General features: G+C 38.7%; 72 protein-coding genes, 2 tRNA genes, 1 other RNA gene and 4 pseudogenes (2 of these 79 running past the window's edge). 18 read left to right on the top strand and 61 right to left on the bottom strand.

Annotated elements, in window-relative coordinates:
• The 3 genes and pseudogenes from adhE to LG375_RS07735 all read right to left on the bottom strand — a co-directional run.
• A pseudogene (adhE, locus tag LG375_RS07745) lies at positions 1–1691 on the bottom strand (bifunctional acetaldehyde-CoA/alcohol dehydrogenase); its annotated part reaches 922 nt to the left of the window's first position; the annotation flags it as partial.
• Positions 1692–1806: 115 nt separating this feature from the next.
• On the bottom strand, positions 1807–3702 hold the full coding sequence (locus LG375_RS07740; protein WP_225745578.1) for a M13 family metallopeptidase: 1896 nt from the start codon (positions 3700–3702) through the stop codon (positions 1807–1809).
• Positions 3703–3783: 81 nt separating this feature from the next.
• A pseudogene (locus tag LG375_RS07735) lies at positions 3784–5103 on the bottom strand (alpha-amylase family glycosyl hydrolase); the annotation flags it as partial.
• Here LG375_RS07735 and LG375_RS07730 point away from each other — a divergent pair.
• A pseudogene (locus tag LG375_RS07730) lies at positions 5099–5284 on the top strand (UTRA domain-containing protein); the annotation flags it as partial. The pseudogenes LG375_RS07735 and LG375_RS07730 sit on opposite strands and share 5 nt — an antisense overlap.
• A gap of 51 nt (positions 5285–5335) precedes the next feature.
• Here LG375_RS07730 and LG375_RS07725 read toward each other — a convergent pair.
• From LG375_RS07725 to LG375_RS07515, 43 genes are all read right to left on the bottom strand, one after another.
• Positions 5336–5896, bottom strand: a complete 561-nt coding sequence (locus tag LG375_RS07725) for a TIGR01440 family protein (protein WP_225745577.1) — start codon at positions 5894–5896, stop codon at positions 5336–5338.
• Positions 5897–5911: 15 nt separating this feature from the next.
• On the bottom strand, positions 5912–6250 hold the full coding sequence (locus LG375_RS07720) for a hypothetical protein (RefSeq protein ID WP_073689700.1): 339 nt from the start codon (positions 6248–6250) through the stop codon (positions 5912–5914).
• A 32-nt stretch (positions 6251–6282) separates the two neighbouring features.
• Positions 6283–6639, bottom strand: coding sequence for a hypothetical protein (locus LG375_RS07715; protein ID WP_073689701.1), 357 nt, complete (start codon positions 6637–6639; stop codon positions 6283–6285).
• Positions 6640–6939: 300 nt separating this feature from the next.
• Positions 6940–7821 carry a class II fructose-bisphosphate aldolase gene (locus LG375_RS07710; protein WP_002885816.1) on the bottom strand — a complete coding sequence of 294 codons (882 nt, stop codon included), beginning with the start codon at positions 7819–7821 and terminating at the stop codon, positions 6940–6942.
• Positions 7822–7966: 145 nt separating this feature from the next.
• Positions 7967–8052, bottom strand: a tRNA-Leu gene (locus tag LG375_RS07705).
• A 193-nt stretch (positions 8053–8245) separates the two neighbouring features.
• A complete protein-coding gene (locus LG375_RS07700; RefSeq protein ID WP_225745576.1) occupies positions 8246–9541 on the bottom strand; it encodes a gamma-glutamylcysteine synthetase in 1296 nt (431 codons plus the stop codon).
• A gap of 248 nt (positions 9542–9789) precedes the next feature.
• The gene (rplQ, locus tag LG375_RS07695) at positions 9790–10176 is read right to left on the bottom strand and encodes a 50S ribosomal protein L17 (protein WP_002885709.1); all 387 of its coding nucleotides are present in this window, start codon (positions 10174–10176) and stop codon (positions 9790–9792) included.
• Positions 10177–10193: 17 nt separating this feature from the next.
• Positions 10194–11132, bottom strand: a complete 939-nt coding sequence (locus LG375_RS07690) for a DNA-directed RNA polymerase subunit alpha (RefSeq protein ID WP_002885793.1) — start codon at positions 11130–11132, stop codon at positions 10194–10196.
• A 48-nt stretch (positions 11133–11180) separates the two neighbouring features.
• Positions 11181–11564: a 30S ribosomal protein S11 gene (gene rpsK, locus LG375_RS07685; RefSeq protein ID WP_002885718.1), complete on the bottom strand. Its 384-nt coding sequence runs from the start codon at positions 11562–11564 to the stop codon at positions 11181–11183.
• Positions 11565–11590: 26 nt separating this feature from the next.
• Positions 11591–11956 (bottom strand): 30S ribosomal protein S13, encoded by a 366-nt coding sequence (gene rpsM / locus LG375_RS07680; protein WP_002885820.1) that lies wholly within the window; start codon positions 11954–11956, stop codon positions 11591–11593.
• Between the two features lie 17 nt (positions 11957–11973).
• Complete coding sequence (rpmJ, locus tag LG375_RS07675) at positions 11974–12090, bottom strand: 50S ribosomal protein L36 (RefSeq protein WP_000868345.1); 117 nt, start codon at positions 12088–12090, stop codon at positions 11974–11976.
• Between the two features lie 25 nt (positions 12091–12115).
• The gene (gene infA, locus LG375_RS07670) at positions 12116–12334 is read right to left on the bottom strand and encodes a translation initiation factor IF-1 (RefSeq protein ID WP_001040189.1); all 219 of its coding nucleotides are present in this window, start codon (positions 12332–12334) and stop codon (positions 12116–12118) included.
• A 117-nt stretch (positions 12335–12451) separates the two neighbouring features.
• Positions 12452–13090, bottom strand: coding sequence for an adenylate kinase (locus LG375_RS07665; RefSeq protein ID WP_048790850.1), 639 nt, complete (start codon positions 13088–13090; stop codon positions 12452–12454).
• Positions 13091–13221: 131 nt separating this feature from the next.
• Positions 13222–14517: a preprotein translocase subunit SecY gene (gene secY / locus LG375_RS07660; protein WP_014635140.1), complete on the bottom strand. Its 1296-nt coding sequence runs from the start codon at positions 14515–14517 to the stop codon at positions 13222–13224.
• Between the two features lie 16 nt (positions 14518–14533).
• Entirely contained in the window at positions 14534–14974 is a 441-nt protein-coding gene (gene rplO, locus LG375_RS07655; RefSeq protein ID WP_002885849.1) for a 50S ribosomal protein L15, read from the bottom strand.
• Positions 14975–15101: 127 nt separating this feature from the next.
• Entirely contained in the window at positions 15102–15284 is a 183-nt protein-coding gene (rpmD, locus tag LG375_RS07650) for a 50S ribosomal protein L30 (RefSeq protein ID WP_002885773.1), read from the bottom strand.
• A 14-nt stretch (positions 15285–15298) separates the two neighbouring features.
• Positions 15299–15793 carry a 30S ribosomal protein S5 gene (gene rpsE / locus LG375_RS07645; RefSeq protein WP_002885626.1) on the bottom strand — a complete coding sequence of 165 codons (495 nt, stop codon included), beginning with the start codon at positions 15791–15793 and terminating at the stop codon, positions 15299–15301.
• Positions 15794–15811: 18 nt separating this feature from the next.
• Positions 15812–16168, bottom strand: a complete 357-nt coding sequence (gene rplR, locus LG375_RS07640; protein WP_002885810.1) for a 50S ribosomal protein L18 — start codon at positions 16166–16168, stop codon at positions 15812–15814.
• Positions 16169–16257: 89 nt separating this feature from the next.
• On the bottom strand, positions 16258–16794 hold the full coding sequence (gene rplF / locus LG375_RS07635) for a 50S ribosomal protein L6 (protein ID WP_002887056.1): 537 nt from the start codon (positions 16792–16794) through the stop codon (positions 16258–16260).
• Positions 16795–16920: 126 nt separating this feature from the next.
• Positions 16921–17319: a 30S ribosomal protein S8 gene (rpsH, locus tag LG375_RS07630; protein WP_002885642.1), complete on the bottom strand. Its 399-nt coding sequence runs from the start codon at positions 17317–17319 to the stop codon at positions 16921–16923.
• A 122-nt stretch (positions 17320–17441) separates the two neighbouring features.
• Positions 17442–17627 carry a type Z 30S ribosomal protein S14 gene (locus LG375_RS07625; protein ID WP_001085699.1) on the bottom strand — a complete coding sequence of 62 codons (186 nt, stop codon included), beginning with the start codon at positions 17625–17627 and terminating at the stop codon, positions 17442–17444.
• A 17-nt stretch (positions 17628–17644) separates the two neighbouring features.
• Entirely contained in the window at positions 17645–18187 is a 543-nt protein-coding gene (gene rplE / locus LG375_RS07620; protein WP_002887058.1) for a 50S ribosomal protein L5, read from the bottom strand.
• 26 nt (positions 18188–18213) lie between these two features.
• Complete coding sequence (gene rplX, locus LG375_RS07615; protein WP_002885874.1) at positions 18214–18519, bottom strand: 50S ribosomal protein L24; 306 nt, start codon at positions 18517–18519, stop codon at positions 18214–18216.
• 80 nt (positions 18520–18599) lie between these two features.
• On the bottom strand, positions 18600–18968 hold the full coding sequence (rplN, locus tag LG375_RS07610; RefSeq protein WP_002885711.1) for a 50S ribosomal protein L14: 369 nt from the start codon (positions 18966–18968) through the stop codon (positions 18600–18602).
• A 24-nt stretch (positions 18969–18992) separates the two neighbouring features.
• Positions 18993–19253, bottom strand: a complete 261-nt coding sequence (gene rpsQ / locus LG375_RS07605) for a 30S ribosomal protein S17 (protein ID WP_002885836.1) — start codon at positions 19251–19253, stop codon at positions 18993–18995.
• A gap of 27 nt (positions 19254–19280) precedes the next feature.
• The gene (rpmC, locus tag LG375_RS07600) at positions 19281–19487 is read right to left on the bottom strand and encodes a 50S ribosomal protein L29 (protein WP_002885754.1); all 207 of its coding nucleotides are present in this window, start codon (positions 19485–19487) and stop codon (positions 19281–19283) included.
• Between the two features lie 9 nt (positions 19488–19496).
• On the bottom strand, positions 19497–19910 hold the full coding sequence (gene rplP, locus LG375_RS07595) for a 50S ribosomal protein L16 (RefSeq protein ID WP_000960950.1): 414 nt from the start codon (positions 19908–19910) through the stop codon (positions 19497–19499).
• A 3-nt stretch (positions 19911–19913) separates the two neighbouring features.
• Positions 19914–20567, bottom strand: a complete 654-nt coding sequence (gene rpsC / locus LG375_RS07590) for a 30S ribosomal protein S3 (RefSeq protein WP_002885727.1) — start codon at positions 20565–20567, stop codon at positions 19914–19916.
• 12 nt (positions 20568–20579) lie between these two features.
• On the bottom strand, positions 20580–20924 hold the full coding sequence (rplV, locus tag LG375_RS07585; RefSeq protein ID WP_002887063.1) for a 50S ribosomal protein L22: 345 nt from the start codon (positions 20922–20924) through the stop codon (positions 20580–20582).
• 15 nt (positions 20925–20939) lie between these two features.
• On the bottom strand, positions 20940–21218 hold the full coding sequence (rpsS, locus tag LG375_RS07580; RefSeq protein WP_000533765.1) for a 30S ribosomal protein S19: 279 nt from the start codon (positions 21216–21218) through the stop codon (positions 20940–20942).
• A gap of 93 nt (positions 21219–21311) precedes the next feature.
• Positions 21312–22145: a 50S ribosomal protein L2 gene (rplB, locus tag LG375_RS07575; protein WP_002887065.1), complete on the bottom strand. Its 834-nt coding sequence runs from the start codon at positions 22143–22145 to the stop codon at positions 21312–21314.
• A 17-nt stretch (positions 22146–22162) separates the two neighbouring features.
• Positions 22163–22459 carry a 50S ribosomal protein L23 gene (locus LG375_RS07570; protein WP_002887066.1) on the bottom strand — a complete coding sequence of 99 codons (297 nt, stop codon included), beginning with the start codon at positions 22457–22459 and terminating at the stop codon, positions 22163–22165.
• Positions 22459–23082, bottom strand: coding sequence for a 50S ribosomal protein L4 (rplD, locus tag LG375_RS07565; protein ID WP_002885795.1), 624 nt, complete (start codon positions 23080–23082; stop codon positions 22459–22461). The genes LG375_RS07570 and rplD overlap by 1 nt, the downstream gene beginning before the upstream one ends.
• Positions 23083–23106: 24 nt before the next feature.
• Positions 23107–23733, bottom strand: coding sequence for a 50S ribosomal protein L3 (gene rplC / locus LG375_RS07560; protein ID WP_002885755.1), 627 nt, complete (start codon positions 23731–23733; stop codon positions 23107–23109).
• A gap of 114 nt (positions 23734–23847) precedes the next feature.
• Entirely contained in the window at positions 23848–24156 is a 309-nt protein-coding gene (rpsJ, locus tag LG375_RS07555; protein WP_002885653.1) for a 30S ribosomal protein S10, read from the bottom strand.
• Positions 24157–24399: 243 nt separating this feature from the next.
• Positions 24400–25401, bottom strand: a complete 1002-nt coding sequence (gene ruvB, locus LG375_RS07550) for a Holliday junction branch migration DNA helicase RuvB (protein ID WP_002892095.1) — start codon at positions 25399–25401, stop codon at positions 24400–24402.
• A gap of 80 nt (positions 25402–25481) precedes the next feature.
• Positions 25482–27305 (bottom strand): acyltransferase family protein, encoded by a 1824-nt coding sequence (locus LG375_RS07545; RefSeq protein ID WP_073689527.1) that lies wholly within the window; start codon positions 27303–27305, stop codon positions 25482–25484.
• Positions 27302–27712, bottom strand: a complete 411-nt coding sequence (locus tag LG375_RS07540; protein WP_014635145.1) for a membrane protein — start codon at positions 27710–27712, stop codon at positions 27302–27304. Before LG375_RS07540 ends, LG375_RS07545 begins: the two co-directional genes overlap by 4 nt.
• Positions 27709–28143: a low molecular weight protein-tyrosine-phosphatase gene (locus LG375_RS07535; RefSeq protein WP_049545228.1), complete on the bottom strand. Its 435-nt coding sequence runs from the start codon at positions 28141–28143 to the stop codon at positions 27709–27711. The genes LG375_RS07540 and LG375_RS07535 overlap by 4 nt, the downstream gene beginning before the upstream one ends.
• A gap of 275 nt (positions 28144–28418) precedes the next feature.
• Positions 28419–29711: an adenylosuccinate synthase gene (locus LG375_RS07530; RefSeq protein ID WP_002887072.1), complete on the bottom strand. Its 1293-nt coding sequence runs from the start codon at positions 29709–29711 to the stop codon at positions 28419–28421.
• A 235-nt stretch (positions 29712–29946) separates the two neighbouring features.
• Entirely contained in the window at positions 29947–30453 is a 507-nt protein-coding gene (locus tag LG375_RS07525; RefSeq protein ID WP_225745575.1) for a DNA topology modulation protein, read from the bottom strand.
• Between the two features lie 327 nt (positions 30454–30780).
• Complete coding sequence (locus LG375_RS10585) at positions 30781–30912, bottom strand: helix-turn-helix domain-containing protein (RefSeq protein WP_413252019.1); 132 nt, start codon at positions 30910–30912, stop codon at positions 30781–30783.
• 220 nt (positions 30913–31132) lie between these two features.
• On the bottom strand, positions 31133–31873 hold the full coding sequence (locus LG375_RS07515) for a CPBP family intramembrane glutamic endopeptidase (protein ID WP_107372412.1): 741 nt from the start codon (positions 31871–31873) through the stop codon (positions 31133–31135).
• Between the two features lie 83 nt (positions 31874–31956).
• Between LG375_RS07515 and LG375_RS07510 the strand changes: the two are divergent.
• Positions 31957–32100: pseudogene (locus tag LG375_RS07510) on the top strand (IS30 family transposase); the annotation flags it as partial.
• Positions 32101–32242: 142 nt separating this feature from the next.
• Here the strand turns inward: LG375_RS07510 and LG375_RS07505 are convergent.
• On the bottom strand, positions 32243–32752 hold the full coding sequence (locus LG375_RS07505) for a helix-turn-helix domain-containing protein (protein ID WP_096833091.1): 510 nt from the start codon (positions 32750–32752) through the stop codon (positions 32243–32245).
• Between the two features lie 425 nt (positions 32753–33177).
• Here LG375_RS07505 and LG375_RS07500 point away from each other — a divergent pair, with 425 nt between their 5' ends.
• Genes LG375_RS07500 through LG375_RS07490 form a run of 3 tightly spaced genes read left to right on the top strand, consistent with a single transcriptional unit; the run spans position 33178 to position 35495 of the window.
• Positions 33178–34155, top strand: coding sequence for a replication initiation protein (locus tag LG375_RS07500; protein WP_073689286.1), 978 nt, complete (start codon positions 33178–33180; stop codon positions 34153–34155).
• A gap of 10 nt (positions 34156–34165) precedes the next feature.
• Positions 34166–34354 carry a DUF3173 domain-containing protein gene (locus LG375_RS07495; RefSeq protein WP_057491696.1) on the top strand — a complete coding sequence of 63 codons (189 nt, stop codon included), beginning with the start codon at positions 34166–34168 and terminating at the stop codon, positions 34352–34354.
• A 1-nt stretch (position 34355) separates the two neighbouring features.
• Positions 34356–35495, top strand: coding sequence for a site-specific integrase (locus LG375_RS07490; RefSeq protein ID WP_225745574.1), 1140 nt, complete (start codon positions 34356–34358; stop codon positions 35493–35495).
• A gap of 85 nt (positions 35496–35580) precedes the next feature.
• Here the strand turns inward: LG375_RS07490 and LG375_RS07485 are convergent.
• The 3 genes from LG375_RS07485 to LG375_RS07475 form a co-directional block, all read right to left on the bottom strand.
• Positions 35581–35653: transfer RNA gene (locus tag LG375_RS07485), tRNA-Lys, on the bottom strand.
• A non-coding RNA gene (gene ssrS / locus LG375_RS07480) (6S RNA) lies at positions 35654–35849 on the bottom strand.
• 86 nt (positions 35850–35935) lie between these two features.
• Positions 35936–37204, bottom strand: a complete 1269-nt coding sequence (locus LG375_RS07475; RefSeq protein ID WP_225745573.1) for a replication-associated recombination protein A — start codon at positions 37202–37204, stop codon at positions 35936–35938.
• A 169-nt stretch (positions 37205–37373) separates the two neighbouring features.
• On the opposite strand from LG375_RS07475, the gene rpmB reads away from it, so the two are divergent.
• The 9 genes from rpmB to nrdG all read left to right on the top strand — a co-directional run bounded on the left by rpmB (position 37374) and on the right by nrdG (position 44281).
• Positions 37374–37562, top strand: coding sequence for a 50S ribosomal protein L28 (gene rpmB / locus LG375_RS07470; protein ID WP_002885786.1), 189 nt, complete (start codon positions 37374–37376; stop codon positions 37560–37562).
• 127 nt (positions 37563–37689) lie between these two features.
• The gene (locus LG375_RS07465) at positions 37690–37956 is read left to right on the top strand and encodes an IreB family regulatory phosphoprotein (protein WP_002885737.1); all 267 of its coding nucleotides are present in this window, start codon (positions 37690–37692) and stop codon (positions 37954–37956) included.
• Positions 37956–38375, top strand: coding sequence for a Holliday junction resolvase RuvX (gene ruvX, locus LG375_RS07460; RefSeq protein ID WP_002887078.1), 420 nt, complete (start codon positions 37956–37958; stop codon positions 38373–38375). Before LG375_RS07465 ends, ruvX begins: the two co-directional genes overlap by 1 nt.
• A 107-nt stretch (positions 38376–38482) precedes the next feature.
• Positions 38483–38788, top strand: a complete 306-nt coding sequence (locus LG375_RS07455) for a DUF1292 domain-containing protein (RefSeq protein ID WP_002887079.1) — start codon at positions 38483–38485, stop codon at positions 38786–38788.
• Positions 38789–38998: 210 nt separating this feature from the next.
• On the top strand, positions 38999–40645 hold the full coding sequence (locus LG375_RS07450; protein ID WP_002892107.1) for a hypothetical protein: 1647 nt from the start codon (positions 38999–39001) through the stop codon (positions 40643–40645).
• 98 nt (positions 40646–40743) lie between these two features.
• Positions 40744–42948, top strand: a complete 2205-nt coding sequence (nrdD, locus tag LG375_RS07445) for an anaerobic ribonucleoside-triphosphate reductase (RefSeq protein WP_156247063.1) — start codon at positions 40744–40746, stop codon at positions 42946–42948.
• An 89-nt stretch (positions 42949–43037) separates the two neighbouring features.
• Positions 43038–43169, top strand: coding sequence for a hypothetical protein (locus tag LG375_RS10530; RefSeq protein ID WP_002885877.1), 132 nt, complete (start codon positions 43038–43040; stop codon positions 43167–43169).
• 1 nt (position 43170) lies between these two features.
• Positions 43171–43671 carry a GNAT family N-acetyltransferase gene (locus LG375_RS07440; protein WP_225745572.1) on the top strand — a complete coding sequence of 167 codons (501 nt, stop codon included), beginning with the start codon at positions 43171–43173 and terminating at the stop codon, positions 43669–43671.
• 4 nt (positions 43672–43675) lie between these two features.
• Complete coding sequence (gene nrdG / locus LG375_RS07435; protein WP_225745571.1) at positions 43676–44281, top strand: anaerobic ribonucleoside-triphosphate reductase activating protein; 606 nt, start codon at positions 43676–43678, stop codon at positions 44279–44281.
• Positions 44282–44312: 31 nt separating this feature from the next.
• Here the strand turns inward: nrdG and yaaA are convergent, their stop codons facing one another.
• The 9 genes from yaaA to LG375_RS07390 form a co-directional block, all read right to left on the bottom strand.
• Entirely contained in the window at positions 44313–45044 is a 732-nt protein-coding gene (gene yaaA / locus LG375_RS07430; RefSeq protein ID WP_225745570.1) for a peroxide stress protein YaaA, read from the bottom strand.
• An 86-nt stretch (positions 45045–45130) separates the two neighbouring features.
• The gene (locus LG375_RS07425) at positions 45131–46072 is read right to left on the bottom strand and encodes a YitT family protein (protein WP_002892117.1); all 942 of its coding nucleotides are present in this window, start codon (positions 46070–46072) and stop codon (positions 45131–45133) included.
• Positions 46065–47816, bottom strand: coding sequence for an aspartate--tRNA ligase (aspS, locus tag LG375_RS07420; protein WP_225745569.1), 1752 nt, complete (start codon positions 47814–47816; stop codon positions 46065–46067). The genes LG375_RS07425 and aspS overlap by 8 nt, the downstream gene beginning before the upstream one ends.
• Positions 47817–47925: 109 nt before the next feature.
• Positions 47926–48348 (bottom strand): hypothetical protein, encoded by a 423-nt coding sequence (locus tag LG375_RS07415; protein ID WP_002892121.1) that lies wholly within the window; start codon positions 48346–48348, stop codon positions 47926–47928.
• A 7-nt stretch (positions 48349–48355) separates the two neighbouring features.
• On the bottom strand, positions 48356–49636 hold the full coding sequence (gene hisS / locus LG375_RS07410; protein WP_155198417.1) for a histidine--tRNA ligase: 1281 nt from the start codon (positions 49634–49636) through the stop codon (positions 48356–48358).
• A gap of 152 nt (positions 49637–49788) precedes the next feature.
• Positions 49789–50436, bottom strand: coding sequence for a PTS transporter subunit EIIC (locus LG375_RS07405; RefSeq protein WP_225745568.1), 648 nt, complete (start codon positions 50434–50436; stop codon positions 49789–49791).
• Positions 50437–50480: 44 nt separating this feature from the next.
• Positions 50481–50807: a PTS beta-glucoside transporter subunit IIABC gene (locus LG375_RS07400; protein ID WP_225745567.1), complete on the bottom strand. Its 327-nt coding sequence runs from the start codon at positions 50805–50807 to the stop codon at positions 50481–50483.
• 6 nt (positions 50808–50813) lie between these two features.
• On the bottom strand, positions 50814–50945 hold the full coding sequence (locus LG375_RS07395) for a PTS transporter subunit EIIB (RefSeq protein WP_155198421.1): 132 nt from the start codon (positions 50943–50945) through the stop codon (positions 50814–50816).
• A gap of 65 nt (positions 50946–51010) precedes the next feature.
• The gene (locus tag LG375_RS07390) at positions 51011–52123 is read right to left on the bottom strand and encodes a vitamin B12 independent methionine synthase (RefSeq protein WP_013991307.1); all 1113 of its coding nucleotides are present in this window, start codon (positions 52121–52123) and stop codon (positions 51011–51013) included.
• Positions 52124–52353: 230 nt separating this feature from the next.
• On the opposite strand from LG375_RS07390, the gene rpmF reads away from it, so the two are divergent.
• From rpmF to LG375_RS07370, 4 genes are all read left to right on the top strand, one after another.
• Entirely contained in the window at positions 52354–52536 is a 183-nt protein-coding gene (gene rpmF, locus LG375_RS07385) for a 50S ribosomal protein L32 (protein ID WP_002892130.1), read from the top strand.
• A gap of 15 nt (positions 52537–52551) precedes the next feature.
• Positions 52552–52701: a 50S ribosomal protein L33 gene (gene rpmG / locus LG375_RS07380; protein ID WP_002262412.1), complete on the top strand. Its 150-nt coding sequence runs from the start codon at positions 52552–52554 to the stop codon at positions 52699–52701.
• Between the two features lie 298 nt (positions 52702–52999).
• Positions 53000–53401, top strand: a complete 402-nt coding sequence (locus tag LG375_RS07375) for a hypothetical protein (RefSeq protein WP_049528242.1) — start codon at positions 53000–53002, stop codon at positions 53399–53401.
• Positions 53402–53436: 35 nt separating this feature from the next.
• Positions 53437–54234 carry a hypothetical protein gene (locus LG375_RS07370; protein ID WP_049528245.1) on the top strand — a complete coding sequence of 266 codons (798 nt, stop codon included), beginning with the start codon at positions 53437–53439 and terminating at the stop codon, positions 54232–54234.
• A gap of 246 nt (positions 54235–54480) precedes the next feature.
• Here the strand turns inward: LG375_RS07370 and LG375_RS07365 are convergent, their stop codons facing one another.
• Complete coding sequence (locus LG375_RS07365; protein ID WP_049528239.1) at positions 54481–54723, bottom strand: hypothetical protein; 243 nt, start codon at positions 54721–54723, stop codon at positions 54481–54483.
• A gap of 10 nt (positions 54724–54733) precedes the next feature.
• Positions 54734–55129: the final stretch of an SEC10/PgrA surface exclusion domain-containing protein gene (locus tag LG375_RS07360; protein ID WP_049528235.1), read on the bottom strand. The gene runs 2658 nt beyond the window's last position; 396 of the gene's 3054 nt are visible here — the last part of the coding sequence; the start codon falls outside the window, past its right edge; the stop codon is at positions 54734–54736.

Below are 55129 nucleotides of genomic sequence, written 5' to 3'. Positions count from 1 at the left end.
CACATAGCCTTAGCAGCGTCCATTGCAGAACCACCACCAAGAGCGATGATTACATCTGGCTGGAAATCTACAAAGCGTTCCAAACCTTTATAAACGGTATTAGTAGATGGGTTTGGCTCAACATCTGAGAAAACATCTACTGCCGGTCTGTGGCGGTTAAGTTCCAATTGGCGTTTAACCAAGTCTGCATAACCAAACTGAACCATACCAGGGTCGCAAACCAACATCACGCGCTCAGCTTCAATGTGACGCAAGTAAGTTATTGAATCTTTTTCGAAGAAGATTTTTGGTGGGACGCGAAACCATTGCATGTTATTGCGACGCTTTGACAATGTTTTAACATTCAAGAGATCAAATGAGCTAACATTGTGTGACACTGAGTTATGACCGTGTGAACCACAACCAAGAGTCAATGATGGGATCATGTTATTGTAGATATTACCGATACCACCTTCAGCTGATGGACTATTAACCAAGACACGGCAGGCTTTCATGCGGATACCATATTGGAGTTGGAGCTCTTCATTTTCAGTGTGGATAACAGCAGTGTGTCCAAGACCACCCAAATTGAGCATGCCTTCTGCTTTTTTGAATCCATCTTCAACACCATCGGATTTGATAAGAGCAAGTACTGGAGACAATTTTTCCAAGGCAAGTGGGTGTTCCATTGTTGCATCTGGAATTTCTGCCAAAAGCATTTTTGTACCTGCAGGAACTTTAAGGCCAGCTTTTTCAGCAATTTCAATAGCTGAGTGACCTACAATGGCACCATTTACAGCTGTACGCGCTTCATTAAGAACGACTTTTTCCAATTTAGCAATATCAGCTTTTTTAGAAATGATGACACATTGATGTGCTTCAAATTCAGCCTTAACTTCATCATAAATAGCTGCATCAACGATAGCTGCTTGTTCAGACGCACAAATCATACCATTATCAAAAGTTTTTGAAACGATGATATCGTTGACCGCACGTTTAACCTTAGCATCAGCAGCGATATAAGATGGGACGTTTCCGGCTCCTACACCAAGCGCTGGTTTACCAGTTGAATAAGCAGCCTTAACCATTCCAGGTCCACCAGTCGCAAGTACTGTGGCAATCTTAGGATGGTTCATCAAAAGACCAGTTGCTTCGATAGATGGCTCTTCAATCCACTGAATGCAGTCCTTAGGTGCACCTGCTTCAATAGCTGCATCACGAACAATACGAGCAGCCTCAGCAGATGATTTCTGAGCTGATGGGTGGAAGGCAAAGATGATAGAGTTACGTGTCTTAAGAGCAATGAGGGCTTTGAAAATGGTTGTTGAAGTTGGGTTAGTTGTTGGTGTAACCCCACAGATAACACCAACCGGCTCAGCGATAGAAACCAAACCTTGTTCTTTATCTTCAGCAATAACGCCTACAGTTTTGTCATATTTAATACTATTCCAAATGTATTCAGAAGCATACATGTTCTTGATGGCTTTATCTTCGTAAATACCGCGCCCTGTTTCATCAACGGCCAATTTAGCCAAATACATGTGTTTATCTAGAGCAGCAATCGCAGCTTGGTGAACAATATGGTCCACTTGCTCCTGCGTAAAGTTAGCCATAGCATCAAGGGCTTCAACCCCTTTTGTTGCCAATTCATCTATTACTGTTTGAACATCTTTAGTTTGTTTAGTCATATGAAACTCCTTTGAATACTTGTTAAAAACTTCACAAGCTTTAACACAAGTATATTATAGCGTTTTCTAGTCACTATGTAAACCCTTACAATGACAAAAATAAAGAAATCCGTCCATTTTTGGACAGATTTCATCATTATTACCAAATAATCACGCGATCTTCTGGGGCACGCCACATGCCGTCGCCCTCTTTAACGTCAAATTCCTTGTGGAATTCGTCGAAGTTGCTCACGATAACATTGGTGCGCCATTTGGCTGGAGCATGCACATCCACGCTAGCTAACATTTGCATGTATTCTTCACGCGCCTTCATACGCCAAATCGTCGCAAAGTTAACAAAGAATTCATGAACTGAAAAATCCTTATCTCGTTTAGCTGCTTCTAAAGCACAGGCTACACCACCGAGGTCAGCAACATTCTCAGAAACAGTTAATTTACCATTGACCTTGGCACCATAAGAGTCCAAGCCCTCAAACTGATCCACAATCTTGTCAGTACGTTCCTTAAAGGCTGCATAATCCTCTTCAGTCCACCAATTCTTAAGACTACCGTTCTCATCAAAGGAAGCACCGTTTGTATCAAAGGCATGGGAAATCTCATGAGCAATGACAGCACCAATACCACCGTAGTTGGCTGATGACGATTGGTGAAGGTCATAGAAAGGTGCTTGAAGGATAGCTGCTGGGAAAACAATTTGGTTCTGCTGTGGATCATAGTAAGCATTAACCATGTGGGCAGGCATATGCCACTCACTACGATCAACAGGTTGATTCCACTTGCTCCAACTATGTGCAACTGAAATTTCGACTAACTTCTGTGCATTCTCAACAAGTGATAAGTTTTCATCAATAATCTTCCTATCATATGTCTCAGGTAGTTTTTCTGGATAACCAATGTGAGGCGTAATAACATTAAGTTTCGTAATAGCCTTTTCACGTGTTTCTGGTGCCAACCAATCCGCAGTTTGAAGGCGTGATTTATAAACATCAATCATAGTTGCCACCTTCGCTTCAACATCTGCTTTTGCTTCTGGAGAGAATTTTTCACCTGCATACCAAAGTCCAAGAGCCTGATTGTAAGGTCCTTGTGCCAAATAGTAGGCTCCTTTTTTCTTGTCCCAGGCTTGTGGTGTTCCTGAAAGCGCACGACCATATTTTCCAAATAGAACACGAAGTTCGTCTGTCAAATAGGCATTCCAAATTGTCGTAGCATCGATAAGTAGGCTCGCCTTAAGTAGCTCCCAATTATCTTCTGAATAATATTCCGCCGCAAATTCTGTCCAGAAGCGCTCTTCAGGAACGATAACTTTATCAGGAACTTGTCCCAAGATTTCTGTGAAGATGTTATCAAGTGGGAGTTCCGGTGCTAGCTTGGTAAAGTCTTCCCAATCATATGGGTGGTAGAGTTCCACATACTCGGAAGATTCTTCACTCGAAAGGACATACTTGGCCAACTTAGCATCAAGGGCGATAACCTTGTCCAAGATATCTTTGATTTCTTCAGCTGTAAAGCCATATTTCTCAAGGAGTTCTTCTTCCATTTCACGCCAAATTCCTAAAAGCTCCTTGCCCTTCTCATTATCCTCAGTGTAATAGGTTGTATCAGGTAAAATAATACTTGGCGCTGCTGCCCAGAGGACATTTAATTGAGCATTCATAAAGTCTGGAGATACACCGAATGGAAACTCATTAGGCTTACCAGACATCTCATAGTCAGCAATTTTCGAAGCAAATTCTGAGAATGAGGAAAGCTTCTTGTATTCTTCAATCCAAGGTTTAACAGGCTCGATACCCAATGCCTCACGTTTGTCAAAGTCCGCAGCCATACGGTGAAACTTTATAAAGTTTTGTAGAATGGTATTGTCAGGAACATTCTCTCCTGCCAACCATTGATCAGTTGTTTCAAGCATGAGGTCTTCAATTTCATCTGCTAAATCTGAGAAACCTCCTGTGCGTGGTTTATCATCGGGAATCACTGCTGTTTTTTCCCACTCACCATTAATCGCATGGTAAAAATCATCTTGTAAGCGTGTCATTACACTTCCTCCATCAACATTAAAAGTGCTTTCATTATAACAAAATTCCCCAGCAAAAGCATTTACTGAGGAAAGTTTAGCTTATTTTACTAAGATTGCTAGGGTTTGATAAGGCTTAAGACTTACCTTTTCAGCAAGCTCTGCATCATCATAGTTTGACAAGAGCACGCGCCCTGCTTGGTATTCTTCTGGAATCTCCACTTCAGCTTCACTTCCATAGAAATTATTGAGCACCAAGAGTTTTTGACCGGCTAAGTGGCGTTCAAAGGCGTAGACTTGTTGACTATCCTCAAATGCTGGCTGATAGCTTCCTTCTGAAATGATAGGCATTTCTTTGCGCAAGCGAATCAATTCTTTATAGAAGGTGAAGATTGGGCCATCGATTTCATTTTCAACGTTGATGTCTTTATAAGATTTACCGACTTTCAACCATGGAGTGCCTGTTGAAAAACCTGCATTCTCAGAAGCATCCCATTGCATTGGCGTACGCGAATTATCACGTGATTTAGCTTGAATGATCTTGAAAGCTTGCTCAGGAGACTTACCTTGATCCAAAAGCATCTGGTAGGCATTGATGGATTCCACATCCACGTAATCTGCCATGGAATCATAGTCTGGATCAATCATGCCGATTTCTTCGCCCATGTAGATATACGGAGTTCCACGTGACAAATGGATGCTAGCTGCTAGCATGGTCGCTCCTTCATTACGGAAGTTCTTGATATCCACAAAGCGATTCAAGGCACGAGGTTGATCATGGTTATTCCAGAAAAGGGCACTCCAACCACCTCGTTCACTCATTTCCTTACCCCAGGTATGATAGAGACGTTTGAGCTCTTCAAAATCAAAGGGAGTAATAGTCCATTTTTGACCATCTTCATAATCTACTTTAAGATGATGAAAGTTAAAGGCCATAGACAACTCGTGACGCTCCGGTGCTGAATAAAGAACACAGTTGTCAATTGTTGTCGATGACATCTCTCCAACTGTCATAAAGCTATCATCAGAACCAAAGGTCGCTTCATTCATCATACGAAGATAGTCATGGACAATTGGTTTATCCGTATAAGCTGGTTTCCCTTCATTTTCAGGGCAATCCACTAAGACTTCATCTTTCCCAATCAAATTGATCACATCGAAACGGAAACCTTTGACTCCCTTGTCACGCCAGAAGTTGACCACCTTGAACAACTCCTTACGGACATTGGGATTGCGCCAATTAAGGTCCGCCTGTGTTTCATCAAAGAGGTGAAGATAGTATTTCCCTGTATCTCCAAAAGGAGCCCAGGCAGAACCACCAAATTTAGACAACCAATCGGTTGGTTGGTCCTGAATAAAGAAGAAATCTTGATAATACTGGTCTCCAGCCAAAGCTTTTTGGAACCATTCATGCTCCAAAGAAATCACTATTGATAATGCTACCGATCAAGATAAGATTCTTATCGACCTAGGTAAAGACCAGCACGTTGTTTGTATCCGTTCTAAAGTTTATTTAACTAATGGAAAACAGTTCCAATTTACGGAAAGTCGCCACAAACTTGAAAAATTCAAATTTGTCGATTATGCCAAGCGTCGTCATTGAAAGAAAGGGCTCTGCTAACAGAAAAAGTATCGAACACTTGTCCGATACTTTTTAGTTTTTACGGATAGGATCTGCTAGATACTCCGCACGAGCACCACCAATCAACTTAGGTCGACTCGCCAAAGCAGTCACATGGGCACCACCTAATTCTGGAGCAATCGGGCGAAGAGGAACTTGGACCCTCTTCACATGCATACCAATAGAGGTATCCCCAATATCGATACCAGCCTGAGCGACAATTTCCTCCACCTCAACAGGATCCTTCATATAGTCGAAAGCAGCCAGCTGACCACTTCCCCCAGCATGCAAGGTCGGAAGAACATTAACAATTTCCAAATCTTTAGCCATGGCGAGCTCACGCTCAACAACCAAAGCACGATTCAGATGTTCGCATCCTTGAACAGCCAAGTAAATTCCTTTAGGTTCCAAAACTTCAAGAATCGTTTTCACAATTCGTTGGCCAATTTCACGGCTAGAGGCTTTTCCGATTATCCCACCAGCGACCTCACTGGAAGACAATCCCAAGACAAGGATAGCTCCTCGCCCAATAGCGGAACGTTCAACAATATCTTCTACAAGCACACGTGTCTTCTCTTCTAAATCTAGCAACATCACAACAGCCCTCCTTTAGACAACAGCTGTATTCAGGATTCGCACAATAAGATAGTACAGAATCACAAAAAAGATAAGGAAAAATACCCCTAATAATAATAACTGCCCACGGCGTTTCTTACTTAGGTCCCAGGAGAAACCAAATCCCATCAAAAAAGGACCAACACTATAACTTAGCATAAACCATAAATCTACACGTGCTATATGCCAAAAAGAAGAAATAAAGGCCACCAAACCTATTAAGGATAATATCCAAGAAAACTCCCAACGATCTGATTTAGCAAAAGCCAAGCCTATTAAGAAGCAGCCCAAGGCAGGCATGATAATAAATGATAGGGTCATAAAATAAAACATGCCATTATTATAGCATGTTTTACAGTTTCATGTTAGTGGCGGTTAATGACACCATAAGCAATAGTGAATGCAATAGCAGCAATACCTACAACGATTGCCATGACAGCCCAGAAAATAGTCATCGCACGGCGTCCCTTGCGATTGTTAAAAGGAAGTCCCCAACCAATCATGATGACACCTAGCAATCCAAGCCAGATTTTATAAGTGATAACAATCGCCGCATCAAAATAGGCAAAAACAACCAAACCTAAACCTAACAAAGAAATCAAATAAGACCACTTACCCTTCAAAAATGAAGGCAAGGCCCAACCAAATAATACTAAACCTAGTAGAGCAAGAGCTCCACCACCAAAAAATACAGGTACAATATAATTATCAAACATATTCATATTATAGCATATCTTAAAAAGTTAGGAAATAGAATCTATCAACCTAAGTGATATCCAATCTTTAAAATTTGTTTCCTCTCAATCACAGATTGATTCGCAGATACTAACTATTTATTTGGGTACAAAAAACAAAACGCAGAAAGGACCTTGTTTTAATAGCCTAATAGCGCTTTGTTTGCGCTACATCTATAATCAAAACGAACTGAAATTTAGAAATCGGGGGAAAAATGGGGGCAAAACATAAGAAAAAGGCTTGTCCATATTGGACAAACCCTTTCATTTCAAGCTTATATAGTCTAATTAAGCTTTGTTTGCTGAACCGAATACGTCGATACGTTCTTCAACAGCTTCTGTAATAGCTTCGAAACCTGGTTTCAAGAATTTACGTGGGTCGAAGAGTTTCTTCTTGTCGTATTCTGCTTCATTTGCTTCGTATTCAGCAACAAATTTACGTGTTGCGTTAGCAAATGCGATTTGACATTCAGTGTTAACGTTAACTTTAGCAACACCAAGTTTGATAGCTTCTTGGATTTGATCATCAGGAATACCTGATCCACCGTGCAATACGATTGGGAAGTTAGGAACAGCTTCTGTCAATTTTTGCAAGTGGTCAAGGTGAAGTCCGCTCCAGTTTTCTGGGTAAGGACCGTGGATGTTACCGATACCTGCTGCAAGGAAGTCGATACCAGTTGCAACCATAGCTTTAGCATCTTCGATTGGTGCCAATTCACCATCACCGATGATACCATCTTCTTCACCACCGATTGTACCAACTTCAGCTTCAACTGATACACCGTTAGCGTGTGCAAATTCAACAACTTTAGCTGCTTTTTCAAGGTTTTCTTCAACTGGAAGGTGTGAACCGTCAAACATAACTGAAGTATAACCTACACGGATACATTCCAAAGCGTCATTGTAGTGACCGTGGTCAAGGTGAATAGCAACTGGTACAGTGATACCCATTGATTCAACCAATTCTTCGATAAGGACTTTACACAATTTGTAACCACCCATGTACTTAGCTGCACCCATAGAAGTTTGGATAAGTACTGGAGCTTGTTTAGCTTCTGCTGCACGCAAGATAGCTTGAGTCCACTCAAGGTTGTTTGTGTTAAATCCACCAACTGCGTAACCATTATCACGAGCTGCTTGGACAAATTTTTCTGCTGAAACGATTGCCATTATAAAGGCCTCCTATATTTTTTTGGGTTTGAACCCGTTTACAAGTTTATTCTATCACAATTGAACTCAAAAAACTAGCTTTTCTACAATTTGTAAGCGTTTTGATTTTTTAATACAAAAAAACCAGTCATGTGACTGGTTACTCTGCGGAAAGAGGGACTTGAACCCTCACGACCTAAAGCGGTCACAGGATCCTTAGTCCTGCGCGTCTGCCAATTCCGCCATTTCCGCTAACAACATTAGTTATTATATCAAGATTGACAACTTGTGTCAATACTTTTTTGAAAGTTTTTTAGTAGCTTTCTCTTGTCTCTTTCGAAACAACTATTATATAATACCATTTATTGTTTGCTGACGTCAATACTTTTTTGACTTTTTTTTAAATTTTTTAGCAAAAACTATCTATCATATCTCTTGTCAAAGGTTACGCTAAACTCTTATTCAGCCTATCTAATTTCTCTCTAAGGGGAGCTAAGTAAACTTCTTCTCCAAAACCACGCGATTTTAAGCCATCCTCAGCACAAGACAATAACGATTCAGTCAAAGGTAATATCATTTTGAGGTCTGTAGCAGAAATATCTTTTTTCGAAAATAAACGACGAATTCTAGGGTAATCATAGTCAAATGCTTCAAAAAAAGGTGAGTCATTCAAAATATTTTCTAGATTTACCAAATTGACTAAAAGACCAAGGTGAAAGGCTGCTGGCGCAAAGGTTGATGAGAAAGGTTGGGTACATACACTACGAAACTCAATAGTCCCTCGTGTCGTTAAATCTTGGAATTGATAAGAACGATGAGTCTTAAAATCTTCCTCACTTGGTTCAATAGTGACTACTTCGCCACGAATAGAGTGTGCTTTGATAGATGGCGTACTTAGATAGTCTTTAGCACGTATTGGTTCAAAATAGTAGGTTTCGTCACCGCGCTTAGCAGTAAAAATGGCTGTCTCAGACAAGTAAGAAAAATAGTCATCTTCATTCTTAAATACCTTAGGAAATACTCCTGCATTTTCCTCAAACACACCATGCATGGAATTCTCCCAGAAAACATCACGGGAAAGCGCTAAATCCCAATCAGAACCCCAAAACTCAGAGTTTGCCAATAATACTGCCTTGGGTCCCTCTATTTGGTTAAAAGCATTTAAGACCCTTAAATAGGACGTTTTTGAAACATCTAATTGTACCTGACTCCCACAGATGAAAGAAGCATATTCAGGATAATCATGAAAGAAAGGATCGTTCTTTGCTTTAGATAGCTCGAGAAAATCCATAAGCATTTCATAACGAGGAGATTTAACAGGTCTGTTGTCATTTTTTGCCCAGTTTGGATTCACTCCCCAACCTTGCAACTCATGATTATGATTCTGAAGATAGGGTTGGATTATACTGAGGTAAGTATCCAGACGTTCCTCAACCTCAGAAATTCTCTCAGCCTTCGTAAAAGCAAACTCGATCGTATTGTACGAAACTTCAAAAAGAATCATGTCTCCAGAAGCTTTATCGATAAGCTGAATAGGATTATTATCAGAATCATACTTATCAGCTTGAAAATCAAAATTATCCAAAAGATAGACTAGTAACTGTTTTGTAAGAGAGACATCTGTAGCATTACCACTCAAATTAACAACTGGGTATTCCAACTCAATCCCCACAAATAATTCGGGTTGCTCCTTAATTGGCTCATAGTACCTTTGCTTAAGCAATTCCTTGGCTGTTGTCAAAATAATGTCCCCCTTTTTAAAATAAGCTTATTCCATTATATCAAAATATTCAGACGATTTATAGACAAAAAAACGCCTGCTTACGAAAAATAACCGTATTACCTTTCGTAAACAAGCGTTACATGCTTATTTATTCCCATTTTTATGATGAGTGTTCCCGCTAGGCGTATGCCCAGCGGTAGACCAGAGCTAGACTAAGAAAAGCTAAGCTATTCCATCATCATAACACTCAACAAAATTGATAAAAATTAAACAAGTTCGATGATTGCCATTGGGGCAGCATCGCCACGACGTGGTTCTGTTTTAAGGATACGAGTGTATCCACCGTTACGTTCAGCATAACGAGGTGCGATTTCTGAGAAAAGTTTTTGAAGAGCAGTTGTTGATGTATATTTATCAGTTGCTTCATCATAGCTTTCAGATGCAATTTCGTTACGTACAAATGCAGCTGCTTGACGACGTGCGTGCAAATCACCACGTTTACCAAGAGTGATCATTTTTTCAACTGTTTTACGGATTTCTTTAGCACGTGCTTCAGTTGTAACGATTGCTTCGTTAATGATAAGATCTGTAGTCAAATCACGAAGAACCGCTTTACGTTGTGAGCTTGTGCGTCCAAGTTTACGGTAAGCCATGTTATCCTCCTATATTATTATTTATCGTTTTTGAGTCCAAGTCCAAGATCAGCCAACTTAACTTTGACTTCTTCAAGAGATTTACGACCTAGGTTACGGACTTTCATCATTTCAGGCTCAGTTTTTTCTGTCAAATCATGAACGGTATTAATACCGGCACGTTTCAAACAGTTATATGAGCGTACAGACAAATCAAGTTCTTCGATGGTACGGTCAAGCACCTTTTCATCGTTCACTTTTTCAGTTTCTTTCATTACATCAGTAGCTTTAGCAACATCAGTAAGGTCAGTAAACAAGTTCAAGTGTTCAATCAAAACGCGAGCCGAGAGACCGAGGGCATCTTCAGGGATGATTGTTCCGTTTGTCATGATTTCGATTGTCAATTTATCAAAACCATCATTGCTACCTACACGGGCAGGTTCAACTTGATAATTGACTTTTTTCACTGGTGTGTAGATTGAATCTACAGCCAATGTTCCCACTGGTGCATCGTCTTTCTTGTTTTCATCTGCTGGAACATAACCACGGTTTGTAGCTACTGTCATAGTCGCTTTCAAAGAAGCGCCGTCAGCGATAGTGAAAAGATAATGATCAGGGTTAACAATTTCAATGTCACTATCAGTCAAGATGTCTCCAGCAGTAACTTCAGCTGGACCTTGGACATCAAGTTCAATTGTCTTTTCGTCTTCGACGTAAGATTTTACAGCAAGTCCTTTAATATTAAGGATGATTTGCATCACGTCTTCACGGACGCCTGGTACGGTATCAAATTCGTGGAGTACTCCATCAATCTTAATTGATGTTACGGCAGCACCTGGAAGTGATGACAAAAGTACACGACGAAGAGAGTTACCCAAAGTTGTACCATAACCACGTTCTAGTGGTTCGATGACAAATTTGCCGTAATCTTTATTTTCATCAATTTTTGTTATTATTGGTTTTTCAAACTCAATCATTTATTATACTCCCTCGAAACGAACCTTGTGTACTATTGTTATTAAAGATTACACACGACGACGTTTTGGAGGACGACAACCATTATGTGGTACAGGTGTTACATCACGGATTGCTGTTACTTCAAGACCTGCAGCAGCAAGAGCACGGATAGCAGACTCACGACCTGAACCAGGACCTTTAACAGTTACTTCAACTGTTTTAAGACCATGTTCTTGTGCAGATTTAGCAGCAGCTTCTGAAGCCATTTGTGCAGCAAATGGTGTAGATTTACGAGAACCTTTGAAACCAAGAGCACCAGCTGATGACCATGCTACAGCGTTACCATGCACATCTGTAATCATAACAATAGTGTTATTGAAAGTAGCGTGAATGTGAGCAATACCAGATTCGATATTCTTTTTCACACGACGTTTACGTGTTGGTTTAGCCAATGTTTTTACCTCCTATTTTATTTTAATTATTTTTTCTTACCTGCAATCGCAACAGCTTTACCTTTACGAGTGCGGGCATTATTTTTAGTGTTTTGTCCACGGACAGGAAGTCCACGACGGTGACGGATACCACGGTATGAACCGATTTCCATCAAACGTTTGATGTTAAGGTTAACTTCACGACGAAGGTCACCTTCAACTTTGATTGCATCCACTTCGCGACGGATAGCGTCTTCTTGATCATTTGTCAAATCTTTAACGCGGATGTCTTCAGAAACGCCTGCAGCAGCCAAGATTTTCTTAGATGTTGCAAGTCCGATACCGTATACGTAAGTAAGTGAAATTACTACACGTTTATCGTTTGGAATGTCAACTCCAGCAATACGAGCCATGATTTCTCCTTTCTATATTATCCTTGACGTTGTTTGTGTTTTGGATTTGTTGGACAAATTACCATAACACGACCGTTACGACGAATAACTTTACAGTATTCGCAAATTGGTTTAACCGATGGTCTTACCTTCATGTTTCAATCCCTCCAATTATTTCGATTATTTAAAGCGGTATGTGATGCGTCCACGTGTCAAATCATAAGGACTCATTTCAACAGTCACACGGTCACCGACCAAAATACGAATGTAGTTTTTACGGATTTTACCAGAAACTGTCGCCAAAATTTGGTGTCCATTTTCCAATTCAACAGTAAACATAGCATTAGGCATAGTTTCTACAACTTTACCTTCAATTTCAATCACGTCTTCTTTTGCCACGCAAAAGTACCCCCTAAAATTTCGATTTGATTTCCTCTGAGCACAGAGGTAACAATTATAAGTCAGACTAAAGTATTATAACATGCTTAAGTCTGATACGCAAGTAAGATTATATAATTATTTAATTGCTGCAATCGCTTTTTTAACATCAGCGAATACATCGTCGATATCTTGGTTACCTTGAATATCAGATACAAGACCAAGCTCACGGTAATGTGCAATAATTGGCTCACCTTGAGCAATATTCACATCCAAGCGGCGTTTCACTGTTTCTGGTTTGTCATCTTCACGTTGGTAATAGTCTTCTTCCTTGTAGTCAGCTGGTGGGTTGAATACTTTATGGTAAGTTTCACCTGTTTCGCGGTGAATAATACGACCACTCAAGCGTTCAAGAAGGCAAGATGGATCCACTTCGATATTGATTACTCCATCAAGCTCCAAACCAAGATCAACCAAGATTTGATCCAAGGAATGAGCTTGTTCGATTGTGCGAGGAAAACCATCCAAAAGGAATCCTTTTTCCTTAATGTCGTCTTGAGCCAAACGCTCTTTAACGATTCCGTTTGTTACTTCATCTGGTACCAATTCACCTTTATCGATGAATGATTTGGCCAAAACACCCATTTCAGTTTGGTTAGCCATAGCAGCACGGAACATATCACCAGTTGAGATGTGAGCTACACCAAATTCTTCAACAATTTTTGCAGCTTGAGTCCCTTTACCAGCACCTGGTAGACCCATAATTAAAAGATTCATCTTACGAACTCCTTATTTTTGTTTTCAAATAACTCTATCAAGGTTTTAACACATTGGTAGAGTTATCAAAAAACAAAAGAGAAGGGACAGAAAGTAACCTTTCTTTCCCTCTCAATTGTTCATGAGAAGACTTAGTCTTCAAGATTCATAAATCCAACGTACTGACGTTTCAATAGGTAACCTTCGAGTTGTTTCATACCTTCGATACCAGTTGAAATCAAGATCAAGAGAGATGTACCACCAAGCGCGATTGAGCTTGTAAGGTGCATAAACTGTTGAGCCGCAATTGGAGCCAATGAAATAAACGCGAGAAATACAGCCCCGATTGTTGCCAATCTCTTAAGCAATGAAGACATGTACTTTTCAGTCTCACGACCTGGACGAACACTAGGAATGTAAGACCCATTCTTTTGAAGATTTTCAGCAGTTTTTTCAGGATTTACTTGGACAAATGTGTAGAAGAATGAGAATAAGATAATCAATATCGCATAAGTAATCATTCCACTAGGTGTATTATACGAGAGTAGTCCTTGTAAGTGTGATAACCATGTAACCTTCGAGAAGAATGGAAGAATAGTACTAGGAATTGTTGTAATCGAGCTAGCAAAGATAACGGGAATAACACCAGCTGGATTTACTTTCAATGGAAGGTAAGAACTCGTTGGAGCCCCTTGAACCAATTTAGTATATTGAATTGGAATTTGATATTCTGCCTGTTGAACAAATGTCGTAAAGAAGACAATCGCCAAACCTACCACAATTAACAAAGCAACTATGATATATGAACGAGTCAATTCTCCTGAACGAACGTTGACAAAGAAATCCTCGTAAATTGTTGAGAACATTTTTGGAATAGAAGCAATGATCCCTGAAAAGATAATCATTGACACACCATTACCAAAACCTTTATCTGTGATTTGTTCACCAAGCCATGTCACAATTATGCTACCAGCAGTTAAAATTGTCCCAATCAATAAATAGGTTGAAACATTAGGTGTCTTAACCAAAGAAATTGATGAGAGTGTATTGAAAGTACCTGTGATACCAATCGATTGACCAAATGCTAAAACAAGAGTAATATAACGAGTCGCCTGATTTAATTTACGACGACCAACTTCACCTTGTTTGCCCCACTCCACAAATTTTGGATAGATATCCATCTGCAAAAGTTGGACAATGATTGATGCCGTAATATAAGGACTAACCCCCATCGAAAAGATTGAGAAGTTATTCATAGCATTACCAGACACCAAGTTAAGCATGTTCAAGAAAGGTAAATCACTTAATTGTTTCAAACTTTCCGCATTGATACCAGGAACTGTTACATGAGTTCCTACACGAAAAACGAAAATAATGAAGATTGTAAATAAAATCTTATTACGAACGTTTTTGACTTTCAACGCATCTTTTAATAGTTTAAAGAACATAATGAGTTACCCCTCATTAGATGACTTCGATTGAACCACCTTTAGCAGTGATAGCTGCTTCAGCAGATTTTGAGAATTTAGCTGCTTTAACAGTCAATTTCTTAGTCAATTCGCCGTTACCAAGAACTTTAACGCCTGATTTTTCAGCACGAACGATTCCAGCTTCTTTAAGAACTGCTGGAGTTACTTCTGTACCATCTTCAAAAACGTTCAATTGATCAAGGTTTACAAGTGCGTATTCTTTAGCGTTGATGTTAGTGAATCCACGTTTTGGAAGACGACGGAACAATGGAGTTTGTCCACCTTCAAATCCTGGACGTACGCCACCACCGCTACGAGCTTTTTGACCTTTTTGACCACGGCCTGAAGTTTTACCGTTACCAGATGAAGTACCACGACCTACACGGTTACGGACTTTACGAGAACCTTCAGCAGGTTTCAATTCATGAAGTTTCATTATTATTTTCTCCTCTTTTTGTAAAATGCTAGCGCCTCTAACCAAGTAAGGTAGCTTGATTAGAAACTCGCCTATACATGAAATTCAGTTTAAGTCGCAAGGTAACCCTCACGACTTAAATCAATTTTTATTTAACGTCTTCTACAGTTACCAAGTGAGATACTGCGTTGACCATACCACGGATAGCAGCGTTGTCTTCTTTAACAACTGAGCTATTCAATTTACCAAGTCCAAGAGCAACAACTGTTTTACGTTGTTCTGGTTTGCGTCCGATTGGAGACTTAGTCAAAGTAATTTTAATTTGAGCCATTGTTATCTCCTTTCTTATGCCAAGTCAGATACTGAGATGCCACGAAGAGCCGCAACTTCTTCAGCACGTTTAAGTTGTTTCAATCCTTCAACAGTCGCACGAACGATGTTGATTGGAGTGTTTGAACCGAGTGATTTAGATGTTACATCAGCAACACCAGCCAATTCGATGACGGCACGAACTGCACCACCAGCGGCAACCCCAGCCCCTTCAACAGCTGGTTTCAACAATACTTTCGCTCCACCAAATTCTGAACGAACTTCGTGAGGAATAGTTGTACCAACCATAGGAACTTCGATAAGGTTTTTCTTAGCTGCTTCAACTGCTTTACGGATAGCTTCTGGAACCTCTTGAGATTTACCAGTACCAAATCCTACGCGACCATTACGGTCACCAACAACAACAAGAGCAGCAAAACGCATGTTGCGTCCACCTTTTACAACTTTAGTAACACGGTTGATAGCAACTACGCGTTCTTCAAGTTCTACTGCATTATCTTTAAATGCCATTATTAAGTGTCCTCCCTATTAGAATTTCAATCCGTTTTCACGAGCTGAGTCAGCCAAAGCTTTAACACGTCCGTGATAGAGATATCCACCGCGGTCAAACACCACTTCAGAAATACCTTTAGCTACTGCGCGTTCAGCAACAAGTTTACCGACAACAACGGCTTGTTCTGTTTTAGTTCCTTTAGAAACTTCTTTATCAAGAGTTGATGCACTTGCGAGCGTTACACCCGCTACGTCATCAATAACTTGAGCGTAGATGCCTGTATTAGAACGGAAAATGTTCAAACGTGGGCGATCAGCAGTTCCAGAGAGTTTTCCGCGAACGCGACGGTGGCGTTTTTGGCGGAGTTTGTTTTTATCTGGTTTCGAAATCACAATTTTCACCTCTTAATTATAATGCTAGCTCATGAGAGCTTTTGGTAAAGAGACAATCCACAAAGAATTGCCATAAGGATAAAATCCTATTATTTACCAGTTTTACCTTCTTTACGACGTACGTATTCACCAACGTAACGGATACCTTTACCTTTGTAAGGTTCTGGTGAACGAAGGCTACGGATGTAAGCTGCTGTTTGACCAACAACTTCTTTGTTAATACCACTTACAACGATTGAAGTTGCAGATGGTACTTCAAAAGTAATACCTTCTGGAGCTTCAACTTCGTCTTGGTGAGATTTACCAACTGAAAGAACAAGTTTTGTCCCTTGGAGTTGCGCACGATATCCGACACCGCGCATTTCAAGTTCTTTTTTGAAACCTTCAGAAACACCAACAACCATGTTGTTCAAGTTTGCACGAGAAGTACCGTGGATTGTTTTGTTTTCTTTTGAGTCGTTTGGACGGTGAAGTGTAACTTCATTGCCTTCAACTTTGATTTCAATGTTTTTGTTAAACTCACGAGTGAGTTCGCCTTTAGGTCCTTTAACAGTAACAACGTTATCGTTGTTTGTTACTTCAACACCAGCAGGCAAAGTAATAACTTTATTACCAATACGTGACATAGTATTTAATTCTCCTGTTAGATTATCAAGCCACAAAGTGACTAGTTTTCACGGGGATGAGTTCCATAGAATATAATCAACGAAACTCGCACAAATCATTTGAGATAAGTGCTTAGTATCAGCTTCTTACCAAACGTAAGCGATAACTTCTCCACCAACGTTCTTTTGACGAGCTTCTTTATCAGTCAAAAGACCTTCTGAAGTAGAGATGATCGCGATTCCAAGTCCGTTAAGAACTTTAGGAACATCTTCACGTTTAGAGTAAACACGAAGACCTGGTTTAGAAATACGTTTCAAGTTAGTGATAACACGTTCACCGTTTTGTCCGTATTTCAAGAATACGCGGATGATACCTTGTTTGTCATCTTCGATAACTTCAACATTTTTTACGAAACCTTCACGTTTAAGGATTTCAGCGATACCTTTTTTAATGTTTGATGCAGGTACTTCAAGGACTTCGTGTTTAGCTTGGTTAGCGTTACGAATACGTGTCAAGAAATCTGCAATTGGGTCAGTCATAACCATTTTATATTTTCTCCTCTTACTAGTAGTTTGAATAATTCACTTGCTAGTTAATGATTGAGCTAGGCTCAGATTGTGTTAAATACATTCAAATTAGGTAAAACTAACTTAAATGTACCATGTTTTTACCAAGAAGCTTTGGTAACACCTGGAATTTGACCTTTGTAAGCCAATTCACGGAAGCAAACACGGCAAAGTTTAAATTTGCGATAAACTGAGTGTGGACGTCCACAACGTTCGCAACGAGTGTAAGCTTGCGTAGAGAACTTCGCAGGGCGTTTGTTCTTAGCAATCATTGATTTTTTAGCCAATTTATTTACCTCCTAGATTATTTTGCAAAAGGCATTCCAAGGCCTTTAAGCAATTCACGACCTTCTTCGTCAGTGTTAGCAGTAGTTACGATAACGATATCCATACCACGTACTTTATCAACATCGTCGAAGTTGATTTCTGGGAAGATAAGTTGTTCTTTAACACCAAGTGTGTAGTTACCACGTCCATCAAATGATTTAGTTGGAACACCATGGAAGTCACGAACACGTGGAAGTGATACTGATACCAATTTATCCAAGAATTCGTACATGCGTTCACCACGAAGGGTAACTTTAGCACCGATCGCTACACCTTCACGAAGACGGAAGCCAGCGATTGATTTCTTAGCTTTAGTAATCAATGGTTTTTGACCTGAAATAAGTGCCAACTCAGCAGCAGCTTTTTCAAGAGTTTTAGCGTTGTTTACAGCTTCACCAACACCCATGTTGATAACGATTTTATCAACTTTTGGCACAGCCATAACTGAAGAATAATTGAATTTTTCAGTCAAAGCTGGAATTACTTCGTTAGTGTATTTTTCTTTAAGACGGTTAGCCATTTAATACTTTCTCCTTTCCTTCGTGATTAGTCAAGCACTTCGCCTGATTTTTTGTTGTAACGAACTTTTTTGCCGTCAACAACTTTGTAACCTACACGTCCAGCTACACCGTTCTTGTCAAGAACTTGAACGTTTGAAGCGTGGATTGGTGCTTCTTTTTCCACGATAGCACCTTGAGGGTTTTCAGCTGATGGTTTTTGGTGTTTTTTGATGATTGCAACACCTTCAACAACAACTTTGTTTACTTTTGGAAGAGCTTTAAGAACTACTGCTTCAGTTCCTTTGTCTTTGCCAGCAATAACGCGAACTTTATCGCCTTTTTTTACAAACATTTGAGTATTTCTCCTATTATTTCTTACGCCCTAATGGGCACCCTGAACATTTCAGGGGACTAAGTTTGTGTTAATTCAGATTAAAGTACTTCTGGCGCCAAAGATACGATACGCATGTATCCACCTTCACGCAATTCACGTGCAACAGGGCCAAAGATACGAGTTCCACGAGGAGTTTTGTCATCGCGGATGATTACTGCAGCGTTGTCATCAAACTTGATGTATGAACCGTCTGGACGGCGAGCACCAGTTTTTGTACGAACGATAACAGCTTTAACAACATCACCTTTTTTAACAGCTCCACCTGGTGTAGCTTGTTTAACAGTTGCAACGATAACGTCGCCGATGTTAGCGAATTTACGTCCTGAACCACCAAGAACTTTGATAGTCAAGATTTCACGAGCACCGCTATTATCAGCAACTTTTAAGCGACTTTCTTGTTGAATCATTTCAATTGTCTCCTTTTAGTTTTATTAGATAATAACAGCTTCTTCCACAACTTCTACAAGACGGAAGCGTTTTGTAGCTGAAAGTGGGCGAGTTTCCATGATACGAACGATATCGCCTTCTTTAGCAACGTTGTTTTCATCATGTGCTTTGTATTTTTTAGAATAGTTGATACGTTTACCATAGACTGGGTGGTTACGTTTAGTTTCAACTACAACTGTGATTGTTTTATCCATCTTGTCAGATACTACGCGTCCAACAAGGGTTTTACGTTGATTACGTTCCATTATTAGAATTGCTCCTTTCCCAATCTATTATTTGATTTCAGATTGCACAGTTTTAACACGTGCAATTTGTTTTTTCACTTCGTTCAAACGGGCAGTTTGATCAAGTTGACCTGCTGCAGCTTGGAAACGAAGGTCGAAAAGTTCTTTCTTAAGTTCGTTTTCTTTTTTAGCAAGCTCTTCTTGAGACAAGCCACGAAGCTCAGCAACAAACTTTTTGATTTCTTCAAGTTTCATGTCTTCTCCTTATTCTGCTTCACGTTTCACGAATTTACATTTAACTGGCAATTTGTGGCTAGCAAGACGAAGCGCTTCACGTGCAACTTCTTCAGAAACACCTGCGATTTCGAACATTACTTTACCACGTTTAACTGGTGCTACCCAACCTTCAGGTGCCCCTTTACCAGAACCCATACGTACACCGATAGCTTTAGCAGTGTATGATTTGTGTGGGAAGATCTTAATCCAAACCTTACCACCACGTTTCATGTAACGAGTCATGGCAATACGAGCAGCCTCGATTTGACGGTTTGTAATCCAGTGGCTAGTTGTAGCTTGAAGACCGTATTCACCGAATGATACTTCTTTACCACCTTTAGCCTCACCGCGCATTTTTCCACGGAATTCACGACGGTGTTTAACACGTTTAGGTACTAACATTTGTTATTTGCCTCCTTTAGTGTTTTTACGAGCTGGAAGAACTTCTCCACGGTAGATCCAAACTTTAACACCAAGTTTACCGTAAGTTGTGTCAGCTTCTTCCCAAGCGTAATCGATATCAGCACGAAGTGTGTGAAGTGGAACTGTACCTTCAGAGTATCCTTCTGCACGGGCGATATCTGCACCGTTCAAACGACCTGATACTTGAGTTTTGATTCCTTTAGCTCCAGCACGCATTGCACGTTGGATAGCTTGTTTTTGTGCACGACGGAAAGCAACACGTTGCTCAAGTTGGCGAGCAATTGTTTCACCAACAAGGTGAGCGTCCAAATCAGGTTTCTTGATTTCAACGATGTTGATGTGTACTTGTTTTCCAGTCAATTTGTTAAGTTGAGCGCGAAGAGCGTCAACGTTTGATCCACCTTTACCGATAACCATACCTGGTTTTGCAGTGTGAAGTGAAACAATAACTTTGTTTACAGCACGTTCGATTTCAATAGTTGAAACTGAAGCGTCTGCAAGTTCTTTTTGAATGAATTTGCGGATTGCCAAATCTTCGTGAAGGTAATCTGCGTATTCTTTTTCAGCATACCATTTCGCATCCCAGTCACGGATGATCCCGACACGCATACCAATTGGATGTACTTTTTGACCCACGAGTTTACCTCCTTATTTTTCTGACACAACTACTGTTACGTGAGTTGTGCGTTTGTTGATTGGTGAAGCTGAACCTTTCGCACGTGGACGGAAACGTTTCATTGTTGGTCCTTCGTTTGCGAATGTTTCAGATACTACCAAGTTAGCTTTTTCCAAACCAAAGTTGTTTTCTGCGTTAGCGATAGCAGAGTTAAGAGTTTTCTCAACAATGCGAGCTGCTTTGTTTGGAGTGAATTTCAAGATTGCGATTGCATCAGCAACGTTCTTACCACGGATAAGATCAAGAACAAGACGTGTTTTACGAGGTGAAACACGCACTGTACGAGCCATTGCTTTAGCTGAAGTAATTTCTGCCATTGTGTCCTCCTCCTATTAACGACGTGTTTTCTTATCGTCAGCTGCGTGACCTTTGTAAGTACGAGTTGGTGCAAATTCACCAAGTTTGTGACCTACCATGTCTTCTTGGATGTAAACAGGAACGTGTTTACGTCCATCATAAACTGCGATAGTGTATCCGATGAAACTTGGGAAAATCGTTGAACGACGTGACCAAGTTTTAATTACTTTTTTCTTTTCGTCATTTGCTTGAGCTTCAACTTTTTTCATCAAATGCTCATCGACGAAAGGTCCTTTTTTAAGACTACGTCCCATTTTGTAGTTTTCTCCTTTAAATTGAATGTACCACAGCGGCTTGCACTAAGAAATGCTACCGAGTTGGCGGATGTTATGTGCTAAGCGACTAAATTATTTTTCGTTACGACGACGAACGATAAGTTTGTCAGATTTAGCTTTCTTGTTACGAGTTTTAAGACCAAGCGCAGGTTTACCCCATGGAGTAGATGGCGCTTTACGTCCAACTGGTGCTTTACCTTCACCACCACCGTGTGGGTGATCGTTAGGGTTCATTACAGAACCACGAACTGTTGGGCGAATACCTTTCCAGCGATTACGGCCGGCTTTACCAAGGTTGATAAGTGATTGTTGTTCGTTACCTACAGTACCGATAGTTGCACGACATGTACCAAGAACCATACGAACTTCACCTGATTGAAGACGAACAAGTACGTATTTACCTTCTTGACCCAAAACTTGAGCAGAAGCACCAGCGGCACGGATAAGTTCAGCACCTTTACCTGGTTGAAGCTCGATGTTGTGGATAACTGTACCAACTGGGATGTTTGCAAGTGGAAGAGCGTTACCAATCTTGATATCCGCATCTGGACCTGAAACGATACGTTGACCTACTTCAAGACCTTTAGGTGCGATGATGTAAGCTTTAACCCCGTCAGTGTAGTGTACAAGAGCGATGTTTGCAGTACGGTTTGGATCATACTCAATTGTTTTAACAACTGCTTCAACGCCATCTTTGTTACGTTTGAAGTCAATCAAACGGTAGTGACGTTTGTGTCCGCCACCTTGGTGACGTACAGTGATACGACCGTTGTTGTTACGACCAGCTTTGTTCTTAAGAGAAACAAGCAATGATTTTTCAGGAGTGCTTGTAGTGATTTCTGCGAAATCCAAAGAAGTCATGTTACGACGGCCATTTGTCGTTGGTTTATAAACTTTAATACCCACGTTAATTTCTCCTTTGATTATTCAGCTTCAGCTGCAAACAACTCGATTGCTTTAGAATCAGCTGTAAGAGTGATGATAGCTTTTTTAGTTTTTGAAGTGAAACCAGTGTAACGTCCAACACGTTTTTGTTTTGGTTTAACAGTTACAGTGTTCACGCTAGCAACTTTAACACCTTCAAATGCAGCTTCAACTGCTTGTTTGATCAAGAGTTTGTGTGCACGTGTATCAACTTCGAAAGTGTATTTTCCTGCTTCAAGAGCAATCATAGATTTCTCAGTGATAACAGGTTTTTTGATTACGTCATACAAATTCATTATGCAAGAACCTCCTCGATTGATGAGATAGCTTCTTTAGTAACAAGAAGTTTATCTGCGTTTACGATGTCAAGTACGCTTGCAGTTGCAGGAGTTGCAACAGTTACGTTTGCAAGGTTACGTGCTGAAAGTTCAGCGAATTTGTTTCCTTCTTCAACGATAACAAGTACTTTAGAATCGATGCTAAGAGCTGAAAGAACGTTTGCGAATTCAGCAGTTTTTGGAGCTGCAAATGAAAGAGCTTCAACTGCTACAAATTTATCTTCTGCAACTTTAGCTGAGTAAACAGATTTCAATGCAAGGCGACGAACTTTTTGTGGAAGTTTGTATCCGTAAGAACGTGGAGTTGGTCCGAAGACAACACCACCACCACGCCATTGTGGTGAGCGGATAGAACCTTGACGAGCACGTCCAGTTCCTTTTTGACGCCATGGTTTACGTCCACCACCTGATACTGCTGAACGGTTTTTAACCGCGTGAGTACCTTGGCGAAGGCTAGCACGTTGGCTGATTACGACATCAAATACTACTGATTCGTTTGGTTCGATACCGAAGATAGCGTCGTTAAGTTCAACTGTGCTAACTTCTTTACCAGTTTGGTCAAATAGTTTTACGTTTGCCATTTTTAACTGATTTCTCCTTTCTTATTATTTAGCAGCTTTAACTGCTGATTTGATAGTGATAAGAGATTTCTTAGCACCTGGTACGTTACCTTTGATAAGGATAACGTTTTTCTCTGGGATAACTTGTACAACTTCAAGATTTTGAATTGTCACACGGTTGCCACCCATACGTCCTGCCAAGTGTTTGTTTTTGAAAACACGGTTAGGCGCAACAGGTCCCATTGAACCTGGACGACGGTGATAACGAGAACCGTGAGCCATAGGTCCGCGTGATTGACCGTGGCGTTTGATAACACCTTGGAAACCTTTACCTTTTGAAGTACCAGTTACGTCAACAACATCTCCAGCTTCGAATGTGTCAACAGTGATTTCTGATCCAACTTCCAAGCCTTCAATGTTTTTGAATTCACGAATGAAGCGCTTAGGAGCTGTGTTAGCTTTCGCTACGTGGCCTTTGGCAGGTTTGTTGCTCAATACTTCGCGTTTGTCGTCAAAACCAACTTGAACTGCTTCGTAACCGTCTGTTTCAACAGTTTTAACTTGAAGCACAACGTTTGGAGTAGCTTCGATGACAGTAACAGGGATAAATTCACCTGCTTCAGTGAAGATTTGAGTCATTCCCACTTTTTTCCCTAAGATTCCTTTTGTCATGAGAAAATATTTCCTTTACTTTATTGTTTTTTCAAAAAGTTTTTTATGAGCGTTTTTTATGCTCAAAAAAGTTTTTAACGAGCGTTTTTTATGCTCATTGAATCAAACTTTAAATTAAAGTTTGATTTCTACGTTCACACCACTTGGAAGATCAAGTTTCATCAAAGCGTCAACTGTTTTTTGAGTTGGGTTGATGATGTCGATAAGACGTTTATGTGTACGCATTTCAAATTGTTCGCGAGAATCTTTATATTTGTGAGTCGCACGAATAATTGTGTAGAGACTACGTTCAGTTGGAAGTGGAACTGGTCCAGCAACTGTCGCACCTGTGCGAGTTGCAGTTTCTACGATTTTTTCAGCCGCTGTATCAAGCGTACGGTGTTCGTAAGCTTTCAAACGGATACGAATTTTTTTGTTTGCCATTTTTTCTCCTCTTTCGTCTATTTAAGATAATAGGCTAGCTCCTCAAGAAAACCAACACGGATTGCGTGGCAGTGCAACCAGGCGTGTCGCAACCTCTTGTATCATAGCTAAGCGCTGTATTTACAGCACCATAATATAATAACAAAAGAACCCACTCATTGCAAGGGATTTTTAAAGTTTTTTTCTTTTTTCTTTATTTTCTTTTTGACTAAACAAAAAAATCCACCTTCGATGGATTTTTTATCAACTTTCTTTAGTGTAGTCGTACCCCATGTGTTCATAGGCTTTAACCGTTGCAACACGTCCTGTTCGTGTTCGCATAATAAATCCTTTTTGAATTAGATAGGGTTCATACATATCTTCTACCGTTTCTCGCTCTTCAGCAATATTAACTGACAAGGTCCCTAGTCCAACCGGTCCCCCACCATACATCTCAATCATGGTTCGGAGAATTTTTTGGTCGACATAATCTAGTCCTTCATGGTCCACATCCAACATAGTCAACGCCTTGTCTGCAATCTTATCATCAATGATGCCATCACCCATAATTTGTGCATAGTCTCTCACACGCTTAAGTAGGCGGTTAGCAATACGTGGCGTTCCACGACTACGACGTGCTAACTCTAGGGCAGCCTCAGGTGTTATAGTCATATCAAAGATTTCTGAAGTGCGTTCTATAATTTCCTTCAAATCTGGTAACTCATAATATTCCATATGACCATTAATCCCAAAACGAGCCCTCAATGGATTTGACAACATACCTGCTCGTGTGGTTGCACCCACTAAAGTGAACGGTGGTAACTCTAGATGAACACTACGACTTGTTTCACCTGCACCAATCATGATATCGATGTAGTAATCTTCCATAGCACTATAAAGTACTTCTTCCACTGCCATAGGCATTCGATGAATCTCATCAATAAATAAGATATCACCTGGCTCCAAGTCATTGAGTATGGCAACCAAATCTCCAGCCTTCTCAATTGCTGGCCCAGACGTCTGCTTTAAATTGACGCCCATCTCATTAGCTATCACAAAAGCCATGGTCGTTTTCCCTAAACCTGGAGGACCAAACAAAAGAGTGTGATCTAATGCTTCATCACGAAGTTTAGCTGCCTCTATAAAAATCTTTAATTGGTCCTTAACCTTATCTTGACCAATATATTCCTTAAAGTACTGAGGACGAAGGGTACGCTCAACATACTCTTCATCTCCTAGTAAATCATTATCTAATATTCTTGCCATAGGCTTATTTTAGCACAAAACAAAAAATGCAGTCAAAATTTGTCCATAAAAAAGAAGACAAGACTTGCCTTCTCTTTTGATTATTTCTTACCACCCTTAACTGGTGCCTTATCAGCTTTCTCTATAGCTTCTTTAATTGTCTTAGTATAGAGTTTAGCACCACGGTTAATAGAGTCGCTATCAGATCCAAAGTGAACCCCATCTGTACCATTCCAGATAGAAATATTTTCTTTAGCCACTTGATACCAGTCAGCAACCGTCACAAAGTCGTATTTTTTAGCCATCTCTAACTCATACTTACGTAACTGAATCAAAGACTGGGCCTCATTACCAGATTTACTACCATTATATGGTGTCACAAAGATAATATGGTGACCCTTAGGTAAATTCTTGATGATTTTATTAATAACGCCTTTATAGTCGTCAATCTCATTAACACCACCAGCAATGACAACATCCTTAGCAAGAGCATTACTATCCGCGTAATCTTTAAGCAAATCATTGATTGTTGATAGGTTACGACTGACAACTGCATCTATAGCGACATTATCAATACTTGATTCCAGCTGATCTTTTGATCTAAGAGCTACGGAGTCCCCTAAAACTGTCACTCCCTTATTCACACCAAATGAAGTAGCCTGACTGTTTTCCGCATTGGTACGCGTTAATTTCATCTTAGTCTGAGCTTGTGACAAACCATTAGCTTCTAAATCTTTCTCGAAGTTCCCTACAGCTGGCGCAAAGAGAGAAATAAGCACTGTAATTAAAGTAAGACCACTAAAAACATAAAGCACAATATGTCGGTACGGCGTCAAGTCTAAATCTATTCCAAAGAGACTTGCCTTTCTTCCTGCAATAAATGGCTCTATTATATAGTAGGAAAGTGTTGCAAAAACAATTGACAGAATCGTTGTCAGAATGACTGCAATAATATTATTGGTCAATTGACTAAAGATAATATATAGTGGCCAGTGAAAAAGATAGACACTATAGCTAATCTCTGCCAAATAACTAATAAGAGCAGGCTCTGTTTTTCCAGGCAATTTCTCATGAAGGACACGGGCAGAGTAAATCATAACAGCCGTGAACAAACTAGCTAAAACAAAACCAAATAGATAGGTAATGCGTTCCTCAAAATGGAGAACTAAGCCCAACAATACGAGCAAGGCAAAACTTCCTACCATATAAAGGACTGTCTTTTTCAGAGTCCAAAGGCGTATATTTTTCTTGAACCTAGCGGTCGTTTCATACACACCTGAAAGTGTCGCAAAGAGAGAACCTAGGAAGAATGGATAGGCATGCGTAATTGATGAGAAATATAAGCGAGAAAAACTATCAACAAAGAAAGCGCTAATAAACATTGATAGGAAGCTCACCATAAAGCAGGCAAGAGATACCATAAAGACTAGGCTTCTAAATTGATTTTGGTGTTTGACACGCTTAGCTAGGAACCAAAGCAAGGCACCCCAAAGAATATAATAGTGAACCTCAATAGCCAGACTCCATGTATGGAGGTAAATATGCTGGTTAAATTGGTTCTCATAATTTCCCCCGGTCAAAATCTCATAATAGTTAGTTACAAAACCGATAACAGAGGTGATTTGACGTCCAATACCTGCAATAAAATCATTTCGAACCAAGAGCGCCAAAGGGGTACAGATAAGAACCATCAACACAAGTGGTGGTACTATCCGGTAAAAGCGTCGTCGCATAAAACCAAGGTAATCAATGCGATGCGTCCTAGATACCTCATCAATCAAAAGTGCTGTAATCAAATACCCTGAGAAGGTAAAGAAGACATCAACACCGATGAAGCCCCCAGGAAGAATACTTGGGAAGAAATGATAGATCAGAACCAAAAGAAGTCCTGTCACACGAATATAAGAAAACCAGTTAATTCTCATCCTTTAAAAATCCCCTGTTTAAATTTTCCTTTGTAGGTAACCTTATTTTCAGTAGTCAATTTTCCTTGACCATCGGCTTGACCAGACTTGAACTCTCCTTGATAAATCCAACCCTCATGAGATTTGAAGGTTCCTTGACCATTAAAGGAACCATTCTTAAATTCTCCCGTATAGGTATCACCATTATCATAGGTCAAAGTTCCTTGACCATTCAAACGATGGTTCTGCATCTGACCTTTATAGGCAATCTTAGTCCCATCAATCTTGATAGAATGTTGCGTTTTTATAGTCACCAAAAACAAGGACAGGGCGCATAAAATAATAACCCCTACTGTAATACGCTCAAATTGATTTCGGTCAATATCAATATTTTTAAAATCAAAATCCTTTAGTTGTTTAAAATTCATTGTCTATCCTTAATCCACTGTAACCAGTCTCGACAACCTGCAGTTACTAATTTATATGTTTCTTCAAAGTCACCTGTATACCATGGGTCCGGAACTCCACCAGGTCTGAAAAGCTTGATTTTATCGTCATAACGCCCTGCAGATATCTGTAGAAGATCCTCAACATTTGACTCATCCATTCCCACAACTAAATCAAAGAACTCAAAATCGGCCTGACTAATCTGTTGTGAGCCCTTGGAAGAGTCAAAAGAAATAGCATATTTCCTTAAAATCTTTTGGGTTCCTTGATGAACTGAATTTCCATGCTCCCATGAAGATGTCGCGCGACTTTCGATATGCAAAGACTTTTCTTGGTCCAGCTCTTTCATCACAAATTCTGCCATTGGGCTACGACAAATATTCCCCAGACAAACAAATACAATCTTATTCATTATTCACCTCTTGCCCAAAACTATTAAGAGATATGCTCACTTATTTTCTTCGTCAAAATTATGAACACACTTTTAAATCATGAAAGTAGGTTCTCATTAATTTTCATTTAATCAATCCATATTATACCGAAAAACTAATCAAATAGAAAGGTTTCTTTCCTAATCATATCGAAAAATTAGCAACCTTTTTTAACAGTTGCAATATTCATATTAATCTATATGTTTAAGGCGTGAGAAAAGAGAACCTAGTTTCCTAGATTCTCCTTTTGTTAGCTTTAGATATTTGACCAAACACTTTCAAGGATGTTTGTTTGTTCACGTCCTGGTCCTACAGAGAAAGTAGAGATACGTACACCTACCAATTCACCAACACGACGAACATAATTACGAGCATTTTCAGGAAGCTCATCTAAACTACGGCAACCTGTGATGTCTTCTTCCCAACCTGGCAATTCTTCATAGATTGGTTTACAACGTTTCAGTTGCTCAAGACTAGCTGGGTAGTAATCAATACGCTCACCATCAAGGTCATAAGCTACACAAATTTTTACAGTGTCAAGACCTGAGAGAACATCGATACAGTTCAAGCTGAGGTTTGTGATACCTGATACACGACGACTATGGCGCATCACCACTGAGTCAAACCATCCTACACGACGTGGACGTCCAGTTGTTGTTCCATATTCATGACCAACTTCACGGATACGTTCACCCACTTCATCAAATAACTCAGTTGGGAAAGGACCATCACCAACACGACTCGTATAGGCCTTACATACACCAACGACCTTATTGATTTTAGATGGACCAACACCTGAACCGATTGTAACACCACCCGCAACTGGGTTTGATGACGTTACAAATGGGTAAGTACCTTGGTCAATATCAAGCATAACCCCTTGAGCTCCTTCAAAGAGGACACGTTTACCTGCATCAAGAGCGTCATTCAAGATAACGGATGTATCTGTGACATATTGCTTAATTTGTTGTCCGTAAGCGTAGTATTCTTCAAAAATCTCATCGAATGATAATTCTTCAGCTTCATACATCTTACTGAAAAGACGGTTTTTCTCAGCTAAGTTCGTTTTCAAACGATCAGCAAAGATTTCTTTATCCAAAAGGTCTGCAATACGGATACCTACACGCGCAGCCTTATCCATATAGGCAGGACCAATACCTTTGTTAGTTGTACCAATCTTATTGTCACCTTTGGCGGCTTCTTGCAGTTGATCAAGTTTAATATGGTACGGCAAAATAACGTGTGCGCGGTCAGAAATACGAAGGCTCTCTGTTGACACACCTTCTGCATGAAGATATTCCAACTCTTTGACAAGTGATTTAGGATTGACCACTACACCGTTCCCGATAACAGAGATTTTCTCTGGGAAGAAAATACCTGATGGAATCAAGTGCAATTTAAATTTCTTACCATCGATAACAATCGTGTGACCTGCATTGTCTCCACCTTGATAACGTGCGATCACTTCGGCATCTTGACTTAGGAAATCTGTAATTTTCCCTTTACCTTCATCACCCCACTGGGTACCCACAACAACTACTGATGTCATATTATTTTGATAACGGACAGCTCCACCTTTACGAGGCTGTCCCCACCTTTCTTGAAAAACTTCACGGTGGGAATTTCACCCACAAGTTTTGCGTTACAGTTTATTATAGCAGAAAAAAGTCTATTTGTTCAACGTTGAAAGCGCTTCTTACAAAATATTCTGACAGTTATAGCTAAGATTGCAACTAGTTATTTACTATATCTTTTTAACCTTGCTTCTTATGTATAACTATCAGCTATTTAACCTGCTTCATATAATCATTTAACTGCCTTTGATTCTTTAAAATAATTGTCTTGTCAGAATAATTTTTAACAACTGCATTATATTGCTCTACATATTTTTTAGAACGTCCGTCTAATAAAATCCATTTCACAAATGCAAAATCAAATTTTTCATTACAACCTTCTGCCATGCTAGGACGTGTCTTTCCCCTATATGTTAAATAACGCCTAAACGCCCGATAGAGACAATTAACTCTGTTAAAGTTGAAATAGACAATACAGTCAGCTTCCCTCATACGTTCCCCATAAAGACAGGCCGAGTAATTCCCTTCAATTATCCAATCACTTTGTAGCATAAATGTTGATATATCGTCAGTCATTTCATCAACTGTTCGCTCTTGCCAATTTGATGTGAAATGAATTTTATCTAAATGAAGAACCTCACAATTGTAGTGTTGACCTAAAAAATTTGCCAAAGTCGACTTTCCAGAACCACTATAGCCAATGATTGCAATTTTCAACTCATGTCTCCTTTTTCATTTCTGTTTTTTGACTATTATTATAACACAAAGCATATATTTAGAAGAAATTATCATTGGGAACAACTCTCGTTTAGACAAATAAGCACGTAAATATCTGTTTAAAGTGAGTTCTTTCTTAGAAAAATAAAAAAGAGACTTATAAGCAAGTCTCTTTTCGATATTAAGATGCCCCCTACATGCATTTTGAGACAATGTAAATAGAAAAAATAAGCAAAAATGTTGAAATATAGAGGATATAAAAAAACAATTATGGTTACCTTGAGTATAATTATTTCAAAGTGGGACAAACATGGGACAAGAATAGAATTAAATATATTCATAAATTTTGTCAATAAGTTCATGGAAATCTACTTCTAGAGCAACTGATAAAACTTTCAGAGTGGAGAGTGTAGGCATTGTTTTTCCATTTTCAATATTTTTAAGAGTTTCAATAGATATAGATGATTCTTCTAGAAGCCCCTTAGAAATTCTATCCTCTAAAAAAATTCTCGTGATCTCTTTTCCAAAGATAATTCTAATCTCTTACTTCTTAAAATGTCACCTATTATAGCTAGTTTTCTATCAAATTTTTTCCTTTTAGTCATATGTTAATTTTAACATACCTAAATTGTCAAATTAAGTTAGACTTTTCAAGTAACTCAGAAAAACCTTTAAACGACTAGACATCCGCCACTGGACGATACCACCGCCAGAGTAAATAGATGGAGCACAACAAGAAGCCTGCTCCCGCTAGCATAAAATGAGAATTCCCAAACCCATAGCCAGCCAATTCAAACATTTTACGAGTCATGTGAATTCCTCCATGCACAGCCACTGCTGCCCAAGTCGTCTGATAGCGATCACGTAGAATCGCTGCAAATAGACCGAAGGAAAATGCCATAGCCGTCGTTAAGAGCCCAAATCCCCATCCTGATGTAAGATGTACTAGATGGATTGCCGCAAATAAAGCAGCTGACGCCAGCATCTTATGGGCGGGCTTGAGATGAAGGGTCTGAAAAATATAGCCCCGAAAGACTAATTCTTCAGGAAAGCCTTGAATCAAAAAGGCCGATACAAAAGCTTTCACAAGGTTAGCAACTGACCAGCTAGCTGCTGACTTGTCCACATCGCCTAGAAAAATAGCGCCTACACAACTAGCTACGACAATTATAACAGTCCAAGAAGCTGCTAGGACAAAGCCTTTGATAGCCTGATGGTCTACCCGTAATTTCATGACTGACCATGGTTTTTTATCCCAAAATGTCAGATAAAGCCAGACCAGTCCTAGATAGGCTAGCACCGTCAGTACCCCTGCAAGCAAGTAACTCGTAACTGTCTCACCCGATACAACTGTTGAGAGGAGAAAAAGGGGTAAAAAGTAAGTAACAGTCATTATAAATGCTCGTACAAAAGTTTTCATCACACACCTCCAAATTTTTGTCAAACTTTTCTATTTTTGTAGAAATGGCTTTTATTCAAAGAGAAAAAGATGATTCCTGCACGCTACCGAAACAAATGGATTTTACGAATATTTCTCAAAATTATTTATCAGCTATAGCTGATAAAAGAAATAGAATTCCTAGGAAGTCTTTGAATTATCAAACACCATACCAAGTTTTTCTGAGTTACTTGAAAAGTCTAACTTAATTTGACAATTTAGGATTAAAAAAACATTTACGACAGAAAACAAGTCAACCTAGAACTAATACCTTTAGTTTGCATACTAGAGAAAAAATTATCTAGATATTTTCTGTCTATTTATAAATAAAGTACCACTTAAATTTTTTCGTTAATCTAATAAATCTTTATTCTCAATTAAAAGTTCTAACGGAGATTTTTCTCTAGCTGGAACAAACCCCGGCTCATATTGGTTATGTAATGTTCCTGTAGGAGAAGAGGGATCAATATACAGCTCTGAACCATCTTCCATATAAAGTTGTTTCCCTCGTGTTAGATAGAGTAAATCTTCTATTAGGGGCTCATTGGAATGTAAGAAGCGTTCAATATCTTTTACACCTTTTAAAATTTCACCTATTTTATTCGTGTACTCCTCTGACTCAAGAACACTCTTTTCTAATTCAATTTCCTTACTAGTTCCAAAAAGTTGCGTCGGAGTTGCATTAAAATATTCTGCTATCTTATCTAAATTTGCAAAGGTAGGATAGCTTTTTTGTTTTTCATAGTCAGAAATAGATTGCTTACCAATACTTAGATCATCGGCTAACTGTGTTTGACTTATTCCCTTTTCTGTACGTAGTCGAGCTAAATTAGGTCCAAAGTTTTGGATTATAAAAGTCATATAAAACTCCTCGTCGTATTTTAAACTTATTTTATCAGCTATAAACTTATAAATCAAGTTTAATATTGACTATATGTTATAAATTTTATAAAATATATTTATAACTTATAAATAAGTTATAAATAAAAATCTATTTTTAGAATAGTACATAAGGAACACGTTCAAAAGAGAACTCAAAGTACTATCTATTAGAAAGCTTGAGGCTAGAAATTGTTTGGACAAAGTCTAGGAACGAGCCTGACGCCAAGTCAGGCGAAGTTCCGAAGACTGCCGTCCTGAAAATTTCTAGCGAATCAACAGCTGGCTATTCTAACAGCCAGCAAAAAGGGACACTTAGGACAACGTCCAAAGAGCGACGGGACCGGTAAACGTTGATTTAACGGTATTTCTGAGGTCTAAAAACTCTAAAAGAAAGGGGGACAATATTGATGGTTTCTATACAAGATTTGAGAACCATTCAAGAAAAATCTAATTTAAAAGAATTGGTACAAGGGGTAGATGTCAGTATTGATAGATTAACGGTTATCTGGGATACGGAATCTGGATCTCTAAGGCGGATTTTCAAAAATCTGAAACGAGTAATGGCTTCAAAAATTGATTCGTTTGATATCCACGATAATATCCGAGATGACAACTTCTCTTTAGTCAAAGACTTTGATAAAAATGGGTCAATCACCATTGTGTTCTTTCAGTTAGCTGTTTATGGGAATGAACAACTGATTCGGCTTGACTTCAATCCTAATACCTTAAAGGAATTTAATGGAATGAAAATATGGAGACAATTAATGTACTTCGCTAGATTGAATTCATTGACGGTACGTTTATCTCGTTTTGATTTGGCTTTTGATATCTTCAACAGACCTGAAATTGTCAATTTACAACATATTAAAGGGGGTGTAACACATAAAATATTCTATGGTCGAGGGGGCGAATTAGAGACGAAATACTGGGGTTCTAGCGGTAGTAATGTACAGGTTAGGTTATATGATAAGAATAAAGAAATCATTGCTCACAGGCGCCAAGAAAAGCTAGATTTAGACGATAAACCGTTTTGGTGGAGATTAGAGTTTCAACTCAGAACGAAAGCGATTGGTGAGGTGATGGTCCAAGATATTATGAATCGACTTAATAATTTCGGATTTTACCAGTTAGATCATATTCAAATGAACCAAAGAGCTTTTACAATTATCTTTCTCAACAACCCTGAACTATTAACGTTGGCTTTCCCAAATTTAAAATTAGACAGTATCAAAAAGAAAAAAGCTAGGACCCGTAAACTGTTGAGAAAAGAAACTAACCAATTTGCCGAAGAACTAAAAGAAGTGTTAATACAGAACATTCCTAAATTAAATGCAGAGTTGAAACTGTTGGTAGGTGAGTTTCTGTTTTTAGAAGATCAATAGGAGGATGAGAATGCATAACAATTTGATTAGTAATAAAGAATTAATTGAAATGGGCTATCGCCCTCACACAGCAAATGACATTATTCATCAAGCTAGGGAATTACTTGTATCCCGAGGATATACATTTTATAATCGTAAGCGTCTGATGGTTGTTCCCAAGAGTATTGTAAACGAAATTCTAGGAACAGAGGTAGCATAATATGGCAAATATTCGTTATCGAAAGCGTGGCAATAAGGGGTTATGGGCTTACGAAATCCGCCATGCAGGAAAGACTATAGCTTATAACAGTGGTTTTAAGACCAAAAAGTTAGCTGAAACTGAGGCTGAGCCAATCCTTCAGGAACTCCGTTGTGGAAAACGAATTTCGAAAGATATTTCTCTTGCAGAACTTTACCAAGAATGGGTTGAGCTAAAAATATTACCCAGTAACAGATCAGAAGAAACAAAGAAAAAATACCTTCTTCGAAAAAAGACTATTATTAAATTATTTGGAGACAAAAAGGTCACACAAATTCGTGCTAGCGAGTATCAAAGGATTATGAATAGCTATGGAAAGACGGTTAGTCGAAACTTCCTAGGAAGATTAAATACCAGTATCCACCAAAGCATACAAATGGCTGTCGCAGACAAAATCTTAGTAGATGATTTCACTCAACATGTTGAGTTGTTTTCATCCAAAAAACAGCAATCAGTCTTGGACAAGTATTTACATGCAGAAAAAGATTATCTTGATCTCATAAGTGCAGTCAAAGAAAAATTTGATTACCAAAGGTCAATCGTTCCTTATATTATCTATTTTCTTCTAAAGACAGGTATGAGATTTGGAGAATTAATTGCCCTAACGTGGGACGAAGTAGACTTTGAGAAAGGATTTTTAAAAACATATAGAAGGTTTAATACACTTTCTCATAAGTTTGTTCCACCCAAAAATAAAACATCTATTCGGATAGTCCCAATAGACGAGGAATGTATAAAAATCTTACAAGTTCTACATACACAACAGGAAAAAGCTAATAAAGAGCTTGGAATAAGAAATCATTCCAAAATGATTTTTCAGCATTTTGGATATATCCATTCAGTTCCTGATATTGCTAGTGTAAACAAAGCTTTAAACGTAATCTTGAATAAACTGGATATCTATCCGATAATCACGACTAAAGGTGCACGCCATACATATGGTAGCTATCTTTGGCATAAAGGATTTGATTTAGGTGTAATTGCGAAGATATTAGGTCATAAAGATATTTCAATGTTAGTAGAAGTATATGGTCATACCTTAGAAGAAAAAATTTATGAGGAATTTAATAACATAAAATATATCTGGAAAGAAACACCTTAAAAAATGTGGGACAAATGGTGGGACAAACTTCATTTAAACAAGCAAAAAAGCCTTGTAAACCAAGGCTTTTACTGTTGAAATTAGATGCCCCCTACAGGGCTCGAACCTGTGACCCATGGATTAAGAGTCCACTGCTCTACCAACTGAGCTAAGGAGGCTGGATGCTGTATTGGTACCGATGATCCACGGTTTGTATTGAACCCGCGACGTAAAAAAGCAGGTGGGCGACTCGCTACTAACTTCAGTTGCTTCTGGGTGAGCCAGCCTGCACACTGTTAATAGACCTCTGTCTCCCGATAATACAAAAATTAGTCGGTCAACACTTATATGTGGATTCGTATACCACAGCAATTTCTATGTTTTTATAATACCACTTTTGAAAATTATTGCAAGAGGAAAAATCAATTTTTTTGCAATCGTTTTCGTTGATTCCTCTCGTATTACCTAGATAACTTATCAATCCGTTCTTTATTAGCTCCAAGAGCTCTTTCATATTTCCCGGTTTCATTGGGGTGGAAATAATTCACACCTCTTAATTTATCCGGAAGGTATTGTTGCTTGACCCACTTTTCAGGATAAGCATGGGGATACTTGTAATCTTGTGCATTGCCCAGTTCCTTACTTCCAGCATAGTGCCCATCTCTCAAATGACGAGGAATCGGTAAATTTCCTGATTTTCTAAGGTCTGCCAAGGCAGCATCCATAGCCATATAAGCCGAATTCGACTTAGGAGATAAAGCTAAGTCAACAACTACATTGGCTATCAAAATACGCGCCTCTGGAAAACCTACTTTCTGTGCAGCTTCCAAAGCTGTAACCGTGTGAACTTGCGCATCAGGATTAGCTAAACCAATATCCTCGTATGCAATCACAGTCAAGCGCCGCGCTAGACTAGGGAGATCTCCTGCTTCAACCAAACGCGCTGCATAATGAAGACTGGCATTAACATCAGAGCCTCGAATAGATTTTTGCAAAGCAGAGAGCACATCATAGTGTCCATCACCGTCTTTATCCATGGTGATATAGCTACGTTGTAAACTATTTTCCACTGTATCTAAAGTAATATGGCGAAACCCATCTTCTGAAGCTGGCGTCGACATGACAGCTAGATCCAACGAATTATAAGCCGAACGTAAATCACCATTAGTAGCCGTAGCAATAAAATCTAGAGCATCATCATCTAACTGGACATCAAAGTCAAAACCACGCTCCTTGGCCTCTAAAACACCTAGGATAGCTTCCTTAATATCCTCGTTAGAGAGTGGTTCCAACTCAAATATTTGTACACGACTACGGATGGCTGGTGTTACAGAAAAAAACGGATTCTCCGTTGTAGCCCCAATCATGATAATATTACCATTCTCTAAGAGTGGTAATAAAAAGTCTTGTTTAGCTTTATCTAAACGATGAATCTCATCTAGGAGCAGAACTAAGCCACCTGAAAATTTAGCCTCTTCCGCAATTTCCTGCAGGCGTTTCTTGCTATCAACTGTAGCATTAAAGGTTCTAAAAGCAAATTTTGTTGTTCCTGCAATAGCACTAGCTATTGAGGTCTTCCCGATTCCTGGTGGCCCGCAGAGAATCATTGACGATAGCATATTAGCTTCTACCATACGGCGAATAATTTTACCTTCACCAACCAGATGCTTCTGACCAATCACCTCTGAAATTGTACGTGGACGCATGCGTAGAGCAAGATTATCTGGCATCTTCTCTCCTTTTTAAACTGTTTTTTTCTTATTATAATAAGCATATACTATTTTGTTACAAAAAGAAATTATAAATAGTTCTTGTCAAACCTAAATTCTTATGATAGAATGTTTTGGTATGTGGTGCTAGCACATCCGTAATAAATTCTACCTAGGAGGAAAACACGAAATGGCTAAAGTATGTTACTTTACAGGACGTAAAACTGTTTCTGGAAACAACCGTTCACACGCTATGAACAAAACTAAACGTGCCGTTAAACCTAACCTTCAAAAAGTTACTATCCTTGTTGATGGTAAACCTAAAAAAGTTTGGGCTTCAGCTCGTGCGCTTAAATCTGGTAAAGTTGAACGCGTTTAATCTTATTGGATATTAAGAGAGATGACTTCAGTCGTCTCTTTTTTTTATTTATCATCTTTCCCTTTTGGGTATACTTATGTTATAATAAAGAACTAACAGATAATTCTTATAGAAAGAAGGTGTCAGTATGGGATTTACAGATGAAACTGTTCGTTTCAACCTAGACGACGGTAGCAAAGATGAAATCAGTAATACTTTGACAAATGTCTACCGTTCGTTGGCTGAGAAAGGTTATAATCCTATCAACCAAATCGTCGGTTATGTTCTGAGCGGTGACCCTGCTTATGTTCCGCGTTATAATGACGCCCGTAACCAGATTCGTAAATACGAACGTGATGAAATCGTTGAAGAACTCGTTCGCTATTATCTTAAAGGAAATGGAATTGACCTCTAATGCGAGTAATGGGACTTGATGTTGGCTCAAAAACAGTAGGAGTTGCGATTAGTGACCCCCTCGGTTTTACAGCCCAAGGCGTTGAAATTATCAAAATTGACGAGGAGGCTGAAGAGTTTGGTTTCGACCGACTAGGCGAGCTCGTTAAAGAATATAAGGTAGAAAAATTTGTTGTTGGTCTTCCTAAAAACATGAATAACACTGAAGGACCACGTGTTGAGGCAAGCAAAGCCTATGGTGACAAAATCAAGGAAATCTTTGGAATTCCTGTAGATTACCAAGACGAGCGCTTGACAACTGTTCAAGCCGAGCGTATGTTAGTTGAACAAGCAGATGTCAGCCGTGGAAAACGTAAAAAAGTTATTGATAAATTAGCTGCCCAACTTATTCTACAAAACTACCTCGATCGAATGTTTTAAGAAAGTGTAATAGAGACCTAATAGTCAAGTGACAATCTAGTAAACTGACAAGCAAATATACTAGATTTTCCTCACTATTCAGCGCTCTCTTCAAAAAGGAGAACAATATGTCACACAATCACGACCACAACCATGATCATGAAGTCATCACTTTAGTAGACGAACAAGGAAATGAAACACTTTTTGAAATCTTGTTGACTATTGATGGACGCGAAGAATTTGGTAAAAACTATGTTCTTTTAGTACCAGCTGGTGCTGAAGAAGATGCTAATGGAGAAATCGAAATACAAGCATACTCATTCACTGAAAATGAAGACGGTACTGAAGGCGACCTTCAACCAATCCCTGAAGATTCAGATGCTGAATGGGATATGATCGAAGAAGTTTTCAATAGCTTTATCGACGAAAACTAAAAATATTCAATGCCATAGGCAAAGAAATGGCTTGTTAAAAAGAGATTGGGATATTGTATCTCAGTCTCTTTTTTAGATATTTTTTATTAAATGTAAGAAATTAGAGGAAAATTGACTAAATGGTATTATCTGATATACTTTAAATAAGACAATTAGGAGGCAAGACCCTTCTATTTATAACTTTCCAAATGTCAACAAAGGAGTTTAATTGTGAGTCCATACAACGAAGACAATACTGTAGATTCAAGTGGCTACCAAGGTTATCATCGAAGCCACCATCGATCTCATACACAAGATAGTCAATCCGAAAAGATTGAAGTGACAATTCAAGGACATAACGAAGAATCAGATTCTTCTCAAATAGAGAAAAAAACTAAGATCTCACTTCCATGGAAGCATAAAGGTCATATCCTGATTTTCAGTTTGATCTTAAGTATTTTTAGTATATCAGTTCCCTGCTTTACAGACTTTGCCAATAATATACAGTCTCAAAACCTTTATATTGCAAAAATGTTTGCCAATGGTAGCTTACCTTACTCTGACTTTTTTGCGACAGGTGGATTCTTTTATTACCTCCTGGTTTCTCTGGCTTTCCGTTTAGGATCAACGCTTTGGCTAATTCCTATACAATTCCTCGCCTACTATCTTTCTGGTAGTTACCTTTACAAGACTGTCATGCACATGACAAGTAAGAAGGAAATTGCCACTCTAATTAGTATTATTTTCTATGTCACTAATGGAACACTTGGTTTTGGTGGGCTTTACCCTATCCAATTTGCTATGCCTTTTGTCCTAGGTGCAATCTTCTTCTTAACTCGTTACTTTGCGGGTCATAGTCGTGACGAAGCCTTTATTCTTTACGGCTTTGCTGGAACTGCCGGGGCCCTCTTTGAAGCTCGAACTCTTATTTTCTGGATATTGTCACTTGTGACAATATTCGTTTACAACCTTGTCAACAAACACTTTGCTCGTGGTTTTTATCAAGTTCTTTGTATTGTTTTTGGTAATATTCTAGTATTGTATCTATGTCTTTACTTTATCCTTAATTTACAAATTACATCGGACTACATTAACCAAGTTTTGGTTTACAACTTTACACAACTCGCTGTAGAAAAAAATGACTTTCTACTTACATTAGCCTATCAAAGCTTTGCTGTTTTAGGCTCTGGGTTACTTATTGGTGCACTTACTACAAGCAACCACCTTCTTGGCGAGGCTAAAGATAAGAGCATCAAGTGGGTACTGCTCCTTAGTTTTATCTTTACAGTGGTTTACAGCTTGTTCTCTCAAAGCTTTGGACTTTACAGTATGCTCAATATCGTACCTTATGGTCTAGTCTTAACAGCACTTTCTTTAGATGATGCTATTAAAAAGAGAGCAGAGCGAACTTCTCACCGACGTCGTAATGGTAACCAAATTCACACACTTAAAGTTTTTGGTATCTTCCTTAGTCGTAATTACTTCTTACCTATTGCAGTCTTTGCATTCGCTTTTGCGATGCCAATCATTATGTTCCTATTTAATTTAGGGAATAATACTGAACGTAGTACTGTTGCAAATTACCTCGCTAAAAATACCAAAAAAGATGAAACTATCTACGTTTATGATTCCTCAGCAAAAATTTATTTGGAAAGCGGTCGTAAAGCAGCCTCACAATTTGTTCTTCCAGAACTTAACACAGCTAAATCTAGTCATCAGAAAGCTCTCTCAGATACTATTATCCAAGATTCAGCACAATATATCGTTGTCCAACAGGATACACAACTACCTTCTGATGTTAAATCTACACTTTCAAAAAACTATAAAAAAGCCCCTGTAAAAGGCGTTGAACGATACACTGTTTACGTCCTAAAATAGGTCAAAAAATCAATATATAGTGGTTGAGATAAAAATATACCACAATATATTGATTTTTTTTTGCCTAGTGCTATAATTAGTAACGAGGTGATTTTTAGATGATTACATTAGAAAAAGAAATGGTTACAATCAACCCTGATATCAAAGTCATCAAACGTGATGGTCGTATGGTTGTCTTTGATTCAAGTAAAATATATGAAGCTATTCTCAAAGCGAGTGAAGCTATTACACCTATCACACCCTTAATTGAAGCAAAATTGGAGGGAATTGCCAACCGTATTGTTGCTGAAATTAATGACCGCTTCACTCAAAATATCAAAATATATGAAATCCAAAGCATTGTAGAGCATGAGTTACTCGAAGCTAACGAATATGCTATCGCTCAAGAATATATTAACTATCGTACCAAACGTGATTTTGAGCGTTCTCAGGCTACTGACATCAATTTCACCATCAGTAAACTTGTTAATAAAGATCAAGCTGTTGTTCATGAAAATGCTAATAAAGATAGCGACCTTTACAATACACAACGTGATCTAACCGCAGGAATTGTCGGAAAGTCTGTAGGACTTAAGATGCTTCCTCCACACGTGGCAAATGCTCATCAAAAAGGAGATATCCATTTCCACGATTTAGACTACAGCCCCTACACACCTATGACCAACTGTTGTTTGATTGACTTCAAAGGCATGTTGGCAAATGGTTTTAAAATTGGTAACGCTGAAGTTGAGAGTCCTAAATCCATTCAAACTGCAACAGCACAAATTTCACAAATCATCGCAAATGTTGCCTCTAGTCAATATGGTGGATGTACTGCAGACCGAATCGATGAGTTTTTAGCTCCTTACGCAGAACTTAACTACAAAAAACACTTAGCTGATGCTAAAGAGTGGGTAGCTGAAGAAAAACGTGAAGATTATGCACGCGCCAAAACGCGTAAAGATATCTACGATGCTATGCAATCTCTTGAATATGAGATTAATACGCTTTTCACTTCAAATGGACAGACTCCCTTTACCTCTCTAGGTTTCGGTTTGGGAACAAGCTGGTTTGAGCGTGAAATCCAAAAGGCTATCCTACAAGTTCGTATTTTAGGACTTGGCTCCGAACACCGTACAGCTATTTTCCCTAAACTGATTTTTACCTTAAAACGTGGACTTAACTTAGAGCCTAGCTCACCTAACTACGATATTAAGCAACTAGCTCTTGAATGTGCAACAAAGCGTATGTACCCGGATGTCCTATCATATGACAAAGTCATTGAATTGACGGGTTCCTTCAAGGCTCCTATGGGATGTCGTTCCTTCCTACAGGGGTGGAAGGATGAAAATGGTGTTGAAGTTAATTCTGGACGAATGAATCTGGGGGTTGTAACCCTTAATCTTCCTCGAATTGCCCTAGAATCTAAGGGAGACCAAGATAAATTTTGGGAAATTTTTGAAGAAAGAATGGGAATTGCCAAAGATGCACTCGTCTATCGAGTTGAACGTGTCAAAGAAGCTACACCTGCTAATGCGCCTATACTTTATCAGTATGGGGCCTTTGGCCAACGTCTAGGTAAATTCGACAATGTAGATCAACTCTTCAAACATCGTCGTGCAACCGTATCACTTGGTTATATTGGGCTTTATGAAGTAGCATCTGTTTTTTATGGTAGTGACTGGGAGACAAATCTAGAAGCCAAGGCATTTACTTTAAATATCGTAAAAGCTATGAAAAATGCTTGTGAAGGTTGGTCTGACGAATATGATTATCATTTCTCTGTTTATTCAACACCATCAGAAAGTTTGACTGATCGCTTCTGTCGTTTGGATACTGAAAAGTTCGGTGTCGTGACTGATATCACAGATAAAGAGTATTACACCAACTCTTTCCACTACGATGTTCGTAAAAATCCAACACCATTTGAAAAATTAGAATTCGAAAAAGCTTACCCAGAAGCTGGCGCAACTGGTGGATTCATCCATTATTGTGAATATCCAGTCCTCCAGCAAAACCCTAAAGCACTCGAAGCTGTCTGGGACTTTGCTTATGACCGTGTCGGTTATCTTGGAACAAATACTCCAATAGATAAATGCTACAAGTGTGACTTTGAAGGGGACTTCACCCCAACAGAACGTGGATTCATGTGTCCTAACTGTGGCAACACAGATCCTAAAACAGTTGATGTTGTCAAACGTACTTGCGGTTATCTAGGAAATCCACAGGCACGCCCAATGGTTAAAGGACGCCACAAAGAAATCTCAGCTCGAGTCAAACACATGAACGGTTCAACCATAAAATATGAAGGTAAACACCTTTAATAAGACCTAGAATACATTATAATAAACTAGAAGCAGCTGGATGATACCTTCCAACTGCTTTGCTTATTTCATTTTTAGAAAGGAATATTATGGGAAAATATCAATTAGATTATAAAGGTATGCAACAAGTGGAACGTTACCACGAAAAAAATGCAACCGTCAAAAATGATAAAAAAGCACGTGTCCAAGCCCTTTTGAAAAAAGCTGGAAAGAAGAAGTAATATGATTTTACGCCGTCCAAGTCAAACAGATAAAGAAGCTATCTTAGAGATGATGGCTGAATTTGAAAGGGAGCAAGCTGCTCATGATGGTGGATTTTGGAACGCCAACAATTTTGTTTATGAAGAGTGGCTAGAAGAAAATCTTCAAGCGGAAGCGGGACTCAATATTCCTGAAAACTGGGTTCCTGCTATCCAGCTGGTTAGTTTTGACGAAGCAGGCCAGGCTCTTGGCTTTCTCAACCTTCGTCTCCGATTAAATGACTACTTACTAGAAAAAGGGGGCCATATCGGCTACTCCATCCGTCCATCCGAACGAGGAAAGGGTTGTGCGAAAGAATCTCTCCGTCAAGGCTTACAAATAGCTAAAGAAAAGAATATTCATCGTGTTCTGGTCACTTGTAGTATCAAGAATCCTGCTAGCCAAGCTGTTATATTGGCCAACGGTGGTCAGTTGGAGGACATTCGCCATGAAACTGAGCGCTATTGGATAGATTTGGAGTAGAATCATGACATGGAATACACCAAAACCACAGGAATGGAAGTCTGAAGAGCTTAGCCTAGGACGCATTATTGACTACAAAGCTTTTAATTTCGTTGATGGTGAAGGCGTACGTAACTCCCTTTACGTCTCTGGTTGCATGTTTCATTGCGAGGGATGCTATAACGCTGCCACTTGGTCCTTTAAGGCAGGAATTCCCTATACTAAAGAACTTGAAGAACAAATCATGAGGGATCTAGCTCAACCTTACGTACAAGGTCTCACGCTACTTGGTGGTGAACCCTTCCTAAACACAGGAATTCTCATTCCCTTAGTCAAACGCATTCGTAAGGAACTCCCGGAAAAAGATATCTGGTCTTGGACTGGATATACTTGGGAGGAGTTGATGCTTGAACCCCCTGATAAACTAGAACTTCTTCAACTCGTTGATATTCTCGTTGACGGCCGCTTTGACATCACTAAAAAGAATCTTATGCTCCAGTTTCGAGGATCATCTAATCAACGTATTATTGATGTCAAAAAATCTCTTGATCAAGGAGCAGTCGTTATTTGGGACAAGCTAAATGACGGTCAAACTAACTATGAACAAGTCGATCGTAAAGATATGCTATAAGAAAAAGTCTGAGTTGATAACTCAGACTTTTTTAAACGATTTTAACAAAAACTAGCTCATTGTTAGAGGATAAATCCTCACGATAGTTAAAATCATCAAAAGACAATTTTCGTAAAGCATTAATCGTTTGACAATTCTCCTCCATAACAGCTGTCAAAAAAGCCCCTCTTGCCTTTTTGGAGATCGTAGAATGAGTCTTAAGAACTCCATTGCGGTCTTCCATAAAACTAACCGTGAATAACCGCTTACGAAGAGTTGGACTAAAAACATCCTCAAATTCACTTGAAAGTAAAGAAACAACTGGAGCTTGACTCTCCTCTAGAAATTGGTCATATTCAGCACGCCAATAGTTTTTTAAGGACTGACCATTAACCTTGATCTTCGTATGAAAATCATGACGATGTTCTTGAATCGGATAAAAAGCGGGAATAATCCCATAAAAGGAAGATGTGATGAATACTTGTTGGCCTAAGAAATCTTTTTCACATGTGGATAAGTCACTACGTTTGATGTGACGATACATCAGTCCATTAAAAAGCTCGACAGCTGGATAGTTCTTCGCTTCTCCAGACAAAATCGCAGCCCAGCGCTGATTTTCTTTCTCAGCCTGCTCAGGCTTTATTTTATAAGCTGTGGACAATTCATCTGTGGATAATTTTGCCATTTCAGTTAGGATAGCCGCACTCTTTTCAGATAATTTTTGAGACGGAACTTCCTTACTGGCCTTCATTTCTTTTGCGGTTGGAATTAAAAATCTAATCATACTGATATTGTAAAGTCAAGCAAGCATTTCGTCAAGAATTCTATCCAACAAAAAAGAAGCTAACGTTCGTCAACTTCCTTTTTTTGTTAGTCATCTAAATCAACAAAACGACCTAGAATATGTACATTTTCTGCAATGGAGACAAAGGCTTTAGGGTCTGCTTTTCTCATATAATGCTTGAAGTCAGTATACTCTTCACGCGTAATAATCGCCAATAATACGGCTTTCTTTTCGTGATTATATGTTCCTTCCGCATCATTAATCAACGTTACTCCACGGTGGAGTTTCTTCTGGATCATTCGTACAACTGGATCTGGATTACTTGTAACAATCATAGCCTGCATTTTCTTTTGTTTAGTGAAAATCGCATCCGTTACTCGACTAGAAACAAAAATCGTAACCATTGAATAGAGAGCGTATTTCCAACCAAAAAGAATGCCCGCAAAAACCATGATAATCCCATTGACAATCAAGGAGATATTACCAACATCACGGCCTGTTTTCTTACGAATAGTGAGGCTAACGATATCCGTCCCTCCGCTAGAGATACGAGATTTTAAACCGAAACCAATCCCTGTTCCCATGACCAAACCACCAAAGATAGCATTGATCAAAGGATCCTCTGTCAAGGTTACATGTGGCATCACCTGAATAAAAAGGGAACTCATCGTTACTGTAATGAAGGTAAAGATAGTAAATTTATGGCCAATCTTATACCAAGCCAAAATCAAGAGAGGGATATTAATCGCGTAGAAAGTCAATGATACTGGTATCTCAAAGCCCAAAGTTCTAACACTCAATGCCGATAAAACCTGTGCCAAACCTGTCGCTCCACTAGAGTAAACATGTCCAGGTTGAAAAAAGAAATTAACGGCGATTGACGATAAGAGCCCATAAAGTAAAGACGCTGAGACTTTTTCAGTATACTTTTCACGGGAAATACTACGAACAGCCTGCAAAACGCCCATTCTCTTCGCAGACTTTTTCGCTACAAATTTAACATGTTTATGAAGAGGTGCTTTATTCATTTTCTAAATCTACATGAAGGGCAAGTTCTTCCAACTGTTTATCAGCCACAAGACTTGGAGCCTGAGTCATAGGATCTGATGCCTTATTATTTTTAGGGAAGGCAATCACTTCACGGATATTATCTTTACCTGCAAGAAGCATAACAAAACGGTCAAGACCGATAGCCAAACCACCATGTGGTGGGAAACCATAGTCCATAGCTTCAAGAAGGAATCCAAATTGCTCGTAGGCTGATTCTTCAGAGAAGCCAAGGGCTTTCAACATACGTTCCTGTAGGTCTTTATGATTGATACGTAGACTACCCCCACCAAGCTCATAACCATTCAAGACAATATCATAAGCCACAGCACGAACCTTGGAAAGATCACCTTCAAGCTCTGCTACAGAATCTTCTGTTGGCAAAGTAAATGGGTGGTGAGCAGACATATAGCGTCCTTCTTCTTCAGACCACTCAAACATTGGCCAATCGACAACCCAAAGGAAGTTGAACTTAGTATTGTCAATCATGTCAAGTTCTTTAGCAATCTGATTACGCAAAGCACCAAGTGTGTTATTAGCGATTTCAAGAGTATCTGCTACAAAAAGAACTAGGTCATTCTCTTCAAGGTGTAAAGCATCTGTCAACTTTTCTTCAATACTTGTCAAGAATTTAGCAACTGGACCAGCTAGAGCTCCGCCAGTCATCTTAACCCAAGCAAGACCTTTAGCGCCAAATTGTTTGGCGAACTCTGTCAACTTGTCAATGCTTTTACGTGAGTATTTGTCTGCATTTCCTTTGACAACAATTGCCTTAACAGCTGGTGCCTCAGCAAACACTTTGAAGTCTACCCCCTTGACAACCTCTGTCAAGTCTTGTAAAAGCATGTCAAAGCGTGTATCTGGCTTGTCAGAACCATAGTTATTCATGGCATCATCATAAGACATACGTGGAAATGGTAGTGTAACTTCAATACCTTTAGTTTCTTTCATGACTTTAGCAATCAATCCTTCAGTAATATCTTGGATTTCTTGCTCATTAAGGAATGAGGTTTCCAAGTCAACTTGTGTAAACTCAGGTTGACGATCTCCACGCAAATCTTCATCACGGAAACACTTAACAATTTGATAATAACGGTCAAAACCAGCATTCATTAATAATTGTTTAGTGATTTGGGGACTTTGCGGAAGAGCATAAAAGTGGCCTTGGCTAACACGGCTTGGCACCAAGTAATCACGAGCACCTTCTGGTGTAGATTTTGTCAACATTGGTGTTTCAACATCGATAAATTCCAAGTCATCCAGATAATTACGGATGGCGTGAGTTACCTTTGCACGGAGCTTAAAGTTTTCCAACATTTCTGGACGACGAAGATCCAAGTAGCGGTAACGCATACGTGTATCATCACTAGCCTCAACACCATCTTTGATTTCAAATGGTGTTGTTTTGGCAGTATTAAGGACTTTAAGGTCTTCAACTTTAAGTTCGACAGCACCTGTAGGCAAGTTATCATTAGCTTGTTCACGCGCTTCAACAGTTCCTGTTACTTCAATAACAAATTCGCTACGCAAGCTCTCAGCTGTTTCAACCACAGTTGTATCCGCATTCTCAGGGTTAACAACCAACTGCATCAAACCTTCACGGTCACGAAGATCGATGAAAATCAAACCTCCGAGGTTACGACGACGAGATACCCAACCTTTCAGAGTAATAGTAGTTCCGATGTGTTCACTACGAACACGTCCGGCATACATAGAACGTTCCATAAATACACTTCTTTCGTTAATTTTTTAGTCTTAACTATTATAGCAAAAAGCCCATCAAAACCCCACCCATTTCAGGTTAGAATTTTAATAGACTTTCTTTTTTATCAAACTATTTGCCAAATTGTTTCAACAAATCACTAGTATCCACGTAATCTTCAGCAAACTCTTCAAAATCTTCAAAACGATAATCAGCTGTTTCTAAGTCAAGTAAACTATTCCAGCGGAAACCGTAAACATCTTCAATGATAACACTAAGTTCATCAGTTTCCTCATCTACCTGCCATCCCAAATAACGTTCCTGAGTTTCAAAACTCAAGACTACATCTTGACAATCTTGACGCCAAACTTGACCAAGTAATTGCTGACACATCGCATGATCACTTGCAGGCTCATCATTAAACCAAGTAATTTCATGCTTATCAAGAAAAGCAATCAACTGCCAAAACTGTTGTTGGAAACGAATAGGCATACTACGATCAAAAGCCAAACTAAACTTTTCACTCCGTTTGAGCATATCAACTATACTAATCATATGCCCCCTACTTTTCTAACTGTTTGAGGACTGCTGCAAAGTTGTTAGTTAGCTCTTCGAAACTTACAGTAACTTCCTCACGAGTAGCATTATTTTTGACATTAACTTGACCTGACTCCACTTCACTCTCACCTAATGTGATAACAGTCTTGGCCTTGAAGGTATCTGCTGACTTGAATTGTGCCTTAATCTTCCGTCCAAGGTAATCACGTTCAGCTTTAAATCCTTGATAGCGGATAGCTTGAACTAACTCAAGAGCTTTGCCATTAGCACCTGAACCAAGTACTGCGATGTAAACATCTAGACTTTCTTCCACCGGAAGTTCAATACCTTGTTTATCAAGAACCAAAAGCAAGCGTTCTAAACCAAGTCCAAAACCAAAACCAGCTGTTTCTGGACCACCGAAGTATTCAACTAAACTATCGTAACGACCGCCCGCACAGATTGTCAATTCAGACTTATCAATAGTGGTAATAAATTCAAAAATCGTGTGGTTGTAGTAATCAAGACCACGTACCATATTAGTATCAATCACATAAGGAATGTTAAGACTATCGAGCATGGCACGCACTTCGTCAAAGTGCGCTTGACTTTCGTCATCTAAATAATCAAGAATAGAGGGTGCATTTTCAACTGCAACCTTATCTTCTTTTTCTTTTGAATCGAGTACTCGCAAAGGATTTTCATCCAAACGGCGTTGACTATCTTTTGATAAAGTATCACGCATTGGTGTCAAGTAGTCAATCAAGGCCTGACGATAAGCCAGACGACTCTCAGTATTTCCAAGGCTATTCAAATGAAGGGTAACTTCCTTGATGCCAAGCGTATTAAAGAGTTGGTAGGCCATAGCAATGGTTTCAACATCTGTGGCTGGATTTTTTGATCCAAAGCACTCTACACCAAGTTGGTGGAACTCACGCAAGCGTCCTGCTTGAGGACGTTCATAACGAAACATTGATCCAATATAATAAACTTTAACGGGTTTTTGAACCTCTGGCGCAAAGAGTTTATTTTCTACATAAGAGCGTACAACCGGTGCTGTTCCTTCTGGACGAAGTGTGATATGACGGTCTCCCTTATCATGAAAATCGTACATTTCCTTAGTAACGATGTCAGTTGTATCACCTACTGAACGTGAAATGACCTCGTAATGTTCAAACATAGGTGTACGAATTTCACCATAATTGTATTTCTTAAATGTTTCACGTGCAACATTTTCTACGTACTGCCATTTAGCACTATCAGCAGGTAAAATATCCTGCGTTCCCTTAGGTTTTTGAAGCTTCATAATAATGATACAGGTCTCAAATAGACCTGCCCTCCTTTTCCGTTATTACAGATATAATCACTCTATTCTATCATAATTTACATAGCTTTTGGGAATTGGTAGAGGTTTTTTCAACGTAAGAAAGAAACAGACCTCTCGGCCTGCCACAATCATTAATCTTCTTTATAAAGAACGAAGGTCACAATAAAAGATATCACAACAGAAATTACAAGACCTGCAATAGCTGTGTAAAAATATTTAAGTGTATCTTCACCAATATAGGCTGCAATCGTCAAGAGACCTGGGGAAGCACCTGCAAAATTTCTCGCACCTAAAATACCAAGGAAGAAGCCACCTACTCCCCCTGCAACAATAGATCCTATGAGGGCAGCTTTATTTTGCAAAGTTACCCCATAAAGAGCCGGTTCCGTAATCCCACAAATTGCAGTAATTCCAGCAGATGAAGCCAGAGCTTTTTTATTGGTATCCTTAGTTTTTAAAGCAATAGCAAGGGCTACTCCCCCCTGAGCCCCATTCGAAGCCAAAGCACCTGGACCTAAAATCAAAAGTGTTACGATTGCAGTGATCAAGGTCGTAATCATAGGCACCAAGAAAAATTTAACAGCCTTTGATGAAATTTTAATTGCAAAGCGCTCCACATAACTCATAAACCAAACTGCCAAAATAACAGGAATAACCGTTGATGAGTAAGAAGTTAATGTAAGGGGAATACTAAAGAAAGAGACGCCATGACCTGATTCCTTGGCAGTTGTCACAATCTTCGTAAAAGTTGGGTGTAATAAAATAGCACCAATCAACATCCCCAATTGAGCGTTTGTCTTAAACTATCGAGCTGCTGGAGCACCTAAAAATACAGGTAAAAATAAAATTCAGCATCACCAATAAAATTAAGAACTTGATCGTTAACATCATCTACAGCTACTACCTTAAAAACAACCAAAAGAGACAAAACGGCTTTGATCATCCCTGCTGCTGTAATTACTGGTAAGATTGGTGTGAAAATCCCAGAAATAAAGCCTAAAAAGCTTTGAAGGGGAGTTCTATCATGTTTTTTTGATGATTCCTTAGATACTTCATCTAGGGCCAACAAACCTTCCAATGCACGGTATACATTTGGTACATCACTCCCAACAACAACTTGATACTGGCCACCACTCTTAGCCAAACTCACAATACCTTAGATAGTTTGAACAGCTTTATCATCCGCTAAGGTAAAACATAAACGTTTAGCACAGTTTACAAGATTCTGAACGTTTTCCTTTCCTCCTACAGCTTTTAAAATTTTCGGTCCTATTTCTTTATAATTCATGACACTTCCTTTCTATACTCATAAAAAGAGAGAACAAGCTGAGCCTGTCCTCTGCATTTTTTCTATTATGACCAAACTTTATCAGTAATTGTTTTAATCAATTGTAATTTATTCCACTCGTCTTGCTCAGTCAAGATATTGCCTTCTTCAGTTGATGCAAAACCACATTGAGTTGAGATACCAAGGTTCTTAAGTGGTACAAGCTCAGCCGCTTCATGGATACGAGCGATGACAGCATCTACATCTTCCAAAGCTGGATCCTTAGAAGTAATCACACCAAGCACCAATTCAACATGATCACGGTTATTCCAAATCGTTGGAAGTGGTGCGAAGCTACCTGAACGCGCATCATCGTATTCCAAGAAGAAGATATCATAATTCAATTTCCCAAGATATTTAGCTACTGAATCATAGCCACCTTCAAAAAGATAAGTTGATTTAAAGTTTCCACGACAAATATGAGTAGCCAAAGTCAAATCTTCTGGAAGACCTTCCAAGGCTTTATTGATAGTGTATACATCATCCTCAGCAATTTTTGCCAACTCAGCTGTTTTCTCAGGATTATTTTTTTCATTCTCAAACTGTTGAATCAAATAACCCCAAGTCGTATCATCCAACTGTACATAACGTGCACCCAAATCGTAGAAATGTTGGATGGTATCATGGTAAGCTTTTGCCAAATCATCAAGAAAATCTGTCCATGAATCATAGTAATCTGCATAAAGATCACTACGGTGGTCACGGTTAATGATGAGTGATGGACTTGGAATAGTTACTTTTGGAGTAATTCCTTCAGGAGTCACTGATTTAAGATATTCAAAGTCACGATAGAAAGGATGATTAGGATTTTCGGCAATTTTACCATTGATACGAACGTTGGTAGTACGTGTCTTAGCTCCATGGAATTTATATGAATCTTCTTGTTGGTAAGCTTCAAAACCAGTTAGGTTCCATAGGAAATCAAGGTGCCACCAAGAACGACCAAATTCACCATCAGAAACTACTTGAAGACCATTTTCTACCTCATGATGAACCAATTCCTTAACCAATTCATCTTGTACTTTCAACAATTCTTCTTGCGAAATCTCACCATTGGCAAATTTTTCACGTGCTTCTTTTAAAGCTTGTGGACGAAGGTAAGAACCAACATGATCAAAATGATAATGAACTTTACTCATAGTTATTTACTCCTTTTTATGCTTTCACTTAATGTAATAATAAGCCTATTCTAGCACTTGCTGTTATAGCTGTGAAATATGTATTTGTTATCTCATGATATAGTTTTTAACTATATCATTTCTTGGAAAGTTTTTTGTCAAGTAACTTTACTTTACAAAAAAGATATGTTATTCTGTTATAGTTGATTTAAAATCAAGAACATAAATATTAATTCGGAGGAAATAAAGAAATGGCAGTACCTGCACGTCACACTTCAAAAGCGAAGAAAAACAAACGTCGTACACACTACAAATTGACTGCTCCATCAGTACAATTTGACGAAACAACTGGAGATTACTCACGTTCACACCGTGTATCACTTAAAGGATACTACAAAGGACGTAAAATCGCTAAAGCTAACGCAACTAAATAATAGAAGGGAGATACCATGCGCGTAAATATTACACTTGAACACAAAGAATCTGGTGAACGCTTGTACCTTACTTCAAAAAACAAACGTAACACTCCAGACCGTCTTCAATTGAAAAAATACTCACCAAAATTGCGTAAACACGTAATCTTTACTGAAGTTAAATAAGGTTTCATTACATTTCAGTGCACGCTGAAAAAGCTTGATTTCATAGGGTTTTTGAAACATTGAATTTCACTATAAATCATTTGAAATCAGTTCTATGGCAACCTTTTTGGCAACCTTTTTTGAAAATATAAAAAGAAAGTCATCAATCGAAGAATAGAAAGTCCTAGATTTTTTCTAGGATTTTTTGGTAAGTGTCTAGAGTTTCGGGAAAAGTAAAATTAAATACTTTATGACTTAAGAGAACGAAAAATCGTTCTCTTTTTTCGTTGCCTAAAACTAAAGAAAGGACACAGCAGGGATGTCAGATAATCTAGAAATTATCATGGATATTGAGACTTTAGAAGTCTTTGAAGTGATTGATTTGGATAAAAAAGATAAGTCAGAAGACAAGAAAGAGAAAACTCCTAAGGAAAACAAAGCGACTCCTTATGATGACTTGGGACGGGTTTGGCTAGGAAATGGATATTATTACAAATCCTCTAGTCTTCTAGGGAAAGTTGTGAGAGATGGCATTATTCATGAGCTAAGCCTTCGAAATAAACACGGAACATATCCCTACTATGAACATTCCAGAGATGGAACATGGGGACATGTTAAGCAACTAACACAGGAAGAAGCGTTATGGCTAACATTTGACTTTGCTAAAGAGATGAAAGAAGAGCATGAGAAAATGGCACATAAAAATAGTAAAAAATTATGATGTTTAAAGCAGAAAAAAGTTATAAAATTATAGATATGAAAAACAAAAAAATTATTATACTTGTAAGTGTTATCTTAGTTGTTATTGTTCCTATCTTTATCAACCTTTCCTTTAAAGTGTATTTAGCTCCATTATTTACTGCTGAGTGGGGAGCAGGTGACTTACTTTCTTATTATGGTTCATTGTTAGGTGGTATTATTACCTTGGTTGGTGTTGTTATGACTCTGAATTATCAGACTAAACAATCAGAAGCGGATGACGCAATTAAATATAAACCAATCATAAAACTTGCTTCAGTAGAAAATGAATATTCCGATTTTATTGCAAATCGAGAATTAAGTGTTCGTTTCCCAGTATGGTATTTTAATGATGACTCTTTAAGAGTGCAAAAAGAAAAAACTTTTGAAGAACAAATGAAATGTATAACTTCTTTTCATGTACTTTTAAAAAATAAGGGAAGAGGCGAAGCAGTTGATGTCTCATTGGATAGTGTAAAAATCGAAGAAGTAAGCTGGGATGATGATAGCAAACTTTATATTGCTTCAAATATGCCATTGTCTATGGGAGATATTTTGGTTGATGAAAAAGCAGATGTCATCATCAATTTTCCTAATTATTTGTTTTTAAAAGATGAAAATACTAGTCAAAATCTTATTCGGATAGAATTAAAGCTATCTTATAATGATATGTTTCGAAGAAATAAAAAAGAGTTTGGCATGCTTCTAGATTTTCAAGTTCTTAGAGAGGCATCAGCGCCAGCTCCATGTCCGTACAAGGATGGATTTTCATATTATTTTGTAAGAATTGGTTTTGTGAGTGCATTGCATTTGTAAAATAAAAAAGGACAATTAAGTATACCTTATTGTCCTCTTTCCTTTTTCTTGCAAATGCTAACATAGTTTGCACCACTTCAAATGCGGTCAACCTAGGCCACCTCCTTTCTGTCAGATTTTGATGAATTGCCCATAGGCATCAACTCACTTTCAGAAACAGTAGCCACCGTCTTCACTTTTCTACATTGGACATTATAACATATTGCAAAAACTCTTCCTACACTTTAATGTAAGAAGAGTTTCTTTTTAGTTGTTTCTATTTTTTAAGTATTGTATTAAATACTTAATTAAATGGTAACCTAAAATAGATACTACTATAATTCCTATTATCCAGATTACAACTGTCATTAGTCCACCTAAGAAAGAGATAAGGCCAGTAATAATAGCATCTCTATTAAAATAAATAATCGTTAAAGGTATCAGCGCAAGTACGCACCCACAACCTGCACATCCTGGTTCATCACTGACTTCCTGAATTAATATCGCCACGAGTTATCTCCTAATTCTTCCTTTTACGTTTCCCTACGTATCTTACCCCTAGTCCAGCTATCATGCTTGCACCAAGTAATCCAAGTAACGATTCTTGTGATCCAGTATTTGGTAACGAATTTGCACGTTCAACACGTGAATAAGTGGTTTTACCGTCAACTTGTGTCACTCCTGCCTGCTTCACAACACCAGTAGCCAATACCCCCTTTTCTGCAGTTGGAACAACTACCTTAGATACAGTCCCATCGTTGTTAAGAGTGTATTGAGTACCCTCGATAGAGATAGAGCCATCAGCGTTCTTAACTGCTTTCGTACCATCAACGATATCTACAACATTACCATCAGCGTCAACTACCTGTACTACAACACCACCTTGTGCAACGATTGCATCCGCCTTATCTTTAAG

The sequence above is a fragment of the Streptococcus sp. Marseille-Q3604 genome (assembly GCF_916619785.1).
GTDB lineage: Bacteria > Bacillota > Bacilli > Lactobacillales > Streptococcaceae > Streptococcus.
The sequence above is the reverse complement of the archived record's forward strand: the minus strand, read 5'-3'. Positions and strand labels throughout refer to the sequence as shown.

What these genes read in the sequence shown, in the direction of transcription:
- aspS (WP_225745569.1), bottom strand. Translation starts at nt 47,816, where the DNA reads ATGGAACGTTCTATGTATGCCGGACGTGTTCGTAGTGAACACATCGGA.
- LG375_RS07570 (WP_002887066.1), bottom strand. Translation starts at nt 22,459, where the DNA reads ATGAATTTGTATGACGTAATCAAAAAACCTGTTATCACTGAGAAATCT.
- LG375_RS07515 (WP_107372412.1), bottom strand. Translation starts at nt 31,873, where the DNA reads ATGAAAACTTTTGTACGAGCATTTATAATGACTGTTACTTACTTTTTA.
- rplQ (WP_002885709.1), bottom strand. Translation starts at nt 10,176, where the DNA reads ATGGCTTACCGTAAACTTGGACGCACAAGCTCACAACGTAAAGCGGTT.
- rpsE (WP_002885626.1), bottom strand. Translation starts at nt 15,793, where the DNA reads ATGGCATTTAAAGATAATGCAGTAGAACTTGAAGAACGCGTAGTTGCT.
- LG375_RS07475 (WP_225745573.1), bottom strand. Translation starts at nt 37,204, where the DNA reads ATGCCAGATAATCTTGCTCTACGCATGCGTCCACGTACAATTTCAGAG.
- rpsQ (WP_002885836.1), bottom strand. Translation starts at nt 19,253, where the DNA reads ATGGAACGTAATCAACGTAAAACCCTTGTTGGACGCGTAGTATCTGAC.
- LG375_RS07455 (WP_002887079.1), top strand. Translation starts at nt 38,483, where the DNA reads ATGTCACACAATCACGACCACAACCATGATCATGAAGTCATCACTTTA.
- rpsJ (WP_002885653.1), bottom strand. Translation starts at nt 24,156, where the DNA reads ATGGCAAACAAAAAAATTCGTATCCGTTTGAAAGCTTACGAACACCGT.
- hisS (WP_155198417.1), bottom strand. Translation starts at nt 49,636, where the DNA reads ATGAAGCTTCAAAAACCTAAGGGAACGCAGGATATTTTACCTGCTGAT.
- LG375_RS07740 (WP_225745578.1), bottom strand. Translation starts at nt 3,702, where the DNA reads ATGACACGCTTACAAGATGATTTTTACCATGCGATTAATGGTGAGTGG.
- LG375_RS07725 (WP_225745577.1), bottom strand. Translation starts at nt 5,896, where the DNA reads ATGTTGCTAGATTTAGAAGAGAAGACACGTGTGCTTGTAGAAGATATT.
- LG375_RS07390 (WP_013991307.1), bottom strand. Translation starts at nt 52,123, where the DNA reads ATGAGTAAAGTTCATTATCATTTTGATCATGTTGGTTCTTACCTTCGT.
- LG375_RS07720 (WP_073689700.1), bottom strand. Translation starts at nt 6,250, where the DNA reads ATGTTTTATTTTATGACCCTATCATTTATTATCATGCCTGCCTTGGGC.
- rpmD (WP_002885773.1), bottom strand. Translation starts at nt 15,284, where the DNA reads ATGGCTCAAATTAAAATTACTTTGACTAAGTCTCCAATCGGACGCAAA.
- rplO (WP_002885849.1), bottom strand. Translation starts at nt 14,974, where the DNA reads ATGAAACTTCATGAATTGAAACCTGCTGAAGGTTCTCGTAAAGTCCGT.
- LG375_RS07715 (WP_073689701.1), bottom strand. Translation starts at nt 6,639, where the DNA reads ATGAATATGTTTGATAATTATATTGTACCTGTATTTTTTGGTGGTGGA.
- LG375_RS07405 (WP_225745568.1), bottom strand. Translation starts at nt 50,436, where the DNA reads ATGTTGATTGGTGCTATTTTATTACACCCAACTTTTACGAAGATTGTG.
- LG375_RS07545 (WP_073689527.1), bottom strand. Translation starts at nt 27,305, where the DNA reads ATGAGAATTAACTGGTTTTCTTATATTCGTGTGACAGGACTTCTTTTG.
- rplD (WP_002885795.1), bottom strand. Translation starts at nt 23,082, where the DNA reads ATGGCAAACGTAAAACTATTTGACCAAACTGGTAAAGAAGTTAGCACA.
- LG375_RS07690 (WP_002885793.1), bottom strand. Translation starts at nt 11,132, where the DNA reads ATGATTGAGTTTGAAAAACCAATAATAACAAAAATTGATGAAAATAAA.
- LG375_RS07370 (WP_049528245.1), top strand. Translation starts at nt 53,437, where the DNA reads ATGAAAAACAAAAAAATTATTATACTTGTAAGTGTTATCTTAGTTGTT.
- yaaA (WP_225745570.1), bottom strand. Translation starts at nt 45,044, where the DNA reads ATGATTAGATTTTTAATTCCAACCGCAAAAGAAATGAAGGCCAGTAAG.
- rpmG (WP_002262412.1), top strand. Translation starts at nt 52,552, where the DNA reads ATGCGCGTAAATATTACACTTGAACACAAAGAATCTGGTGAACGCTTG.
- rplC (WP_002885755.1), bottom strand. Translation starts at nt 23,733, where the DNA reads ATGACAAAAGGAATCTTAGGGAAAAAAGTGGGAATGACTCAAATCTTC.
- LG375_RS07505 (WP_096833091.1), bottom strand. Translation starts at nt 32,752, where the DNA reads ATGACTTTTATAATCCAAAACTTTGGACCTAATTTAGCTCGACTACGT.
- LG375_RS07665 (WP_048790850.1), bottom strand. Translation starts at nt 13,090, where the DNA reads ATGAATCTTTTAATTATGGGTCTACCAGGTGCTGGTAAAGGGACTCAA.
- rpmB (WP_002885786.1), top strand. Translation starts at nt 37,374, where the DNA reads ATGGCTAAAGTATGTTACTTTACAGGACGTAAAACTGTTTCTGGAAAC.
- LG375_RS07540 (WP_014635145.1), bottom strand. Translation starts at nt 27,712, where the DNA reads ATGAATTTTAAACAACTAAAGGATTTTGATTTTAAAAATATTGATATT.
- LG375_RS07440 (WP_225745572.1), top strand. Translation starts at nt 43,171, where the DNA reads ATGATTTTACGCCGTCCAAGTCAAACAGATAAAGAAGCTATCTTAGAG.
- LG375_RS07490 (WP_225745574.1), top strand. Translation starts at nt 34,356, where the DNA reads ATGGCAAATATTCGTTATCGAAAGCGTGGCAATAAGGGGTTATGGGCT.
- LG375_RS07530 (WP_002887072.1), bottom strand. Translation starts at nt 29,711, where the DNA reads ATGACATCAGTAGTTGTTGTGGGTACCCAGTGGGGTGATGAAGGTAAA.
- rplF (WP_002887056.1), bottom strand. Translation starts at nt 16,794, where the DNA reads ATGTCACGTATTGGTAATAAAGTTATTACTTTGCCTGCTGGTGTTGAA.
- LG375_RS07710 (WP_002885816.1), bottom strand. Translation starts at nt 7,821, where the DNA reads ATGGCAATCGTTTCAGCAGAAAAATTTGTCCAAGCAGCTCGTGATAAT.
- LG375_RS10530 (WP_002885877.1), top strand. Translation starts at nt 43,038, where the DNA reads ATGGGAAAATATCAATTAGATTATAAAGGTATGCAACAAGTGGAACGT.
- rpmJ (WP_000868345.1), bottom strand. Translation starts at nt 12,090, where the DNA reads ATGAAGGTAAGACCATCGGTTAAACCAATTTGCGAATACTGTAAAGTT.
- LG375_RS07535 (WP_049545228.1), bottom strand. Translation starts at nt 28,143, where the DNA reads ATGAATAAGATTGTATTTGTTTGTCTGGGGAATATTTGTCGTAGCCCA.
- rpsM (WP_002885820.1), bottom strand. Translation starts at nt 11,956, where the DNA reads ATGGCTCGTATTGCTGGAGTTGACATTCCAAACGATAAACGTGTAGTA.
- ruvX (WP_002887078.1), top strand. Translation starts at nt 37,956, where the DNA reads ATGCGAGTAATGGGACTTGATGTTGGCTCAAAAACAGTAGGAGTTGCG.
- rpmC (WP_002885754.1), bottom strand. Translation starts at nt 19,487, where the DNA reads ATGAAACTTGAAGAAATCAAAAAGTTTGTTGCTGAGCTTCGTGGCTTG.
- rpsH (WP_002885642.1), bottom strand. Translation starts at nt 17,319, where the DNA reads ATGGTTATGACTGACCCAATTGCAGATTTCTTGACACGTATTCGTAAC.
- rplE (WP_002887058.1), bottom strand. Translation starts at nt 18,187, where the DNA reads ATGGCTAACCGTCTTAAAGAAAAATACACTAACGAAGTAATTCCAGCT.
- rplP (WP_000960950.1), bottom strand. Translation starts at nt 19,910, where the DNA reads ATGTTAGTACCTAAACGTGTTAAACACCGTCGTGAATTCCGTGGAAAA.
- ruvB (WP_002892095.1), bottom strand. Translation starts at nt 25,401, where the DNA reads ATGGCAAGAATATTAGATAATGATTTACTAGGAGATGAAGAGTATGTT.
- rpmF (WP_002892130.1), top strand. Translation starts at nt 52,354, where the DNA reads ATGGCAGTACCTGCACGTCACACTTCAAAAGCGAAGAAAAACAAACGT.
- nrdG (WP_225745571.1), top strand. Translation starts at nt 43,676, where the DNA reads ATGACATGGAATACACCAAAACCACAGGAATGGAAGTCTGAAGAGCTT.
- LG375_RS07465 (WP_002885737.1), top strand. Translation starts at nt 37,690, where the DNA reads ATGGGATTTACAGATGAAACTGTTCGTTTCAACCTAGACGACGGTAGC.
- LG375_RS07395 (WP_155198421.1), bottom strand. Translation starts at nt 50,945, where the DNA reads ATGAATTATAAAGAAATAGGACCGAAAATTTTAAAAGCTGTAGGAGGA.
- rplX (WP_002885874.1), bottom strand. Translation starts at nt 18,519, where the DNA reads ATGTTTGTAAAAAAAGGCGATAAAGTTCGCGTTATTGCTGGCAAAGAC.
- rplV (WP_002887063.1), bottom strand. Translation starts at nt 20,924, where the DNA reads ATGGCAGAAATTACTTCAGCTAAAGCAATGGCTCGTACAGTGCGTGTT.
- LG375_RS07415 (WP_002892121.1), bottom strand. Translation starts at nt 48,348, where the DNA reads ATGATTAGTATAGTTGATATGCTCAAACGGAGTGAAAAGTTTAGTTTG.
- rpsS (WP_000533765.1), bottom strand. Translation starts at nt 21,218, where the DNA reads ATGGGACGTAGTCTTAAAAAAGGACCTTTCGTCGATGAGCATTTGATG.
- rplN (WP_002885711.1), bottom strand. Translation starts at nt 18,968, where the DNA reads ATGATTCAACAAGAAAGTCGCTTAAAAGTTGCTGATAATAGCGGTGCT.
- LG375_RS07425 (WP_002892117.1), bottom strand. Translation starts at nt 46,072, where the DNA reads ATGAATAAAGCACCTCTTCATAAACATGTTAAATTTGTAGCGAAAAAG.
- LG375_RS07375 (WP_049528242.1), top strand. Translation starts at nt 53,000, where the DNA reads ATGTCAGATAATCTAGAAATTATCATGGATATTGAGACTTTAGAAGTC.
- LG375_RS07495 (WP_057491696.1), top strand. Translation starts at nt 34,166, where the DNA reads ATGCATAACAATTTGATTAGTAATAAAGAATTAATTGAAATGGGCTAT.
- secY (WP_014635140.1), bottom strand. Translation starts at nt 14,517, where the DNA reads ATGTTCTTTAAACTATTAAAAGATGCGTTGAAAGTCAAAAACGTTCGT.
- nrdD (WP_156247063.1), top strand. Translation starts at nt 40,744, where the DNA reads ATGATTACATTAGAAAAAGAAATGGTTACAATCAACCCTGATATCAAA.